Here is a 57,263-nt window from a genome sequence, read left to right on the forward strand (position 1 = left end):
ACTATGTGAAGGTATCGATGCGCTGTTGATTGAGTACAAGGGAGAAGCCGTAGGCAGTGTATCTTATTACTGGGAAGATGAGCGAACACGTTGGCTGGAAGTTGGCGTCATCATTTACGATAGCCGTTATTGGAGCAAGGGAGTGGGTAGAAAAGCCTTAATTCCCTGGATAACACATCTGTTCAATACGCTTGAAATTGCACGTGTTGGGTTAACAACATGGTCTGGTAATCCCAGAATGATAGCCTGCGCACAATCCATTGGTATGACACTAGAGGCAAAGCTGAGGAAAGTACGTTACTTTCAGGGACAATACTACGACTCGGTTAAACTGGGTGTGCTTCGCGAGGAGTGGGCTGAGTTACAATGTAACGAATTTTCATACCAAGGGGCCGATACTCGCCCGCACATCTGCAATTGTGATAAATAGCTTGGAATGAGCATCCTGGAAGGCGGTGAACCCATACTTTTGATAAAAAAGTTCCGCGCCGTCTTTAGCATCAACAATAATAAGTGGAAAGGCGACCGTTTCGCTGGCCATGAGCAGCTTTCTCAGGGCATCAATCAGCAACCATTCGCCGTAGCCTTGATTCTTATACCGCTGATCCACTGCTAATCTTGCGATTAAGCCGCCTGAACTGACATTATGATGCTTTTTTTGTAGCCTCGCTGGCAGAGTTGCCAGATCTATCGGGCTCATCGTTAGCGTGTAGTAGCCGATAATGTGCTCTGTGCAGCTTTCGTCTTCCAGCACAAATGTTCTTGTGTTGTCTTTCTTTGCCTGCTGGCTAGCCATGAGCTTGAGATAATTGTTAAGTGCATCAATACCGCAATCAAAACGATGACGGTCATGCTTAGATTTATCCAATTGTACCGTCATCATTATTGCGATTTGTCCTTGTAGCGCGCTGCTGCTTGTTGCAAGCGAGTATTAGGCTTTGCTGGTTCGTCTAACGCATCCATCAGCATCATAGCGTCTCGCTGGCTTAGCTTAAGCGCGCGTTCGCGTTCCATGATCTGCTTTGCTTTTTCGACCGCAGCACTTAGCACAAACGAGTTAATGCTAGACATACCGGCAATAGCCGCTGCCTCGGACAATAATTCCTGTGTATCAAAGTCAACACGAGCAGTGATACGGGGTAATGCAGTCGCCATAGAAACCTCCCTAAGGTGACAAAGTGGCACATGACGAGTATGGCACGCTATGAGGTGATTAGCAATTCATGTGTCAGTTTGGCACATACTTGAAAGGCATTTTTATCATCCAAAAAAAAGCCCCGAAAGGGGCTTTAATGATCCTTACAAGTCACATCAACTCTTCCTTGGAGTCGTTCCTGTTTTATCTGAAGGAGAGCTTTATCAAGCTCGACCATGTTCGAAGTCGGACAAAAAGCGAGTGTTGCTGATTGTAAGAAAACATAGTTATACATTTCACCACAAGCCGAACACTTCATATCAGGATAAGTTTGTACATGTTTATTTAAATCAGCTGCATTCATATCCACCTCAATCTCCCCACGTCTTAAACATAGACTATGCAAATGGTTTTAACCATTAATAGGTAGGGGTGGGTGTTGCTCTTATAAGAACAGCGTTTAAAAAAAGTATTTAGTCAGGCCGGTCGAGTACCTTGACGACCTGATGGACCAGGCGCTGGTTTTCTTCAGTAGGCTCGATGAGATACACGACCTTGTCATACTGAAACGTCAGGGATTTCGAGAGCTTGCGCAGCTCCTGCCAGGCAAAGATATCATCAAGCTCCTCAGCTGATTCCCGCACAGGCCGGTGCATGTCCTTGGGATACCGCGGCGGTTTGGCAAAGCGACGGTTGAAATCCGCGATAAAGTCGGGGAGCCAGGCATTGGCTTGCTCGATGGTATTTATGCCTTGCAGACGCATCTCCTTGACTAAGCGATCCTGTAACGTTTTGTTCGCACGCTCGACGCGGCCCTTGGCTTGCGAACTGTTGGCGCAGATGAGCTCGATATTCAGATCATTGAGCACGCGGCCAAACTGGGTCAGACGGTCAGACTGGGCATCTCGCTTACTGACATGAAATACCGCGTGACGGTCACTGTAGAGCGCTGTCGGTTTGCCGTGTTGTGCGAGGTACTCACGGGTAGCCACCATGTAATCAAAGGCCGATTCCGTTTCGCTGAAGCGGAGGTTCATCAAACGACCGGTGGCATCATCGATGTAAACCAGCAGGCAGCATTTGGCGCTGCGACCTTCAAACCAGTCATGGTGGGAGCCGTCAATCTGGATCAGCTCGCCAAGACAATCACGCCGGTGGCGAGGCTGGTAAACCCGGGGCTTACGTTTGGCATGGGGAACCCAGAGACCGTCGGCGATCATCCATTGGCGCAGGGTTTCCAAAGACACTGACATGCCATGGCGCTCCGAGAGTTTTTCATGAGCCAATGTCGGGCCAAAGTCCGAGTAATGTTGATGGAGTAAATTCAGGCAACGACAGCGGATGTTGTCGCTAATTTTATTTGAAGATGGTTTACCACGGCGTTTGTGGACAAGGCCTGCAGCACCAAACTGGCGAAAGCGAGTTACCAGGCGCTGGACTTGCCGGACACTGATTGAAAGGATACGTGCAGCATCAACACGCCGAATACGGTTTTCGCAAACATCACGAATTGCACCCAAACGTAAAATCTCTTTATCATTCATGGTTACCAGCATCGTTTGTTAATCTCACACAGACCAGATAAGTACTGATCACTATAGGAAAGACCGGACATTTTCACTTTGCAGAAAAGAGACACTTTAGCTTTGTGGTTACAAATTCAGTACGCATTATGATTGTCTTATGTTAAACGATTAATTTGTTAATTTTCCCGCAACCCGTGATATGCACTGTGTTTAGTATGCGGTTTCTCATTAATGATAAATTGCAAGAATGTCACAATGTCCAAAAAATTAACTAATAACTACATTTTCAGAAAATTCACATGCGGTCTGTCTAAAATAGAGACCGCTAAACTATGTTTCAAAAATGTGAGGACCATCACGCGCTGGGATTCAGGGCAAGAGATACCACCTGAATGCAGAAGGCTTATGAAAATGTACTCAGGAAGAGAGTTGGGCGCTTTAAATGAAAATTGGAACGGCTGGAGAATCAACAAAGAGGAACTCATTGTACCTGGAGGGTGGAGTCTGACACCTGACAGAATAATCACTGGCAACGCACTGTTAGAGCTGAACAATGAATACGACAGGGTGTGCAAAATGAAGATCATGAAAGCAGCAAGACTACTCAACACCATTAAGCGCCCATAAACAAAAGCCCCGAGCAAAGGGGCTTATTGATAGCAGTGACAAAACACAAACCTTAGTATACTGTATATACATACAGCACCAAGGGTGATAGTCATATGGGAAAGCCAAAGCTATACAGCAAGCTGATCAAGTCTAAATATCCAGACCTACTAGAGCAATGTAACAGACGAGGTTGCGGATGCGTACTCATCAAGTACAGCCACAAACAACGATGCTATATATGTACACATTGCAGGTTGCCACAGGAAAAAAAACTTGAAAAAGATCCTTACATCTATTTTAGACGCCCATAAACACAAAGCCCCAAAAGAGGGGCCTGTTTGTCACCACTAAAACAATCACAATGATAGATGTAACATTTCACCGCGCTGTAGGGCATGATGACCCCAAAACTTTCACCCCGTATTACTAGACGGGGTTATACACCAATTTCAGAATATGCTTCGTTTAGATGTTTAATAGCAGCAGACTTTGATAACCCCAAATCTCTGTTCATAACAGTTAATATGTCATCTTCACTCATCTTCTGATTTAACATATGTATAACAGTGTCATGAATTTGATAGTCGAATTTTGAACGATGCTTTATCTGCTTACCATTATTAATCGTAACAATTTCAGGTGACTCTAACTTTCTAATTCTTCTGTCTAAATTTCTTGTTGATGACAATATTTCCATAAGAATGTCATTCTCAGTTCTAGTTACTTTTTGGTCTTCACCAACATTAGTACTAGAAATAATCTCTGTAAATTTGCTTTCAAACTGAGGCCAGTAAGTGTTAAAAACAAGTTCTAATGTTCTTTCTTTTAGCGCTTTATCTTTAAGCGAATTATTAAGAGTTCTTGTTAGCTCCCATAATCCATCTTTATTTGGATAGGTATGATTAAATTGTGATAAAGGAGTTCCAATGTCTGTGGGTTCTAAATCAATAAGAAAAGTACAAACACGATTTTCATGCAAGCCTTTCGCAAGAGCTCCGGCTTCAAATAAAATCCATGGTTTGTTAATATTTTCCTTGGTTAAACAGATAATACCTATAGTTGTACTTTGTAATTGATCATTTATCTCTGAAAACCATAACGAGCCTCTATCAATATCCTTACTTGACATCCAAGGGTCAACAGCTTGAATTACACATTGAAGCCATTCATCAAGTAAATATGCCACTTCACGACTACGCTCACCAGACCAACTTAAAAAAACATTCATAATATAACCAATAAATCAATAGACATTACACCCATTATGTTAAATGACCGATTTTACGCACAAAAACAGAGACTTCGGTCAGTTAACGCTCAATAGCGCAAATTATGGCATATATCTGCTTGCAAATCTGTACATAAATGACTTGAAAGTTAGTAACAGTTTAGGAGAGAGGGATTGGCGGTAACAGCAAACAATCTGGTACAGGGGAGTACGCAACTGAAACCGCCAAAATTACATCTATACGTATGACTATGCTCAAATAGCTTAATGAGGTAAAGAAGGCTGTTTCACTCTTTCGATTCACTCATCACCTTGAAGAAAGGTGAATTCTATCTGTTACAAGGTGCTACGAGTCGTGTTGTCATTCGACGCAAAAGTACAATACATAGCCCCGTGCACTAGGCATGAAAGTTTCAACACAAGAACCGATGAGCAGGAGAGCCCTGAACCCAAAAGACGGCCTAGCAAGAGGTAGGGCTTTTTTTCGCTGATACTTATGTTGATAGTTCCACACGGAAGAACCACCGCACTCGGAAAATTCGGAGGTGGTGCCATGCAGAAAAATCACTTAATTAAACCGTCAGCATTTTAGGTGTAAATATTGATTGCATTTTTTAAAAACGCTCTCAAATCCAATTTGAGCTACTCTAAAGATAACCTTTATTAATATAAAGGGGTAAAAACAAGCCCTTAGATTTAATTACAGGGATTGCAACCAAAAAATTACGTTAATTACGTCAAAATGAAATTAACGTTTTTTAATTGCAAATAATATGCGACAAATGCACGTTAGCTAATAATATTGTCATCATTAAGAATTACTAATTATATACCCCGCAATAGAACATAAACAACCYACTCAATAATATTAAACCCCCAAACACCACTTAATTGACATTCATCTGTTTAATTTTCCTTAACCGTAATAGCAAGCGCGACCGTCTTACCAGCCACCCAAGTGCATCCCACGTTATAAATGCAGCCAGCACCGCCAAAAATACAGTAATAAATAACTCTGCAACCAAGACATTAATTAATTGTGACCATTGCTCATTGGTTAACGTTAAGCACTCCATATTACACCTCTCTTAATCAAAGTAGACTCGAAGCCAATTCTACCGGGGAAAAATTCATATCAATGGCATCGGGCTGTTTGCTAACTGGCTGGCGCTTTCTAAACGACTGGCAGGTTATAATTGTTTCCAAATCATCTAGCCGCAACAGCGCGGAACATTCAGACAGACCAACAACATCAATCCCTAAGTCAGTAGGGCTTAAAACGCCTTTTTCCAGATGCTCAAAGGCGTAGTCATAGTGAAATGACTTACCATCATAGATTCCAGATGAACCTGATATATAGACGCCCTCAACTAAAGAACTCAGGTAGTTGATAGATGCATTAGACGATTTAACCTGGTTGTTGTGTTCATCGATAACCGTTTCAACAACCGCCTCTACATTAGGGTCATCACCTGAAAACGCCTGATAGACTGACCAAATCGAATATCCAACAACACCGACCAATATTGGCAGCGCAACCAATTGCCATGGCAGCTTAAACTTGTGAGTATGAATTTCAGCAGACCAATAGACACCATAGAATCGTGTGTTATGACTAACAGGCTTTTTCTTACACAGTTTCTTATCGTGGAAATCATCAGGATTAAATGCCTTTGATGCCTCGAGACGCGAACAGCGCTTACCCCCAAACGGGTTGTGGAAATGAATATGACGCCCGGTCAATCGTCGAATATTAACATCGACTAGCATGGCATCCTGTGTGACTAAATGGACGTCAAACCCATCATGACGGTGTGTCTCGAACTTGGATATATAATTGGGCTTCTTACCCCCGACAGGGCGAGGAGGGAAGAACTGCTGGCACTCATCGATACAAATGATTGATCTCTTGGGCAGCTCATACCATTTCTTTGCATCATCAAAGTGGGTGAAGTGAAAGTTAAATTTGGTCACAGACTCAAAGCAATATGCTTCACTTCCCTTGGCACACGCAAGGAAGTGCTCAAACTCATCAAGGTCTTTATCTAAATAGCAACACCGAACCCAGTGCAGCCACGTCTCAAAATGGTCATGGTCGTTATAAAACGCCTCAAGCCACGGAACGTCAGCCAGCTGTATAAACGAATCATCCTCATGGACTCGTTTCATGATCTTGGTTAGCGCCTTAAGTGCTTTCTTATCTTTCAGTTGGGGGAAATACCACCCATAGAACCAACCTGAAAATGAACTGGCAACATCATAATCAAGCAATAGCAATCGTATATTGTTGTAGTATTTAGGCCGCTCGGAATCATACGAGCGACACAACTCAACAAGGGTGTTTAAAGTCTTAGATGCACCCGGTAAGCCTGTTCGTAAATAAATCATAATTACGCCTCCCAGTTATACGGGTCTTTATTGCCGGGTTTTCTCCAAACCTGACGACGCAGGGAGCCATTGCGCATGCCTTTAAATACCAAAAGGGCAAAACCACCTGATAGTAAAATATTTATCATGTCGGTCACTCCCATTAATTTCATCATCATTAATACATCGGCAGGAAGTTCCCCCAAGTGCTGATTAATCAAAGCAATAAAACCATCAAATGCAAAATCAAACCCCGTATATAAGACTGTGCCAACACCTAGTGATACCGCACCTGCTGAAAACAACGCTTTTAATGCAGAAGGAACCAATGGAAATACCATTGTAAACAAGAAAACCATAACCTTAGACATATCAAAATCCCTATGAATATTTGGCAAACATTAATGCCACACCAACAAACGCCATCATGGCTAAAAAAACGCGAACAATAAGGGCCAACTCACACAACGGCTCAAGAGAAACTGTATGAGAGCCATACTTGCCGAGTGACATGCTAATAGGGGCAGGGCATGCGCCGCCTGTCTGAACACCATTACTGCCGTTGTATTTATTAAGAACGGTTTGAATATCAAACGTGCCAGCTTCAATATTGGTTAACGGGTTTTCATTTATAAATGTATTTAATCCATCTACCATTTTCTGCTGATGTTTATCTAACACGTCATCTATGTCACATTCACGCTGCCATTGTCTCTGTGCGATATAACAAAGAACCGCATCACCGTTGCAAATAAACTGTTTACAATCCGCTCCGGATACTGAATCTTGACCATCACCATCACCATCACCATCACCATTACCGCCGCCGGGATCAACACTATTACCGCTCTTAGCTGATATCTCTTTTAACAGCTGGTTAGCTTCTTCCAGCTGTTTGACTACCTTCTCGGCATTCTTATCGATATTGCTCAAGTGAGACCCTTTATCACCGTCAGGATTTGGGTCTGGGTCAGGATTTGGGTCTGGGTCAGGATTTGGGTCTGGGTCRGGATTTGGGTCCGGGTCRGGATTTGGGTCCGGGTCRGGATTTGGGYCCGGGTCRGGATYTGGGTCTGTCCCTGGACCATTGTTATCAGGGTTTGTAGAAACATCACAGGACTGATTGGTATATTGATAATCAGCAATACAGTCAGTTGCCGTACAAAACTGAGTTGCACCAAGTTTCGTGCCTAGACATCCTTTTGTACCACACCATGTAGGAAATGCCCCAATTCCGTGCGGGTCAATTTTCCACCATACTTCAAATGACTGGCCAGCATAGATTTCACACTGATTTTCATCACCGCCACCTATACCACCATCATCATCACCTTCGCCACCCCCATCACCGGGGCCATCTCCGCCGCCGGGACCGTCACCACCACCGGGGCCATCACCATCACCATCGCCGGGACCGTCACCACCGCCACACGTACCATCTTCATTAGGTGTACCAACCGGACATTCTGGGTCCGGGTTAGGCATTACACATTCTGTCTCTGGATATTCAGGGTTTACAGACGGTGACTCACATGAGTTCTCTTTATAAATCCCTTTTATAACCATCTCATAGTAACCATCAACTTCCTCAGTAGGATTAGTACAGGTATAAACATGAACTGTAATCGAGTCATAATTATTAACATAAGACCAGTGCGAATAGGTCTCTTTAGCTGATGCAATTTTACTATCGCAATTCTGATGATATTTCGACTTTAGAGTTCCTTGATCGTAATTAATAGTATTCCAGCTAACTGAAGCATAACTATGAAGTGAAACAAATGTAAGGATAAATAAAAAGTAACGCATAACCAACCTCATGGCCTGTAACTTAAAGTAAACGCCTAAATGCATCGGTCATAACAAAAAGAACGAATAACCAAATAATATCTTCTAATGTAATAATCATGACAACCACCCAATAAAAAGGGGGCAATGCCCCCTGTTAATAAATATGGAGGTAATGACTTGATTAGAAGAAGGTAGCTTTAACCCAGCGACCAACCAAACCAATTGCAGCCAAGCCTAGAATTGCCGTTTGGACCGATACAATCTGGTCACCGCCTGCTGTGATTGCAGTCGCCGCGGCTCCCGCATCAAGGGCCGCATTCGCAGTACCGGAGGCCGATAGCGCAATAACGGAACAGACTTGAACAGACTTATTAGCCAAAGCTGCTTTCAATGTATCAACACATTTTTTCATAATGACATCCTTTTATTTGAACCCCATTGCATGGAGTATGAAATTGCCAACCCAAACTAGGGCGTATAACCCAAGGGCGGCGGTTAATAGAAGTGTTACAGATGATTCATCCAAATGGCCTTGTGTATCAGTTAACGCAACCATTAATGCGCCATCGCAGGGAATAGCACTGGATGCAATCAAATAACCTTCAGCAGTAGTCTTTACACAAAGCATAATTAATAGTTACCTCACAAACGGTAATACATATTTATCCCACACCCAACACGGCAGATGTTTACCTGACTGGGCTTGAAAGGTGTAATAGCGAACAAAAATACAATCTGTGCGAACGGGTAAATAATATTCTGGCATTGTATAACGCCTTATTTATTTCCTGATTAAGAGGAAGCCTTGTTTTCTAGGGTCGGGATGCCTAGCAAATGCCACCCGGAGAAACTCACATGCTTACCACCATCACCCGCAAATGAGCGTTCAGTGTGCTGAATTTTGAATTCTGTTTTCTTATCGATAAGTTTTTTCAGGTCAGCCCCAGAGGCCATAGAATCCCACAGGTCCGGTGACACACGACATTCGACAACCTCGGAAGGGTTGAATAGCTGTAACCGGACAATACCGGAATCACGCTTTTCACCCGTGTTGGTATTAACGTTGGTTTTCTTTTCGATATCGTCAGAATCATTAATTCGTGCTGTAACAATCATTTGAGTTCTCCGTAATTCATTTAAGTGACAGTTATTGACACAAGTCCAAGAGGAGATGGGGCGCTGCGCTTGCCTCCCCATCTCCTTCAAAGGCCAGAGCGTTCAGTTCATCAATTTGCTGTAAATATTGCTGGTACTGCTCGTATTGCTCATCAGCCATACGTTGATATTCTCCCTCGCGCTCTAACACCTCGAAGATGTCAGTGACACCCGTCATAATGCGTTGGGTACCACGAAGGAATTTCTCTTTGTTTTCGGTCTTCCACGTCCGGCAACGGGTAGCCAGATAAGCGGCTTTGAACACCACACCAATGACCCGGGCGCTTGCGTTATCGCCGTAGCGGGTTTTGGAGGCTAGGGTAGTCGTGTATTCCTCGCCCCACTCATCAATGAGCTTCTGCATGATTTGAGGCACCTGATACTCAGGTCTTACTGTCTGGTCTTCGCGACGTACGAACACACCGCCCATAGCCAAACAGAACGCCTCCCAGTCAGATGTATCAGCCGCACGGCGTACATTCTCAAGGGTGAGCCATTCACCCTCATCAAGATGGTTGAACAAAGGATCATCCTCGTTGAATTCTTCACGGATACGACGCAATTCACGCCATACAGTGACAGACGGACCGCCGATAAACTGAAACTGACGGATACGGTTTACACGGGCCCATGTCACCACGCGCTCAGCGGCCTCGACACCCTCAAGAATGGTGCTTCGGTCAGCCGCAATGTGTTTACCATCAATATTCTTTGACAGGTACTTGGCAACGTAGCCAACCGCAGAACCCTTTTCCCAATCAATTGCCTGTGAGGTAAAACGGTACTTTTTCGCACCTGGCTCTTTCGGCGTGTCCTTCATTGCAGCTCGACGAAACAGCTTGGTAATGGTCTTTTCGTGACGTTTTTCCATGAACAGCAGCAAGTGCCAATGCGGGCAACCATCGGCATGAGGCTCGACCACTCGCAAGCCGTAAACCTTGATATCAGCCTTGTCGAGCGCATTACGAAAACGCTTAAACATGCGTACCATGTAATCATGTGCATCCTGAGTGCTCGGGCACCCGGCATCGAGCCATGCTTGATTAACCTTATTGTTGGATACCGAATGGAAGCGGCTAGGGCACGTAGGGGTGTAAAACATACCTACATGCTCATTCGCTTTAGCAATATTCTCGAAGCCCTTGAGACGCACAAACATCTCAGCACGGCGTATCTCAGGGTTGGAAATAGACTTTTGAGCCAGCTCATTGAGCGTATACCAATTGGATTCGTCATCCTCGTCATACGCCACGGTATTGGTCAACATCTCCTTGTTTTCGACGTCACGCTGGCGACGTCGGGTAACAGAAAAGTTTGAACAATACGCCTGACCATCCTTGTGTACGATTGTCAGGTCACGGGCAACACGCTCAATTTCAAGCGCCGAACGCTTACGCAAGGCACGACGCCACCAAAGCTCATTGGTTGCACGGTTAACAAGGCTTTTCAGCTCATTGTTTTTCTCAGCTTTCTTAATCTGCTCAGGACGGAAAGCCAGCCCGTAATCAGCCAAGATTTCACAGGCAAGCTCAAACGCCTCCGTGACATCCTCGATACCCGCCACTTTACGCATAACATGAGCCGACTTGGATTTGGCAAACTCACACAGCTCCTCGTCAGTAGAGGTATAACGGAATTCCATTTTAGTCAGGCGCTCATTGGCTTCCTCAACTGCGCGAACCGCATCAAGGCACTCAACTTTTTTGGCCATGTTGATAAAGGCACGGGACATCACCGGCGCAAAGTCACGGTGTAACTTACAGGCATCGAACGCCCGGACAATCCAGCTTTTCTCGGCAGTAAAAACCGTCTTCTTTGACCAATCATCGTCACAAGGTACAAGGCGAGGCTGGGGCGCTGCATAGTAAGGATTGATACCGTACTCACTAGCAAAGATATCCGCCACCACGTTGTAACACTCAGGCATTACCGAACGCTTTTTGTTACAGGGTAACCTTACCTTAGAGACTGACTTAGCAGGCTTTTGAGCCTCATCAAGCCTCTTGGCTAGCAACTCAGATGTTGGTGAGTAAGGTTGAGGCGCTGCATTAACATCAATTGTCGAAGCCGCACCTAACAACCCCATACGAGCGTATTTTATTTCGCGGTCAACCTGTCGAGAAAAATCACACGTCATCATCAAACATCCTCACGAACAGGCTTGATTGTGTTGTGAAGTGCATGAAGCGGTTTACCGGAAGCGATAGCGTCAGCCAGCGTAAGATGCTCAATCAACTCAACATGCGGGAAGCGGTGCCACTTGGTATAGGCATCAGCCTCGGCAGGATGGACAGCAACAACATCATGTTCATTTTCAAAGAAACGAGTGCCATCAACCAGTTCAAACGTCGTCATGTGTGCCTCTGTGTCTGTAAATCCCGATTTGTGTATAGCGTAAGTGACAAGAATCGGGATTGTAAATAGACAAATTTCGGGATTTTCCAGCTACAATGGAAAAAAACGGAGGCAAATCATGTACGCAAATAAACTGTTAGATGCCTATAAACAGGCCAAAAACTACATCCAAGACAAGCAAATTGCGCATGACCTTGCTATAAGTCCGCAAAAGGTCAGCAAAATTCGCAAAGGTGAACGCTATCTTACTGATGAAGAAGCGATTTTCTTAGCCGAAAGCACAAACATCGACCCACACGAGGCATTAATCTTTTTAGCCGCTGATAAAGCCAAGAATTTCAAGGCACAGCAGATATGGCAGGACATCACGGCAAAGTTAAGTAGCCAAGGATTTAGGGGCTTAACCCTTGGTATTACTGGATTTCTGGCCCTGAGCGAACCCAAGGTTCAGTACGCATTATGTACCTTATGTTAAATAGAGTTTGAGGGTAAGAACATGTTTTCTTTATGCCTTTCCTACTATTCTCTCAATGTGCATGGTGCAGCCTTCCAGTACTGTACAATTTAACAGTATTACGGATTTACCATAAAATAGGTAATTTACACCTATTTTTAAGCTCTGCTGCAAATGTTCAGTTTGCCTGGTGCTTCAAAGCTAGCTTGAATTACAAGAGCTATCTGTTAACTGCCGTACAGTTCCTGCAGTTAACAGATAAGAAAAAGCCCGAGAACTTCCTGGGCTTCAGTTGTTAAGCTTCTGCGATTAACCGCCAGCTAGCTTTACTGTGTGGCCTTTTTTCTCTAGCGTGGCTTTGATGACGTCACGCTTGTCGCCCTGGATCTCGATATTGCCATCTTTTACGGAACCACCACAGCCGCAAACTTTCTTCAGTTCTGCAGCCAGCAGCTTTAATTGAGCGTCTTCAAGATCAAGGCCAGTCACAATGCAGACTCCTTTGCCTTTTCTACCTTTGGTTTGACGTTGAATGCGAACAACACCGTCACCTTTTGGGCGCTGCGGTGCGGCTTTCTCTTCTTTGATTCGGCCAGTCTCTGTGGAAAATACCAAACGGCTGTTATCACTCATTGGGAAAAATCTCGTCTACTTTCTGGGATTTGTGAGCCTGGTAATAAGTTCGTTGCTCAATGTTGCAGATTACCAGTTACCGAATATTATCAATAAATGGTAGTAAAACGGAAACTCTTATGATTCGTAATGTAATCTTTGACTTTGGTGCCGTTCTTTTCCATTGGGATCCTCACCAAATTGTGGCTTCTTTTACAGATTCTACCGATGAGCAACACCTCCTTTTGGAAGAAGTCTTTCATCATCCCGACTGGCTCTCACTAGATCGAGGCACCATGCTGATGGCTGAAGTTATTCCTAAGTTTGCGGCAAGAACCGGAATAGCCGTCTCACGTATGGAAGATTTTTTCGAACATATCATCAATAGCCTGGTGAAAATTACAGAAACCGAAGAGCTTTTGTATCGACTGCTAGATCATCACTATTCCGTTTATTATCTCACCAATATGAGCAGTGCTTTTTTTGAAACACTCAATGAACGAAACGATTTCATCTCTCTTTTTAAAGGTGGAATTGTCTCTGGCAAAGAGCTGATGATGAAACCTGATCCGGATATCTATAAGCTACTCATCGAGCGATATGATTTGGAGCCTAGCGAGACGCTCTATATTGATGACCACGAGCAAAATGTCAACGCAGCACAAGCTTTGGGTTTCCAAACCATACAATTTGAGCTATCTGCGTCATGTTTTCATAAAATTAACAAGATCTTGGACATAAATTAGTATTATTTAGAAAGATTGAGTGAGTTCAGTATGCTGTTTTAGTAAGCTGGAACATACTTATTAATCTGGTGTCTACATTGAAAACGACTAATGATTTTAGGAGCCTGTGTGAAGAAACTTCTGCTACCCGCCTTGATACTGTTTTCGGTAACCGGTGCAAACTTAGCAATGGCTGACGGTAAAGCTAGTAGAGATAAGTCGATTGTCGGGCAAGTTGAGACAATCAAAGTTTATGAGCTTGAACTCGACTATAAAGCACGTATCGATACCGGTGCGAAAACAACGTCAATACACGCAACCAATATTAAAGTAACTGGCGAAGAAAGCGACAGTGATGATATGCGTGATCACCTTGGGGAAACCGTTGAGTTTACCTCGATAAATGAAAATGGTGATGAAGCGACATATAAAGGAAAAATCATCAAAGTTAGCAAGATTCGCAACGCCCAGGGCGTTGAGCGTCGCTACGCTGTTAAAATGGACTTAGGCTGGAATGGCGAACACAAACGCGTTGCAGTCAATTTACGAGACAGAAGCAAGCTCGACTATAAATTACTCATCGGCCGTAACTGGCTAAGTGGTGATTATTTAGTCGATGTTGATAAGCTTGATGAAGACGATTAATCGTTTATAAACTAAACGCCGCGAAGGCGTTTAGTTTAGTGAAAATAGTAAGCTTACCCTACTCTATTTCTGTTGTTGTTTAAGCTTTTCAATAACAGCATCTAAGTGCTTTTTAATTGCGATGGGCGATCCTTTCAATAATCGCCCTCGTAATATCACATACCACTCATTAGGCTTCCCGCTGTCATTCATCAACTTAAAACCTTTATAATCTTCAATCTTTTGATCTGCTTGCTGAGCTTGAGATCCAACAGTTGCAAACTTCTCTGGCGGCATGAATGCTTTCATGTCACACCACCAGTCGATGCTTTTCTTAACCAAAGTCAGTTTACTTGATACTGGACGACCATTAATTGTGGTTTTCCAGCCATCAGGGTCACCTGTTGCATTTTCAATGTTGTGCCCTCGATGGAATATTCTTTTCTTCATCCACACTCCTCAACAAAGTTGAGTCAAATCTTTGTACAAAAAACAAGCATCAAAAAAATAATCTCTTGAGATAATAAGTATTGTTACAAAAACTCATTAAATCCAGTGTTATTGAAGCATTTCGTTGCTCATTTGTCTTCTTGTTAAGCCTATAAATTTGTTGTCAGTGTGATTTTTTTACTCTTCACTATGTACTAATTTATGTTTGGTATATCTTTATAATTATAATGCACTAGAAGGTTACCATTAAATGGCCAAGAAAATTCCACCTATCGATAATGAAGAGCAGCAGCGCCTCAGCATCAAAACATTCGCTGGGTTTATTGAATCTACTGAGCCATGGGAAGAGCTTACGCACTGTCAATATGCGAAAAATACGCTAGTTGCTTTTAAGAACGATTGGAATAGCTTTGTTGCTTTCTGCATAGAAAATAAAGTGCCATGTTTGCCTGCAAAGTCAGATACTGTGCATAGGTACATCGACTACATGTCTCGCTCTCGAAAACTCGCTAGCCTTAAGCGTTACATGGTAACAATCAGTTTGGTGCATCGTTGCCATAATCTTACCGACCCTTGCTCCCACACCGAAATACGCCTTGAGATGCAAAAGCAGCAACTCAGAAAGCATGACGATTACCGTAATGCTTCAGCGTTTAGAGATGAACACTTACAAAAGCTTCTCTATCAATTTGAGCTTTCCACCAAAGTGAAAGATATCCGCGACGTGGCGATATGGGCCGTCTCATTCGAAGCAATGCTTAAACGCAGCGAGCTTGCTGCACTTACGATTGATTCATTGGAAATACATGCAGATGGTTTGATTGACCTCTTAGTTAACGGCAGAAGCATTGCCCTTAGCTCGGTATCGTCTAAAGCATTGCAGCGATGGCTTGTTATAAGCATGATTTGTGAGGGATTTGTTTTCCGTCGCATCGATCGCCACAGCAACATAGGTGATAAGCCGCTAGATCATTCATCAATTTATCGTGTATTTCGACGTGCCAGCGATGAGCTGAACTTACCGTCATCCGCCCTATTCTCCGGACAGTCTCCACGAGTTGGTGCCGCTAAGGATTTAGCTGATTCCGGTCTTTCAATTAACGAAATCCAAGAACAGGGACGCTGGAAAAGCCCGGCAATGCCGGCTCAATACGTAGGCAATACCGATCGTCATGATAAAGAAATCGCCAAGTATGTTAAGCCTAAGCCATGGGAAAAATGAGTATGGTATAGAATATGGAGATAATTCAAAAGTTATAGTGCATTAGTAGAGCTATATTAGCAGGGCTATTGCTCGGAGGGACTGTCAGCCCAATGCTCTCTTGGTCCTTGTTGAATATCAATCAGCACAGTGATCCGCTCGAACAGACGTTGCAACGGCTTTAGCTCGCCAAAGTAACCCATTTGGTTAGCGTCGACCCATTCTTTGAGGTTAATGCCTTCCCAACACACTTCATAGCCGGCATTAATCGCTAGGATTTCGAAAAAGATGCGTTGCACCCTACCATTACCTTCACGAAATGGGTGGATTATATTCAGCTCGCAGTAATAGTGCGCCATACGTTTGATAAACGTATCGAACGGCAAGCCGCAAAGGAACTCCTCTTGTTCCAGCTCGTTGAAGAGCTTTTCAGCTTCACGCTGAATATTCTCCATATGGCAAAACCGTGTTTGCCCTTTTGTAATATCGACCTGGCGTATTTGGCCGGCCCATAAGTACAAATCCTGGAACAGGTGTTGATGAATTTTTTGAAGATATGCTAGATTGAATTGATCAAACTCGGGCACAAAGTGTTCTGCCCGAACGCGGGTAAAATCTCGTTCTGCAAGCTCAAGTTCGTCTTCATCCTTGATAGATAAGCGATTCTTGAGGATAGTCGTTCCGGGGTAACAGTCCGGGTCTTGGTTTACACCATATTTATCTCGCATAGCGCTGTTTTAATCTGGCAATTTTAACGGATTCTGTAGATCGATCTATGTCGTTATCCATCTTCGTTGGCTCAACATCGAAACCTTCAAGCTGTAGACTCGCCCTGTAATTTCGAGCTCGCAAAGCTTCAAACCGTTCACGTTTTTGTTTCGTTGTCAGCATACTTTTCCTTTTTGCATCTATACCCAGTATTGCATCTCCAGACAGAATCGCCAATTTGGCCGGGGGAAAGCACTCCTCCGGCCAAAGCGTAGTTTATACTGCAGCCGCTTTGATGGCTTTCTCCAGATATACGCTAAACGAGTGGCCATTATGCTCCAGCATTTGAGGGAACATTGAAATTGGCGTCATACCCGGGAACGTATTTATCTCATTAAGCAATACTTCATTATCTTCACTGAGGAAGAAATCAATGCGTGACAGATCTTTCAGCTTCATTTGTACAAACGCTTTACGCGCATAGTGACGGATCTGTTCAACTTGTTCTTCCGTTAGATCACGGGCTTCAACCGTTGTTGTAGAGTGGCTGTCTGAGCTGTACTTCTCTTCATAGGTATAGAACTTGTCTGCCGGACACGATACTTCACCAGGCTTGGTGATCACCAGCTCATCGCCATATTGATAAGCTGCGATTTCAAGCTCACGGGGCTTGATAGCCTTTTCAATAAGAACTTGCTCAGAATAGGTAAACGCCTTATTTACCGCATCAGCTAGTTCAGCAATGTTCGCGACATGGTAGCAGCCGACCGAAGATCCCTGGCAAGCGGCTTTAATGAAGACCTCTCCCCATTTTTCCAAAGCGGCAGCAGCTTGTGCATGTGCCGCTTCGTTATTATCACTCAGAAAAACGTAAGGCGTATTTGGAATGTTCAGTGCATCAAACCACAGTTTGGTGGTGATTTTGTTGAAGCAATTGGTGCTAGCCTCTGCGCCACAACCAAAGTATGGCAGTTTCGCCATATCAAGAAACGACTGGAGATCACCGGTTTCGCCAGGATAGCCGTGAACACATGGGATCACATAATTAACTTGCGTCTTCTGATCGCCAACTTGCAATGAGCGGTCAAGATTCAGCTGACAGTGAGTGCCTTCACTGTCAAACCAACCACTCTCTTTCATTTCAACGCGGGTGTAGGTAATGCCATCAATCTTCTGGAGCTGCTGTTCCACAAAGTTAGCAGATACGAGAGAAACTTCATGCTCGGCGCTTCCGCCGCCGCACAGTAATAAAACATGGATTGAGCTCATTATCATCCCTTGTAGTACAAGCCGGCAGATCTTGTATTGCCAGCCATTTATTTATTCAGCTTAGCGTCAAAGCGTATCTCCGCCCATCCGACACTCAAGCTATCATTCTGTCTCAATAGTAATAAAAAAAACGGGCGTATTGCACCTTACAGATCAGTTATCAGTGAAATATTTCATTAAATTAACATTGGTTGAGCATAAAAGTCGCGATAACTGATTGAAGTTAACGTTTTCAGCTGCTTGGGTGGCATTGGTTGAACATCATGACTTCTGTCTGATCTTCCGGATATAAAAAAAGAGAGCAAGCTTGCTCTCTTTTCCAGTGATTAGTTCAGCTTTGTCAGCTTAGGCGTCGGTGATGACTTAATCTCTTTCAGACTGCGGATAAATGGACCGTAGTCTTTTACGTTTTGTGGCAATGCTGCCAGAGCCCTTTTCGCCTGTTCGCGTGTATCAAACTGGCCGTATAACAAAGTATACCAAGGTAGGCCCTCTAGCTCCTTTTTGTTCATCCAGACAGGTTGGTCCGATGGCAGTTTATTCATATAAGGTCGGAAACCTCTATTATGGCTCAATGCCAGCACCTGAATTGTGTATCCACCAGAAGCGGCCTTGGCATATTTGTAAACAGGTTTCTTCGGCTTAGGCGTTTGCTTTTTAGCCATTTGCTCTTCAGGATGCTGAGGCGATATTTTGACAACCTGTTTTACTGGTTTAGGTTTAACGGTTTCTTCAGTTAAGGCGATCACTGACTGTTCAGTTTTTGCTTTTTGCATCTGTTCTAGTGAGCGAAGTTGCTCTGCCGTGTAACTTTCTTCAGATGAAGAGGTTACAATTTGCATATTTTCACTGTCTGACGCACACCCGGCTAGTGCCGTTACTACGGCGAACACGGCGATTTTCTTCATTATAACTCTGCCAAATAAGATCTCTGCTTTCATTCTGCCGTTGCTTCTAAGCCCAATCAACCCTTACTTTACGATAGATCAATAACTATCTGTCATTCGTCACATGATTTTGATGTAAAATACGTCATTCTTCTTATTTCGGAGCTTCAAATGGCCGATCCTCATATTCAGAGCGAGCTCGATAGTCTGGATAAGTTAACCGTCATTCTCTATCGCTGTACCCTAACCGCAGCAGCTGCTATCTTGTTGATAATCGCTTGGAAAACTGAGTTAGCTATCCCAGCCATTGTGATCACCGCGCTTATTGCTGCAAGCACTGTTCATATCTACGATAAACGTTTTCGGTGGTTAATCATCGGCAGCGGGATGTTTGCCGCTATTTGGCTAATTCTTGATATATGGTCACCGCTTGCATTGGGAGCTGCTTTATTTACCTTTAGTGCACTCGCAATTAAAGAGTATTTTTGCTTTCAGATGAAAGTACTGACTCTAACGCCGTTGGCCCTCGCCGGTTACTGGTTCTGTTTTGTCTTCGGGTTACCTCAGATTAGCCTTATTTTCAGCCTGGTCGGCGCCGTACTGTTAGCTATTGCCGCCATTGCAAAATGGCGTATGCCGCTGCACTACGATATTGGTGATAAAAGTCGCTACCAAGTCTAACCATTTGGGTACTGCTTCCACTATTACGAGGCAGTGCCCATTTTTATGGCTAAAAAGCTATTGATTCAAACAAGTTGCCATTGATCACAGCTCGCAAACTTTAGTCGGAAACTCCAATCTTCATCCGTTAGACTCTGGTGTAACTCTCATTAATGTCGGGTGAAGTTATGGATGGACTGGACAAACTACTCAAGCCGAAATCAATCACAGTAATTGGGGCATCAGATAGCCCCAACCGGGCAGGATACGTTGTTATCAGAAACCTGCTCTCAGGTAGTTTTCACGGGCCTATAATGCCTGTCACCCCCAAATATGATGCCGTTGCCGGTGTACTCGCCTACCCTACAATTGCCAGCCTTCCCCGTGTTCCGGATCTCGCCATTGTCTGTACCAATGCCCATCGTAATGTCGACATTATTCGCCAACTTGGTGAGAAAGGCGTTAAGGTAGCAATCGTGCTCGCTGCCGGTATGAATAGCGATTTCGACGGTAACGGTGAGACCGAAGAAGTCCGTATGTACGCGGTAGCAAAACAGTTCGATATGCGTATTGTGGGCCCAAACAGCATGGGCTTAATTCTGCCATGGCTCAACCTCAATGCTTCCTTTTCACCTATTGCGGCCAATAAAGGCAATATCGCATTCGTTTCCCAGTCAGCCGCCGTTTGCACCACCATTCTGGATTGGGCCAAAGACAAGAGCATCGGCTTTTCAACTTTTCTCTCGCTGGGCGATGCCTGTGATATTAATTTTGCCGAGCTGCTCGACTCACTCTGTCGCGACAGTAAAACCGAGGCCATTCTTTTATATGTAGATTCAATCAAGGATGCCCGACGTTTTATGTCAGCAGCGCGTGCCGCTGCCCGTAACCGGCGGATCCTGGTACTCAAGAGTGGGCGAACCCGAGCCGGTGGCGCAGCTGCACATCTTCATACTGGCGGAGAAGTTGGACTCGATGCCGTCTATGATGCGGCTATTCGACGCTCAGGTATGCTACGGGTACACAATACCCATGAGCTTTTTGCAGCTGTTGAGACACTTGCCCACTCAGTTCCTCTGCGTGGCGAACGCCTTGCCATCATCACCAATGGCGGTGGCCCGGCAATTATGGCTGTTGACGCGCTTTCAGACCGAGGCGGCAAACTGGCCGAGCTTAGTGCAGAAACCACCAGCAAGTTGTCTGAAGTGTTACCTGCTTGCTGGTCGCATTCCAATCCGATCGACATTATCGGCGATGCCGACATTAACCGTTATGAAAAGGCCGTTCGGATATTGCTCGACAGCGATGATTTCGATGCTTTGCTTATCATGCACTCTCCTTCTGCTATCGCTCCCGGCCACGAAACCGCCAAACGGCTTGTTCATGTTTTGCAGTCCCACCCCCGTAGCAAACGCTTTAACATTCTGACTAACTGGGCTGGCGAGAATGAGGCGGCGGCCTCACGACAAATTTTTACTGAGGCCGGATTTCCTGCCTATCGTACCCCTGAAAGTGCGGTATCGGCCTTCATGCATTTGGTCGAATACCGTCGTAACCAAAAGCAATTGATGGAGACACCAGTTTCGTTCGGTGAAACCCAGGCCAACCCTCGTCACGTTCACGACGTGTTAAACCATCTGCTTGCCCAAGGTGTTTCTGAACTTGAAACCCATGAAGTTCGCCCGGTACTTGAAAGCTATGGTTTCAACACGCTCCCTACATGGATTGCTGAAGATCCCGCAGAAGCTGCACATATTGCCGAGCAAATTGGCTATCCGGTCGCGGTAAAACTTCGCTCCCCAGATATACGTCATAAATCAGAAGTACACGGGGTAATGCTGCATCTACGCACGGCAGCAGAAGTCGCCAATGGTGCCCAAGCCATTTTGGATCGTGTTTCAATCGACTATCCGAACGCCCAAATTGACGGGCTGTTAGTTCAGCGAATGGCAAAACGCTCCGGAGCCCAAGAGCTTCGTATCTCGGTTCACAATGACTCCATATTTGGCCCGGTTATTCTGATGGGAGAAGACGCTGCCGAGTGGGATATTCACAAAGATGCTGCAGTGGCTATTCCGCCGCTCAATATGGCTCTTGCGCGTTATATGGTTATCAACGCCATTAAGACCGGCAAGATCAAACAACGTAGCCTGCCAGAACGTATCGATATACCGGCATTGTGTAAGCTGCTGGTTAAGATTTCCCAACTGATCATTGATTGCCCGGAGATCATTAGCTTTGATATTCATCCTCTGCTGGCTTCTGGCGATGAGATGACCGTGATTGACGCTTCGATGACGATTAAGCAATTTACCGGCGATAAGCAAAAACGCCTGGCAATACGCCCTTACCCTAAAGAATATGAAGAAGAAGTTTCGTTGAAGGACGGTTCTTCAATTCTGCTTCGCCCGATCTTGCCCGAAGATGAGCCGAAACATAAATCCTTTATCTCGAAAGTCTCTGTCGATGACTTATACCGTCGTTTTTTCTCTGATGTCGGGGAATTAAACCATGAGGCACTGGCCAACCTGACGCAGATTGATTACGACCGGGAAATGGCCTTTGTCGCTACCCGCCAAATCACTCTGGATAATGGTGAAGAAGATGAAGTGATCATCGGAGTAACCCGCGCCTTATCGGACCCTGAAAATGAAGAAGCAGAATTTGCGATTTTGGTCCGCTCGGATCTTAAAGGGATCGGGCTGGGACGTATTTTGATGGACAAGATCATCAGCTATTGTCAGCAGCGCGGGCTACAGCGAATTTCAGGAATGACTATGCCTTCTAACCGCGGGATGATCATGCTAGCGCAAAAAGTTGGTTTTGAAATTGATATCCAAATGGAAGATGGCATTGTCGAAATGCTGCTGCCATTGAAGACATCAAGTTAACGTTATTTCGCCTATTACACAAATGGCGCCCAATATGGCGCCATTTTTACATCAAGCAATTTTGACTAATTATACTTCTTTTTCCATAAGCTCTCGATGTGCTTGATACACCAAGTTTTTGCTTTACCCATACGGCTTCGATTCCAGGCTAACACCATATCCAACTCGTAAACCGGATCATCACCGATCACAACAAGTTCACCATTTTTAATCGCTTCCTCCGCATAGCAAGTCGACATTGTCGCAATGCCCATTCCTGCTTTAAGCGCCACAAATTTATCGTACATGGAGCTTACCGTAAGCAGCGGTTGTTCATCTAAAATATTGTGCGTTAGTGGTGGTAAATTTCTGGCGGTATCTGCTACGGCAATACCACGATACTGCTGCCTGACCTGAGGGTCCAATGGGTTCTTGTGCTTATGGATAGGGTGATCCGGGTGCGCAACCCAGATAGTATCAAGTTTACCTATTGGCTGAATCTTCACATCTGGTGGGGCAACGCTCGGTGCGGGTGCAATCAGGAGATCAGCTCTGTCCTGTGCGAGAGCCTCCCAACATCCGGCAAGAATTTCTTCCTGAAAGCGGATACGTGTTTTGCTGACTTTTGCCAACCCGTCCACCAGCGGCAACATATTGTCGAGCTTAACCAGGCCATCGTATGCAATAGTAATATCCAATTCCCAGCCATGGGCCAACGCGCTAGCATCAGAAATCATTTCATCCGCTGCTGTTAACAACAGGCGACCTCGTTCCAGCAGTAAATGGCCGGCTTTGGTAAACGCAGCCTTATGGCCAGAGCGATCGAAAATCACTAAGTCCAGATCCTGCTCTAGTTTCTGCACCTGATAACTCAAAGAAGACGGCGCTCGCCCCAGCTCTTCTGAAGCCGCAGCAAAACTTCCCCGGCGCTCAATAGCATCCAGCACTAACAGCGCTTCGAAAGACAATAATTTGTTCACATCTACTCCCAGTTGTGACCCTGACATCCTTGTTATCGTTGTATCACATATCTCAGCGCCATTCCCATGAAAAAGAACAGTTTTACATTGCTATACATTGCCTCTAGCCGTTTCTGGTACTCACGGGGATTTAAGGAGAGCAACAAAAACAAAAGTGGCCATTCAAATTAATGAATAGCCAATCACTTATAAAAGTATTTCCCCGAGAACTTTCTGACTTTAGTGATAATTAAGTCAGAAAATTGCATAAATCATATTTGTTAAGTCTTGCTTGCAAGATCCTGGCTGAGATTCACATCACCGACACCGATTTCAATATTAATGTGATTTCTTCCTGTACCAGTAATCGTGAGCTGATCAGAAACGATTACTCGCTCCTTCACCAAATTGCCCTGCTCAAACCCGTGAACCTGAATTTCACCGACACCAACAGCAGCCCGGACATGCTCATAATCCGTGCTATTTACACCAACCCAAGCTGAACCAACACCGATATCTGCTGAGAGCGTCTGGCTAAAACCGTTAATCTCCACATTACCGACACCAAGTTGAAGCTGCAGTGCGAGATCTTTAGGAACATTCAGAGTCCAATCCTGACTTATCCCGTCTTCATCAATCATTAAATGCAGTGTCTGGTCGGTGACTTGCGTTGAAAGCACCAGAGCATCAAGATCAGTAGCAAAGAAAGACCACCCCGATGAATTGTCTTCGACGTCCACACGATAAGTCACAACACCGTCATCAACAACTTGGACATTGACCATTCCAACCGGGACTTCCATTACCAACTTGTGCAGTGCCTGCTCGCTGGCATCGATGCTCCCCGTAAACGTCCGCTTATCTTTGGCTAGCACAATATTACTTAGAGAAAACAGCGCTATGAAAACAATAAGTAAGCCAAATCCTTTCTTCATGTCGATTCCTTTAACCTACGATAAGATTATTGTCTTAAGTTCATAGCAGGTAACATGCCAGAAATATAAACCTATATTTTCAACAACTTATATCATTCACCCCGAAACAAGCCTTTTCATGGTGGTTATTTTAGCCACTGCATGGCAAATATAACCACCTACACAATGCGATCCATATCCAGAGTTCGTTTCTAAGCACAAAAGAATAAGCATTTAATTGATCTGCATTAATATTGATTAAAATGATTTACTCTACAGTGTCTGGCAAGTGACCGGGAAGACTAGAATTGATTTAAAATCAAAGATTAAGGATTGATCATTATGGAAAAACCCCCACAATCGCTTTCACAGACAATTACATACCTCAAGCACTGCTCATCGCAACTTATGACAAATCGCGCTATCTCCCCTGCTAGTATCTCGATTCAGCGCATTCATGAAATCGCCTCCATTGAATACCTCGAGCTCGATCGTGCATCCAAGCAAGTAACCAGTATCCAGAAAGACCTTTTCCGTGCGATTCATGCATTAGATGGTGATGATAAAGCTGCAGTAAGAGAAGCCCTATCTGACATCATTTATCAGTTAAACAGTGAGATCCTCGTGCCAGCATCCAAGGATCAGATCAAGGTTGACAAACTAGCTTGTGATCCTGCCCTTGCTGGCTAATTCAAGGTAGACATTACGCATTAAAAAAGCCCTCGATTGAGGGCTTTATAGTCATTGGTATTTGATTGATTTTGGTCTGGATTTCGAAAACAGCCTATCGTGCTACATCAACCACTTCCACCAAATAAACACAGCCAGGAAACCAAACAGATACGTCAAGCCAGCCCAAGACAGCACCTTCATTGTACGACTCCACTGCAAGGCTTTCGGTAAAGCTGTTTTTGCCACCAGACGATAGTTCAGCAAGGCAAAGACAGGCGTCGTCATAAATGCCAGCACCATGGCGAAGTTAAGCAGCGGCATGAGTGCCGAGCTAAAGAACACAATAATGCCCATTGCTGCAGCACTAACAATAATCATCCAGGTATTATGACAGCGACGTTGACCTTGCGCTTTTTTCTGAAGCAGGCGTTGAGATTCTGCCAGTGCACGCGAATAACCATCAATAACAGTAATCGTACTACCGAAAATACAGAAGAAGGCAATAACCGCAATAAGGTAACGAGACCACTCTCCAATCGTCGAGGCATACAAACCAACTAGCTGGTGCGAGAAACCAATGCCCGAGCTTTTAAGTTCTGTACCTGTACCATGAAGAACCAGTGCCCCCAGTGACAAAAAGATAATGGCCAAAATAGCGGTTCCGATATAGCCAACATTAAAATCAAACAGCGCCGATTGTGCCGTTACCTTTTGCTCTTTCTGCTGACTCTTGAGCCAAAGCGACGTCAGACACGAAATTTCAATCGGTGCTGGCATCCACCCCATCATAATAACGATGAAGCCAATAGAAGCGATTGACCAGGCTGAAGGCGCCTCAAAATCTGCAGGGGCTGCACTTCCGTTACCAGCCGCAATAACCACTGCAGACAAGGTTGCAATCACAAGTACCGCCATGATTATTTTTGACAAGCCGTCCAGCGCCTTGTAATGACCTGCAAACAAAATGCTCAGACAGGCAGCCGCAACAATGGCAGACAGCACCGGAAGCGAAAGTGCAAACGGCAGGAAGTAACCAAGCAGACTCGCACTAAATAGCAGCAATGCCGCTGTGTTAACAATGGCTGATATGAGGCTCAGACCGGTAAAAATCCAAAGGTAGCTACGTCCCATACTGTCATAGCCCTGGATCAGGCTATTTCCTGTTCCCATCGTATATTGGACCCCAGCACGGAAAAATGGGTATTTAAACAGGTTTACCAGTAAGATCAGTCCGGCAAGTTGCCAGCCATAAATAGCACCAGCTTTGGTTGATGCGACAAGGTGTGAGCCACCCACAGCCGCAGCTGCCATCATAATACCCGGGCCCAAAGATTGAATAAGTTGTTTTATGCTACTGCCGCCTTCGGCAGATGTTTGAATTGACGCTGTGTCAGACATAATCACATCCTGATGATTTTATTGTTCTAATAGTATTTTTGCCCTCCAATTTCTCGCAGTTTTATCCTCAATGATCAAGCCTGCCTCTCTGCCCATCAGCAACTATCACTGTGAGTCATACCATTTGCAGAGGATCATCTCTATCGAGAATTGTAATACTTATTGGTTGTCGGGCATTTGCAGCGAAAAAAACAATAAAAAAAAGTTTAATTTCAGTGTGATTTTTTTAGAGCAGTTAGGTGATTATTTTTTCACGCTTTTTTGTTTTACGGCTTATGCTTAGAGAAAGTAGACAGTATGGAAACAACCGTTCATATGTGCTCGTGTATATTCTCAAACCAGGCAGTTTTGATGATTCATGAATGAAACAGAGAACCCACGGCCCTCCGTGACCATCTCCAAAAGAAAAATACGAAGCCGAAGAAAACGTCTTTTTCTTTATGGTTTGTTTGTGATGTTATGTGTTCTCATCATTCCCGCCGTTATCATTCCACCATGGCTAGCCTCAAAAGGCATTGAGATTAACGCGCTCTCCGGCATCAGTTTTAATCAGGGGCTAGTCGTTGATGAAGTGTCCATCTCTATCAACCGAAACGCGCTAACACTACGCAAGCTTTCCTTAGAACATTTCGTCGACAAAGACAGTGCTATCTCTAACTCATCATGGCGTTTGTTTTCAAAGCAGACTGAAGTTCGCCTTTCTCCCGACGTACTGAACGCCCTGAAACAACAAGGGATTAGATTAAGTGCCCTGACTCTGAAAGACACAGCCTTTAACTTTACCGATCTGTCGGAGCCTTATGTCTTTAGCGCCCATGCCAATACAATCGAAGCTTCTCTTTTCGATCACAACAATACAGCCGTCAAACAGCAGATTGAAGATATAGACCTTGTTTTAACGACGCAGCCTGCCGTGGTCATTAGTGGCTATATCAGGCATGGTGCTCTCAACCTTCTGATCCCGGGCGACAAAGCAGCTAACCAATATCCTTTTGAGTTCGACAAGGCTAATTTTTCTATCAGTTGGCAGCCATACAATACGCCGCTCTCTGTCCATGTCACCACACTTAAGCCCAAATGGCCGACTGTCACACAGAGTTACACCCAACAGGGAAAGAACATAGCCCTCGGATTGGATCTCAAACATACTGAAAACACAATTAAACTGACAGCAGACAGCCTCTGGCTTGATCAACCCAGCCAGTTGCCAGAGTTCATCGAAAAACCGGATAACACCAATCAGGGCCTTCATCTGGGGCGAGCTATCGCCAAACTCTCTTTACTCCCACTACGTAAACTTAAGATCCATGATTTCAACTACGGTGAATTAATCATTCATTCTCTGCTGGTACTTGAGACACCAAAAAAGCGAATGAATAAACCCGATAAAAAAGCCAGGCTAAAATTGGTCGGAAAAGCGCTCGGGCCTGACCCCTATGACATTGACGTGCTTGTCGAACATATCAATGAACAAGACGCGCATTTTTCCGGCACGATCGCCGGGCCGAAAGGAAACAAGCTGCAATGCCTTGCCAAGCTCCATTTTTCCAGTCCATTGCCAACTTCTCTTAATTGCCACGCGGACTTCCAACACACCAAAGAGCTAACCGACAGGCTTAAGCTTTACGGTATGCCTAATGCGAGCCTTAGTGAGCCGCTGACTATCCAAGCCACACAGACGGCGTTCAGCCAAGACTCCGCAAGCACCATAACAACCACAGCCGACACTCCAGCAAGCCAGTCATCTAATTCTAATCAAGAACTTTCTCCCACAGAGACGCTTTCAAGAAGCCTGGACAGCATTACTAAAGCGCAGTATCAGATCACAATTACGTTACCTCGTCACATCAAGGTAGATCTAAACCAGTATGCGTTTCAGCACCCTATGCACAATGCGCCAGACAGCCCAGAGACAAAGGCTACCGTCTCGACCCTGTCCTTCAGCACTGACGGAACACTGACCTTTGATGCACTGTATCAAGATGACAAGCTGATATTTGAACTCAGCGAACCCAGTGAAGAGATCGCGATGGAAAGCCCCCGGCATGACACCTTTTTTTCTTTACTCTTCAAGAAGCTATATTGCTCTATCAAGCTTGACCGATACCATCCATCCAACTCGTTACAATGTAACACCTCAGCCCATTTTCAGTCCCGAATTCAGCAGCTTTTCCCGACTACTGATAGCCAGCTAGATACAATTTCTGCTTCCAGTGACGTTGATCTGAAGTGGTCTTCGACAAACCTGACATTGCAATTTCAGCAAAATCGATTCAACGTCGCCCAAGCGGTACTGCCTGTTGGTGCAACAATTGATCCTTCATTTATCCATTCTCAGGCTACTGACTTATCACTTCAGGCTGGCAGTATTAAGTTGTCACAATCTTTCGAGCACGACTCTCCACCTCAACTTAAGCTACAATTAGCACCTGATGCCGAAATCCTACTTACCAGTGACTTCTACGGCGAAAAACTGATCACCGAGGAAGCTGTTTCCGCCCAGTCTCGAAAGCGGCTTCTGCGCAACAAAAAGCAACTGCCAGTACAGAAGTACGATGCCAAACTTACACTCGCTCTCAAAGATGCCATGCTTCGACATTCAAACGGACAGTTGAATATAACAACCCACTACCAGACCAGTCTCAATCTGAAGCAGAACAACCAGCGTCTGCCTCCTTTCAGTAGCCAGGGAACACTGGCTCTTGAGCCCGAGACATTCAGTATTTCCGGCGTCTTAAACAGTGCTATCAAAGCGCAATTAGCCAAGTTTTCGATAAAGTCTGATTTGCTGCGCGATCAGACCAAAATAAAGTTACACCGTAATGACATTGCCTTTGATACAAAGCGAAGTTTAAAAAAACACTATTTGCCACGGCTGCCAATCAAGTACGATCTCAATAGTGGGAAAGTGGGTTTTAATGCTGACCTGCTGCTTAACAAGGGCAAGCTAACTGGCGACTTTGCCGTCTTTGCCGATGGCTTGGGCGGGTATATACACGGGTTTCATTTTGCCGATCTCAATGTTTCTTTTAATGCTGTACTCACTCCCGAAGGGATTCGTTCAACGTACCCTGTCAGCCTCCATGCAGGCCTGTTACATGCCGGCGTTTTACTCGAAAACATTTTTGCCCTGATCGAGTTTGATACCGGAAATAACCACTATGCTCTCCACCGTGCCAGCGCCTATCTGCTCGGTGGCTCCATCAGCACCCACGACGTAACCAGCTCGTCGCTGACGAACATTCCCCACATTCCTATTCTTGTTCATCGCCTGGACCTGGAAAAGCTCATACAAGCTATTGAGCCTAATGACGTTGAGCTTACTGGCACCCTGGATGGCAGCCTTCCCCTGTCGATCCAAAACGGCCTACCGGCCATTCAAAACGGTAAACTTCACTCGCGATTCCCGGGAGGCGTGCTGCGGTACAAGGAGGGCTCAGCCATCGACAGGAATGTTGAGGCGGCCGGAGAAAATAGCCTAATGGTGATTAGTAAGATTCTCAAAAATTATAAATATGACTCGCTGGCCGTTGATATAGACTATTCTAAAGAAGGACAATTAAACGCTAGTTCGCGGTTTAAAGGCTACAATCCTGATTTTCAAAATGGACGGCCGATATATATAAACCTGAACATTGAAGACGACATTCCAGCACTTATAAAGACATTGAATGCGATAAATTCATCAAAGCTGGAAGGTCAATTTTTAAAGCAGCTTGGTTTAGATGAGTAGCATTATTGCGCTTTTGTTTAACATGATAGCTAAGAATGGTCGTAGCTCATGGATATTCAGCTAAAACTTTTCAGCATACTCACAATCCTTGCATTCGTAGCAATGTTTGGGATGATCGGTATTTCCGGCTGTACTCCCACGGTACAGGTCACAGCTTCAGACAAGCCCATAGAAGTAAACCTCAATGTAAAGATTGAACACGAAATAAGAATAAAAGTTGATAAGGAAATTGATGACTTGTTCAGCGATGACGATGTATTCTGATACGGCAGGGAGATTGCCATGAAGAATTTTCTAGTCCTATTTTTTGCTGTTTTCATATCCGCCAATGCCTACGCCCTTGACCTACAGCAGGCCAAGGATCAGGGCTTGATTGGTGAAGCCAATACCGGCTATGTTGCCGTTGTTACCTCAACAGCGTCGCAGGAAGTCCGACAGCTTGTGTCCTCCGTTAACAACCATCGCCAGGCCCGCTATAAAAAAATTGCCGTATCCCATGGCCTCACGAGCTCGGAAGTTGGTCGCTTGGCTTACCAAAAGGCCATAGAAAAAACCAAATCTGGTAATTATTACCAAAACGCATCAGGTCGGTGGGTCAAGAAGTAGTATCAGCATGTTCAGTATTTCTTAACCCTAGCATCAATATATTTAAATCTAACTAACTAAAATTTCGCGTATACTCGCTGCATCCTAATCTTTGATTTTCTTAACTACTCTCTAATGATGTCGCTTTCTAACACCATCAAAAACGCCCAGACGTCTGACTATGTTTTCTTTGCTGTCGCCCTGCTTTGCCTGCTTCCCTTCATAAGCTCACCCGTCGCGCTGATTTTGGGCTTCACGCTTGCCAGCCTTGGATTGGTTCCGACACACTTCAACTTGGCCTCTCTGACCAAGAAGCTACTGTCGTATTCCATTATTGGATTAGGTTTCGGCATCCATCTTAATCAGGCAATCGAAGCAAGCAAACAGGGCCTGGGGCTTATCGTCGCCTCGATTTTTTTCACGCTTATCATTGGCTACCTGCTGACCAAGCTTTTAAAAATCGAACAAAAGACCGGGCACCTGATTGCATCCGGTACCGCCATTTGCGGCGGAAGTGCCATTGCCGCTGTCGCACCAGCCATCAATGCCAGAGACGATCAGACCTCCCTGGCGTTAGCGACGGTATTTGTTCTGAATTCTGTTGCGTTATTTGTTTTTCCGGCTCTTGGCCACTTTCTAGAAATGAGCCAGCATGCCTTTGGTACCTGGGCAGCCATCGCCATTCATGACACTTCTTCTGTTGTAGGGGCTGCCGGTGCCTATGGCGATGAGGCGCTTAAGACAGCCACAACATTGAAACTAGCCCGAGCATTGTGGATCATTCCAATTGCTTTTCTGAGTGCGCTGATGTTCAAAGGTGACAGCAAAAAGATTGGCGTTCCCTACTTCATTGTTTTTTACTGTGTCGCTATTTTGTTCGCCCACTTCGTTCCGGATCTTCAACCTGTCTACGATCAGGTATTTACTGTTTCCAAGCGGGTATTGGTTGTCTGCCTGTTCTTGATAGGCTCGGGGATCACAGTACAGAAACTGCGTGCATCCGGGTTTCAGCCGCTGTTGTTGGGGATCTTGCTTTGGTTCAGTATCGGATTGGGTTCGCTAACCTACATTCAGTGGCTATAACGAAGACTGACTGACCATACTTCAACAAAGAGAGCGAGTGTTCTACCCCTGCAGAACACTCGCTCGCTTTTGCATTATTCGCTTACCACCTTGGTGAGATATCTATGGTGCGATATCTATTCTCTCTTTGCTTTTAACTTCAGCACCTGATACATCATCCAAAAAGCTGTTTTCTGCCGATTCTGCCTTCCGTTTCATGGCCCTTCTCGCAACTACAAACAACAAAAGCAAAAAAGCCGCCAAATCAATCAAGGCACTCACTAGCCCCGATGTCATTAGTGACAGTCCCACAAGTGCGAGAACTCCCCCTATCCATTTGACCATCAGCTTATCTTTCCTACTCAGGTATATCTATTTGGCTACATTATCGGAAAGGTTCGGGGGAAAAGAAAAATACCCTTTATGTCTATAAAATTCAAAATGGTTATAAGTTAATGAAAATATAACCGCTTTTATTATAAGTACGTAAGACACTCACCTCACATTGCTCGCAATTCATGCAAACGCAGACGAAGCTGCTTTTCGGTTTCGATGATCGCGAACAACATGACACCCACGCCGACGATAAGCACTCCGTCGAAAAAAGGTACGGTCCGGGTACCGAACAACTCCTGAAGTGGCGGTAAGAAGGTAATGGCGAACTGAGCAACGGTAACGCCGATGACCGTAGACCAAACCACCTTCGTACCGCGCACTGCCATCCATGTGAGCGATGTGCCGTAGATGTTTCGAATAAAGAACAGGTGAAATATCTCCATAACGACCAGCGTGTTCAGTGCAATGGTGCGCGCTAGTTCGAGCGAATAACCCCGGTCTACCGCATAGGTGAACATGCCAAATACGCCACCAAGGAATAGCACCGACACCAGCACGATATGCCATGCCAGTTCTCCGGTAAGAAGCGGTTCGTTCTTTGGTCTCGGCGGTCGATTCATGGTGTCCGCCTCCGTCGGCTCAAATGCCAAAGCGATACCCAACGTGATAGCGGTGATCAGGTTGACCCAGAGGATCTGTATTGGGGTAATCGGCAGGGTCATGCCGAAAAGCAGTGCGACAACGATTGTCAAAGCTTCACCTGCATTGGTCGGTAGAGTCCAACTGATGACTTTCTTGATGTTGTCGTAGACCGTTCGCCCCTCTCGTACTGCGGCAACTATCGAGGCAAAATTGTCATCTGCCAGAACAAACTCTGAGGCTTCCTTAGCCGCCTCGCTGCCTTTCATGCCCATAGCAATGCCCACATCGGCACGTTTGAGCGCAGGCGCATCGTTTACCCCGTCTCCGGTCATAGCGACGGACAAGCCGTGTAACTGCAACGCCATTACCAACCTGAGCTTGTGTTCGGGACTTGTGCGGGCGAATATATCGGTTTCGAGAATGGCGGCGGTGAGCGCAGAATCGTCCATGCCATCAATATCAGAGCCGGTCAGCACCGCATCGGGGTTTTGTAGCCCGATTTGCCTGCCGATAGCGGCGACTGTTCCCCTGTGATCCCCGGTGATCATTTTCACGCGTATTCCCGCGCCTTGGCATTCTGCGACGGCTTCGATAGCTTCTGGGCGCGGTGGATCGAGCAGCCCGACCAGGCCGAGTAATATTAACCCATCCTCGACATCAACAAATTCGAGGATAGTGTGTTTTGGCGGAACCGGCTTGACCGCGAAAGCCAGCACACGCTGGCCTTGTTCAGCAATGCATTCGGCTTTCTCGTACCAATAGTCGGTGTCAAGAGGTTCGGTTCCGTCGAAAACGGTTTTCTGCTCGTTACACATGGAGAGGATCTGCTCTGGTGCGCCTTTGACGGAAATAAACGCGTTGTTTTCATGGTCGTGGTTGAGAGTTGCCATGAAACGATGCTTGGCATCAAAGGGGATAGCATCCGTGCGCGTCCATCCCGCAAGTTCTTCGTTAATATCCATGTCAATCTTGCCGGATAAAGCCAGTAAGGCGCCCTCCATTGGATCACCTTCGACGATCCACACGCCGTCACGTTCATGCAGCGATGCATCGTTGCACAACGCAGCCGAACGGCCAAGTTCTTCGAGAATCACATGTTCGCGCGCGCTCACGGTGGCGTCATTGAGTTTGATGATCCCTCTTGGTTCATATCCTGCCCCTTCCAACGAGAAGATATGCGCTTGCGTTACAACGGATGCGACCATCATCTCATTACGCGTCAAGGTGCCAGTCTTATCACTGCAGATCACCGATACTGAACCTAGCGTTTCTATGGCGGGCAATCGCCGGACGATGGCACGGCGCCGCGCCATCGCCTGGACACCCACGGCCAGCGTGATTGTTAAGACCGCGGGTAAGCCCTCGGGTATGGCGGCGACTGACAGTCCCACGACCGCCATGAACATTTCGGAGAACGCGAAATGTTGGACGAAATACCCGAATACGAGAAGTGTCGTAGCAATAAGCAAAATGAGTACGGTGAGCCACCGCGCAAACACGTTCATCTGCTGCACAAGCGGAGTGGTAAGTGTCTCGACAGTGGAAAGCATACCGCTGATGCGGCCAATCTCAGTATCACAGCCCGTTGCTACGACGACGCCTCTGCCGAGTCCACTGGTTACCAGCGTGCCGCTATACGCCATGCATATCCTATCGCCAAGAGACGCATCGGCGGTCACTTGCGGTGTTCCCTTCTCGACGGGTACAGATTCACCAGTGATGATCGATTCCTGGATCTTAAGGCCATGCGCCTTAAGTAGGCGCAGATCGGCAGGCACCTTGTCCCCCGCCTCCAACAAGACAATGTCTCCCGGAACCAGTCTTTCGCCTTCAATCAAGCGGCGGTTTCCGTCACGCACCACGGAAGCCTTAAGGGCGAGCATCCGGCGGATGGCGTCCATCGCCTTCTCCGCTTTGCCTTCCTGCACGAAGCCGATGGCCGCGTTGGCGACAACCACGGTCAAAATAACCAACGTATCGACTATATGCTCCAGCGATGCCGTAATTACTGCTGAGGCCAAGAGCACATAGATAAGAATATTGTGAAAATGGCGAAGAAAGCGAACAATAGAGCTACGCTTTACAGGCTCCGGTAAGCGATTCGGTCCGCAGGTTTCGAGTCGAGCTGCGGCCTCGTCCCGAGAGAGACCATCCGCATCGACATGCAACGTATCCAACACGGTATTGATGGCCTCGGCGTGCCAGTTATTCTCTAGCTTTTTATCGATGACTTTGTTCATTGCCTATGTTCCGAAAAACCAACGATTGAATACAAAGAGTCCTTTGCCTTGCAGATTCACCACGCTCGGCCAACATGTCACTGAGATTAGCGTAGCTCATCAAGGTAGAGCCATACCAATGAATGCACTAGAAAATGTTTCCATTTGAATGAGTTGGTCACTTAACGGTTCTCAACTCTGCCTATATCACATCAGTCATTCAAGTTCTCTTCCTTCACAGTTTCATTCTATTGAGCAGTAATCAGCAAGTAGACGGCAGGTTTTGGCTAGTTATCACCCCACGGCTCAATCAATATAAATATCAACAACAACATACCAAACAGTTCACCGCAGTATGTTGCTTATTGCACCTTGAAAAAGGGAATGAAGATGATCACAGGATATTGGTCAATTGATGCATTCATAGTCGCTAACGCAATTCTATGTGTAGTGGTAGCACTGGTATATGGCTATTACCAGATCACTGGAGGTGGAATGCTGTGTGACCAACCTGACGACAATAATCAAAGGAGTAAGTCATGAACACCAAAACTTTGGGCTATTCCACTATGATAGTCTCCGCCGCCTTAATGGGGTGCGTCGGATTATTTGCCCGAAATATTAATACCAGTGGCGATGTTATTGCATTCACCCGTATGACCGTCGGAGCTATATGTATTTTTGGCCTAATGTTCTACCAGGGAAAAAGCTCACTAATTAAAGCGACCAAACTATCACCAACTGTTATTGCCAGTGGTGCCTGTTTAGGCCTTTGCTTAGCGGCATATGTCTCTTCAACGCAGTACACTACTTTGGCTAATGCCGTGTTCCTGATATATACCGGCCCAGTCTTCTCCACCATTTTGGCCGCTATCTTTCTCAAAGAGAAAATATCTAAACTCACCGCTGCATTGCTAACTGCTGTATTTATCGGGTGTTTGTTTATTATCGGGATCATTAATTATAATGCTACCGACGGATTAACTGTCTCGCTCTCATTTTCGAAAGAGAATTTCATCGGTGATATGTTAGGGCTTGCATCAGGTGTCGGCTATGGCTTGTATCTATTTTTCAGCCGCTATCGCACTGATGTAAGCTCTGATTCTCGCTCTTTCTTTAACTTCTTATTTGGCGCCGTTGCCATTGGGGTATGCTTTGTTGTCAAGCCACCTTCATTAGCAGAAATGAACACCAGCTCTTGGATTTGGCTAATTTCAATGGGTTTCTTTATCGGCTTTGGGGCGTTAACCCTGCTGACAATTGCAGCCAAACACCTAAAGGCAGCAGAATTAGCTTGTGTGTCTTACCTTGAAACTGTGGTTGGTGCAGGCATCGGTATCGCCATGTTTGGCGAGTCACTCACCGTACTCCAAACGCTTGGGGGCATCTTAGTCATTGGTGGGGGTATGGGTGAGATTGTCATTAGCATGACAAAAAAGCGCACCGCTATCAAAAATGCACAACCAGAGCATTAAGCGGAGGCTACTATGATCACCTCATTAAACTGGGCGCTCCTCGTGGTGACGGTGATCATCATGGTAGGACTCGCACAGTATAGCAATAAAATCATGAAAACCCGCGATGGCGAAGGCGGCTTCCTACTCGCCGCCAACTGCCTGGGACCTTTCATTGGTGCCGCGACAATAGTTGCAACAGGGTTCTCAGGGTGGGGATTTATGGGCTCTCCTGGCGTTGCCTATAAATATGGCGCGATTGAATTGCTCGGCAACTTCTTCTTCGCGCCAGCCATGGTATTTGCTGTCCTCTTTTGCGCCCGTTTTTTACATCAAAAAGCACAAGATATGGGCAGCTTAACCATCCCCGAATATATCGCACGAAGTCATCAGGGGCCTGCCCCGGTCAAACGATTCACCCAAGCCTTTGCGGCCATGATAACAATAATCTTGTTATTGGTTTTCTTGGTTGGGCAAATCAAAGCACTCGGGCTACTCGCCGGGCAATGGCTAGGGATAGATAGAGAATCCGCCGCATTGTTAATGGTCGGCATTATTATTATTTATACTTCCATTGGTGGCCTGGCCGCGGTGGCCTTCACCGATGCCTTTATGATTGTGGGGATGTGTGTGTCGGCTTTGATAATTGTAGTCACTATTTTTGCTGATATATCACCTAGCGAACTTATCTCGGGCTTAAATAACATTGACCCAGAGTTACTCGCCCCCACCGATTCCGGCCCTTATGGTTCAACGGTCTGGCATGTTCTCATGGTGCTGCCTTATGCTTTCATTTATAGTGCAACCCTGCCCTATATGTCAGTTCGGTTTATGGCTCTAGCGAAAACCACTAAGCTTCACCATGTTGCCGCTTACATGACACCCATTGCCTGTTTGCTTAGTTTGGTGCCGTTGGCAGGATTATATACCCGTTTAAAAGTGCCCGGGCTGGCAACACCCGATGAAGCCATGCCAACCTTCCTGACGCTCTTCCTCTCACCCTCTGTGTCAGCTGTTGTCACACTGTTTATCCTGTTTGCCATGAAATCAACAGCTAACTCCGTATTGCACGCTATTGCAGGGTCGGTCTCACATGACTTACGCCAGGCAATTTGGCCTGACTGCAAGTTATCAGAGCAGTCATTATTGATATTAAACCGCGGTGCCGTCTGGTTACTGGGCATTGCAGGTTTTATCATTATGATGTTTGCACCACCGTTCATGCTCTCGATGTTAGCTATTTTAGGGTCTGGAACCTTAATGGCAGCACTGGTTGCCCCTACATTACTGGCACAATTTATTCCAGCCAATATATATGCCGCCCTATCATCGATGATTGTCGGCTTTGGCTCTGGTTGCCTATTATTCTTGCAATTCAATTTAGGTTGGGTAGAAGCACCAATGTACTCATCATTATTTGCATGCAGTACCTATTGGTTAGTTGCCAAAATCTTTAGCCGCCAACATTCAATCATCTCAGTTTCCTCCCATTAATAATATTAAAGAGAATAGCCATATGACTATTCTCTTTACTTTATTCAATTATTTTCTCAACACTTCAAATTCTATATAGGATCACATCATAGCTTCAGTAAGTTGTTTTTGTATCTGCCCTTCAACTGCACGGCTATTCGCTATATCCTTTCGCATATCAATATGACTTGCACGGTACTCTCTGGGGGTAACACGCAATAAGCTTTTAAACTTTGAGTTAAAATTCGACAATGACGAGAATCCCACCTCAGAACCTATATGTGCAATAGTCCAGTCTGTCGATACTAAATACCTTGCAGCTTGCTTGACTCGCTGCTCAATCACATATTGACGAAAAGTCACACCTAGGTTGGCATGGAAAAAACGTGAAAAAGTACTGTCTGCCATATGAAGTTGTTCTGCCACCATTGCAACAGATAATGGCTCCGCAAGATTATTCGCGATATATTCCTGAGCAATCTGTACCCGGTTTTCAGTACGCTTAATATTACTGATCTCAAAGCTGTTATCAGTCAGGTAGCATTTTGGGGTAAGCTTCGATAATTTTTCGAGTAAACCCAGTAAGTTAAGCACCTGAGAGAACTCAAAAGTATTCTCCATACAATCTAAAATATCATTGATACCGGAGATTCCTTCACCTTCAAACAACACACCGTTTCGAGACTGCTCAAGCATGGTTTTGATGGTATAAAACTGAACACTATCAACAAACGTTTGCCCCAGCGCATTTAAACGAAAATGCAGTACATCACAATCGGTCGGATCTTTGCCCTGATTTTGCTCGAGCGATAGCCGGAATGGATTGAAAGGTGCCAGTAATACCAGTTGTCCTACCCTCAACCTATCATGAGTATTCGCCAGGTGTAATGTGCATCCAGCCGTTTTAGGGCGTATCAATATATAGTCGGCCCCAAATATCATATGCTCTGTTTCTTCTACTTTTTGTAAGTCGAACATCAGAAACTTTGGGGTATTGGCAATAACACGTTGACACATGATCGTACCTCCCTTCTCATACTTTTCCATCTTCACCCGAGGCTAAAGCGAACACCAATCAATCAGTTTAAAAATGTGATACCACACGGCGATAAATTACACTTATGCGTTGCCTGCTCGGCATAATAAACCAAATTACCTTGTATGCTTAGAATGAATAATTTGTGTGGTTTTATGCAGATTAATTCAACATTTTCTTTCTATATCAACAATGACAGCACTTTCATTTAATAAAACAACACTTGGCATAAAACTGTCAGTTATTGGCATTAAATGACTATTAAAAGAATGATTTTAGCGCGATATTAATGTCATTGAAGAGCAGCAAACAATATTGCTCATCAAACAAAAGAAGTAGAAACGTTATTAATAATTTCACTCACTCGCTATTTCCGCTGAGTCTATCACCTAAATAATAAGTGAACACATTAATAACATATGGAAACGTTATTCCACTATGTATATTCATTCTATTGGAGATTTGTAATGAGTATTTCTAATGATCTATATCCAAATGCCTCTTTACCACTAGAAAGAAAAGACTCTGGCGTACCTTATGTAAGACAAGGCCTGCATGTTGAATCATATAATGATTTCGATCCACTTCGTCACGTTATTGTTGGCATTGCCGATAACCAGCATATTCCCGAAGCTTGCCCGGCCAGTAATGAAAAGATTCCAGCCGATTCTCCAATGCGGGGCAGCAAAGCAGGTCGCCGTACCCAAGAGTCTATCGACCGTGCAAACGAATGCCTCAATGGCTTTGCAAAGATCTTAGAAGATCGCAATATTATTGTTGACCGCCCGGGAGCCGTTGATTGGCATCAACGTATTACCACGCCTGATTTCACGATCAGTTCTGGATTTGGCGTCATGCCACCACGAGATTGCTTGCTGACCATGGGTAAAAGTATCCTTATGGCCCCAATGAGCTTCCGTAGCCGTTACTTTGAATATCTAGCTTATGTCGATTTGCTTCGTGAATACTTCGAGTCCGATCCAGAGTGCCTGATCGAACAAGCACCGCGTCCACGTCTGTCTGACGACAGCTTCCGCATGGATTATGTTGCAGCCTATGAGCACTTGACCGACGATGAGACCCTGGCACGTTCGCTACGCAAAGAATACAGCACCAAAGAAACCGATATTCTTTTTGATGCCGCAGATGTTATGCGCCTGGGTAAAGATATCTTTGTTCAACACGGTCTTACCACTAACCTCGCCGGTATTCGCTGGATCAAGCGTAAATATGAGCCACAAGGCTATCGTGTTCACACCTTGAGTTTTGAAGACAACCACCCGATTCACATTGATGCGACCTTCTGTCCGCTTCGCCCTGGCTTGATGCTACTCAACCCGCACCGTCCGCTATTCAAAGGCCAGCGAGAAATCTTTGAGAAAAATGACTGGGAAATCGTCGAGGCAGTCAACCCTGCATGGGATAATCCACCGCCACTTTGCTACTCAAGCACTTGGCTATCGATGAATACCTTGATCCTTGACCATAATACAGTTTGTGTCGAGGCATCCGAAACCGGACAAATGGAACAATTTGATAAGCTTGGCTTTGAGGTTATTCCAGTAGACCTACGTGATGCTTATGCCTTCGGAGGCGGCCTCCACTGCGCAACCGCCGATGTATGGCGTGAGGGCACGTGCGAAGATTACTTCGCTAACCAATTCTCTGGCGCTCATAGTATCGAGCACTGGGAATACTAGTCGTCATTTATTAGTAAGTTCAATGGCTTCTTCGGAAGCCATTTTTTTATTGCTATAAAAACACTCTACCTTCAGCACTTGGCAACTTGTAGCTCATTCAACCTTGTGGTCCAGCGATTCGACCGGAAAGCCTGGCGCATATGCCAATTGGTTGAACCGATCACCGAAGCCGGTTTGATACCGTTCTTAAACCGGGCATTCACCCTATCCGTAATGGCCATCAAATCTCGCCGTTTCATTTCTTCCAGCGCGCTGGTATCAAACATATCGAGCTGAAAGTTATCATTTTGGGCATCCGTCAGGTCATCCAGGATCACCCCTATTTTCTGGTATTCAAACCCTGGCTTGTACACACAATCCAGCTGCTCTAATGCCGATGCCAAAAACTTATAGGAATCCTGACTCGGGCATGCCAGTGTTCGAACACAGGTTTTATTGTGCTGAGGAAGATTCTTATAGCGATTTGTCCGCAAGAAAACACTGACAATATTTGCCTGACTCCCTTGTTGTCGCAGCTTCTCCCCTGCTCGCTGGCAATGAAAAGCCAAAGCTGCTTTCAGCTCATCGAGCTTGCTAATACCGACACCAAAGCTTCGGCTGGATAATATCTGCTTTCTTTTTTCATCAATGTCACCGGGTGAAATGCAGGCAATCCCCTGTAATTCCAGTACTGTACGGGCCAAACCAACATTCCATAACCGACGCATATCGGCTGAATTTTTCTCTGCCAACTGCAGCGCATTATCAATCCCCGTCGTGCGCAGTCGTGTTGCTGTTTTGGCGCCTATTCCCCAGACAGACTGAATATCGGTTCGTTCCAGCAACCAACGGCGCTTATAGTCGCTATCAATCTCAATCACGCCATTAACACGGTCTTCGTATCGCTTGGCTACCTCGTTGCCTAATTTAGCCAACGTAGGGGTAGCCCCGATGCCGACACGTACCGGCAAACCAATATTTGTCTGGATGGTATCCCGCAACTCCTGCCCATAGCCGGTTAGGCCACGATGCTCCATACCGTCCAGGCGAACAAAGGCTTCGTCAATGGAATACTGCTCAACGTGGGGAGAGAACTGATAGAGCTCCTCGATGAAGCGGCGGCTCATATCTGCATACAAGGTATAATTCGAGCTTCTGACCTGAACGCCCAGCTTTCGAGCCTCTCGCTCTACTTTGAACCAGGGCGCGCCCCGCTTGATACCCAACGCCTTCGCCTGCGCGGACAAGGCAACACAGCAACCGTCATTATTCGATAGCACCACAACGGGTTTATTAGCTAACGCCGGATCAAAGAGTTGCTCACAGCTGCTATAGAAGCTTTTTGCATCAACCAACGCCCATACCTGATTCTGGTAGCCCTCAAAGTCTTTGGCCATTGTTGTTAATCCATCAAGTTATGGATATTACGGGTAACAACCCCAAAGATCTCGGAGTCTTCCGGCATGGGGAATGGCTTATAGTTGGCATTTTCCGCCTTTAGCCACCAGTTATTGTCATGGCGTACGACACGCTTACAGGTAAACTCGTCATAAATGCGGGCAATCACAATTCGTCCGGGAACCACGGTCTCGGCCCGATCGACAACCAGCAAATCACCATCATAGATACCGGCACCGACCATGGAGTCACCGGAAGCACGAAGAAAGAAGGTCGCATTAGGATTACGGATCAGATAATCATCCAAATCGAGATCTTCCTGATGTCCGTCTGCCGGAGACGGAAATCCGCATTTTACCGACTCTAAAAAAACAGGTAAGACCGCCATATTTCACTCACTAAAAATACTGTATGTATATACAGTTTAATCGAGACTGGATAGAATAGTCACTATTACGCTGTGTATTTTCTGGATGGATGCACAGTATTTAGGCAAGTGCCGGAAATTGATGAGTTTTCATACACGATATGACGCAAAAAACAGCAAACAAATCGCAAGGTTTAGTTTTATGCATCAATTGTTTAGCTTCTTGATAAACTTGCCGCCTAGAAAAGATATCTGATGAATATGAAAACTATAGGAGACATTGGATGCATAAGATTGTTGCGTTAGTGGCGTTACTATTTATTGCGGGCTGTTCGACCACACAGACGACCCACACTGAAAGTCAGTGTGTCGGGGCAATGACTACGCAGGAGGCTTATGGTCACCTGGATCCTAACCGTTTTACTATTCAGGTACTGGCTCTCAGTGAAGAGCGTGATATCCGAAACTATATTCGCGAGATCAAAGGCCAGGATCCTATATGGGTAAACTGGAAGCACAGTTTGGGCAATCGCTGGTACGCCGTGATATACGGTGACTTTGCCACTAAGGACGAGGCCAAACGAGTCATTGACAGCCTGCCGCCGCAAATACGCCAACAAGGCCCTTTCGTGCGAAGCTTTGCTGAAGTACAAAACGATAAACAAACCGATGTATTTCGGATGCGCTAAGCCCCAATAGCTATCTCTGTACCTCGCGCCGATATACTTCGCGCAAGAAAAAGCCGGAAATAATTCCGGCTTTTTCTTGATTGCTTATAACAGCTTATCGTGAAGTTAAGTCAGTAACGCCGACTGTCCGGAAGCAACGGCCTCGTCGTTTTCTTTTTCGATAATGCCTTGTGCCTGCTGCTCTTTCCTGACCAGACGTTCGAAGTGAGTTAAATGCCTGAACAGAAGTATCACCAGCATAATACCTGTTGCTGCCAGTCCAATCCCCAAACCGGCCCACACACCTTCCAGCCCCATTTGCTTCATTAACAACCACGCCGCTGGCAAACCAATGAACCAGTAGCCAATGACCGTTGAAATCGTCGGACCAATCACCACTTTCATGCCGCGCAAAATACTGATTGCGGCCAGCTGCCAGGCGTCGACAACAAAACACAGGGCAACCATGATCATCACGCTTGGTAATGCCGCAACCAGCTCTGTCGCCAACTCGTCACCTTCAACGCTAAATACCTGAGTCAGGAATTCCGGCCACACGCTAACCAGCACACCAATCACTGCACTGGTTGCCGTTACCGTAAACAAACCCAGCAGCGCGTAACGACGAACAAGCGACGGCTCCTTACTGCCGACATGCTGACTAACCAGAATCGACGCAGCCTGAGAAAGACCGAACGCAATGTTCCATGACAGGTTTAGGCATTGCATCGCAATTTGGTGTATAGCCAGAGAGACAGCCCCTAATGTACCTGCCAACAAAGCAGCTCCCGAGAATAAAGCATGCTCAAGCATAGTCGCTATCATGATCGGCACACCAATTCCCAGCAGCGGTACCATAGTACCAAGGCGGTATTCATGCAGCTTGTGCAACGGGTTATAGTTGCTGTACTTAGAATGGCTGAACACCCAGTAGCTGTACCCCAGCATGATGATAAAGGCAGCCAACGAGGTGCCGTAGCCCAAACCAGCCAGTCCCATTTCCCAGTGGAAGGCAAACAAGTAACTGAGCGGCACATTAAGCACAACGGTTGCCACCGACATAATCATCACCGACCGCGTATCACCAAAGGCACTTACCAGACTACGCAATACCAGCAAAACCAAAGTGGGCAACATCGACCATTTCAGAGCATCAAGGTAGTCCATCGCCAGAACAACCGCCTGCGGATCCTGCTTCGCCATCAGCAGAGGAGCATGCATCATGAAAAATACCGGMTGCAGGGCGACAGTCAGGATCAAGGCCAGTAACAGCCCGCCTTTAAGGGAAGAACGCACTTCGGCATCACCAACTTCCGGTTGCCTTGCTCGCTTACCATAGGCAATTGCAATTAAGTTGGCTACGCACCCTACGGTACTACCGGCAATAATAAAAACAATTGAGTAGACCGTAGCCCCAAGACCACCGCCGGCAATCGCCATAATACTGAGCTGAGCCATCATCCAGACATCGGTAAAAACCAACATTTGGGCAACCAGCTGTGAAATGATGAGCGGTACAGCCAGGCTAACCAGTTTCTTCATAAAATCCCCTTAGTGTTATGAGGATAAATTTATGAATATTACCGTTGAGTTTCAAACGACTTTTATGGCACTTTAGCATTCATAAAACTCATGCAAAGATTTCCTGACTGATGAAAAAAAGACATGCACTGCTTCCTCCTTCTCTCAATGGATTGAGAGTATTCGAAGCTGCAGCAAGACACCTTAGCTTTACACTCGCCGCCTTAGAACTAAATGTGACTCAGAGTGCGGTTAGCCGTCAGATACGCCAGCTAGAGGAACACTTTGGTTTTTCACTATTTATTCGACGTCACCGCGCGCTTTCTCTGACAGACGAAGGCAAAGAAGTGGCCCTGTTGCTCACCCGTCAATACAGTGAACTCAACAATGCGATTCGACAACTCAAAAACAAAGAAAACGAGCCGCTGCGAGTAAAAGTGGCAATGAGTTTTGCCGTGCGCTGGCTTATCCCGCGTTTACATTCCTTTAAGGAACACTACCCGACGTTAGATATTGTCCTGACATCAACCATGGGACACACCAGCGAAGAACTCCGGCTGGATGATGATGACTATGATGTCGCTATCTACGGTATGCAGAAGGAATCAAAAAACCCGTATCAAAAGAATTTTCTCAGAAAGGAATACCTGGCCCCTGTCTATTCGGAGCTGCTGACCAAAGCCGAACAGCCTGTCGATATCGATACATTGCTGACTTACCAGCGCCTTCATCCAACTGCGGACCGAACAGACTGGCGGGTATGGTTGAAGCGCAATCAAAAGTCCCACCTGATGAACAACTCAGGTTTGACCTTTGATACCTTGGATATGGCACTGACGTCCTGTTTTGCCGGACAGGGTGTCACAATCACCGACCTTATGCTGGTGGTCCATGAGCTAAAACAGGGATATTTGAAGTTACCCCAGTCGGCAACCATCATTGACGGCCCGTGGCAATATTATTACCACTGTCAGACAAAAAGTGACGCGGTCACTCACTTTGTTACCTGGCTGACAAATCAACAGGCCGCCGAGCAAGCCCAGTTATTTGAAATGGCGACAAACCACGGTTGGCAGATTATAGAAGGCGACAGTTAACAGCCACACCCCTCAAAGTGACTCAATCAGCTCCGGAAGCAACTCGAACAGATCGCCGACCAGACCATAATCGGCGATTTGAAAAATCGGGGCGTCGGGATCGTTGTTGATTGCGACTATCACCTTCGAGTCTTTCATTCCGGCAAGGTGTTGTATGGCTCCGGAAATGCCCACGGCTATGTATAGCTCAGGGGCGACAATTTTCCCCGTCTGGCCAACTTGAAGATCATTGGAGACAAAACCGGCATCCACTGCTGCACGCGAAGCACCGATTGCCCCACCCAATTTATCTGCCAACTTTTCAACCAGGGCAAAACTGTCGCTGTTTCCGAGCCCCCGTCCACCGGATACCACCACTCGTGCTGCGGCCAATTCAGGACGCTCACTTTCTACCGCCTGTCTGCTAACAAACTTCGTCATATCATTGGCGATGACAATATCGAGTTCGGACACCGGAGCGGATTGTTCCGGTTGAATTTCTGCAAGATCAAATGCGGCACTACGAATAGTGATCACCTTAATAGGATCGTTGGATCTTACTTCCGCCAGAGCATTACCGGCATATATCGGCCGAATCACTGTGTCTTCGCTTTTGATCTGAATAACATCGGATAGCTGTCCGACATCAAGCAAGGCGGCTACACGCGGCATAAGATTTTTACCAAAGGTCGTAGCTGGCGCAAGGATATGGGTATATTGCTGAGCAGCAACTTCAGCGACCAAGGCGGACAGGTTCTCGGCAAGCTGGTGCTCATAGACTGTATTATTAGCCAGTAATACTTGCTCGACACCTGCTACCTTGCAGGCCTCGTCAGCCACACAACGGCAGTTATCACCGGCAACCAGCACCGATACTGAAGATGATAACGCCATCGCTGCATTGATCGCTTTCAGGGTATCTGGCGAGAGAGATAAGTTATTATGTTCTGCAATGATTAACGTAGCCATTAGATCACCTTCGCTTCGTTTTTCAGCTTATCCACCAGCTCCGATACCGAAGCAACCCGAACACCGCCTTGCCTTTCCGGCGGCGGCGCTACATTCAGCACTTCCTGGTGCCGAGAAGCATCGACGTCAAAATCGGCGAGCGTTAGCTGCTCCATGGGTTTCTTCTTGGCCTTCATGATATTTGGTAACGATGCGTATCGGGGTTCATTGAGCCGCAAATCGGTACTGATAATGGCTGGAAGCATCAACTGAAGTGTCTCCAGGCCGCCATCAACCTCACGGGTTACGGTGACAGTGTCACTATCAATGGTAACGTTAGAGGCAAAGGTACCTTGTGGACGGCCGGTCAGTGCAGATAGCATTTGGGCAACCTGATTATTATCCGAATCGATGGATTGCTTGCCCATCAAAAAAAGCCCCGGTTGTTCTTTCTCCATCACTGACTGGAGCACTTTGGCTACCGTCAATGGTTCGAGTCCGGTTTCTGCTTCTATGTGAATTGCGCGATCGGCTCCCAGTGCCAATGCTGTTCTGAGTTGCTCCTGACAGCTTGTCTCACCGACTGAAACCACAACAACTTCTTCAACTGTTCCGGCCTCTTTGAGTCTGACTGCTTCTTCCACTGCGATTTCGCAAAAAGGGTTCATAGCCATCTTGACGTTATTGGTTTCAACGCCGGAGCCATCATTTTTCACCCTCACTTTTACGTAAGGATCAATCACTCGCTTTATTGCTACCAGTACCTTCACAATGCTTTCCTTTTCAAATAGTCAGAAAAAATTATGAACTTGGCCAAGTACACTTTGAGCCTAGTTGAATTTACGTTTACGTCAACTGGACTATATTTACCTGTAACGTTGTGCTGGCAGTTTCAGGAAGGTACGCATGGAAAGAGAATGCATGGAGTTCGATGTTGTTATCGTTGGTGCTGGCCCCGCAGGTTTATCTGCTGCCTGTCGGATCATGCAACTGGCAGAGGAACAGAATCAATCATTGTCTGTCTGTGTGGTCGAAAAAGGAGCCGAAGTCGGGGCACATATTTTGTCTGGCGCCATCTTCGAACACAAAGCCCTTGATGAACTTTTTCCTGACTGGGAGCGGCTCAATGCCCCACTTCATACAGCAGTTTCTGAAGACCACTTTTGTCTGCTTACCAACCAGAGTAACTATCTAAACGTTGCTGAGAACCTTACGCCCAAGCCAATGCTGAATGACGGTAACTTCGTCATCAGTCTGGCCAACTTCTGTCGCTGGCTGGCACAGCAAGCCGAAAAAGCCGGTGTCGAAATCTTCCCCGGATTCGCAGCCGCTGACATTCTCTACGACAAACAAGGTGCCGTTGCCGGTATCGTTACATCCGATATGGGGTTGGATAAGAACGAAGATAAGAAAGCGACCTTTGAGCCCGGCATAGAGCTAAAGGCCAGATATACTATTTTCGCCGAAGGAGCCCGAGGCCATTTGGGCAAACAGCTGATCAGCAATTTTCAATTGGATTACGACAAACAGCCTCAGCACTATGCACTAGGAATCAAAGAGCTGTGGGAAGTCCCACCGGAACTTCATCAGCCGGGGCTGGTTATCCATGGTGTTGGTTGGCCACTAAGCCAGTCAGATACCACCGGTGGTAGTTTTCTCTATCACCTCGAAGATAACCAAGTCGCTATTGGATTGATCGTTGATCTGAACTATCACAACCCGTACCTCAGCCCGTTTGATGAATTTCAGCGAATGAAACATCACCCGTTGTTCAGCCGTTATCTAAAAGGCGGAAACCGCATCGCCTATGGTGCTCGGGCAATCACCAAAGGTGGACTCCCTTCCCTGCCACGGCAACAATTTCCCGGCGGGGTATTGGTTGGCTGCGATGCTGGTACGCTCAACTTTGCCAAAATCAAAGGTAGCCATACCGCCATGAAATCCGGAATGCTGGCCGCAGAAGCCATTTTCAGCGAAATTAGCCAGGGGCTGCATCAAACCATACCGGGCTATGAGCGTTTGTTCGGTGAATCATGGCTGTATCAAGAGCTGTATGAATCACGCAACTTTGGCGCTCAAATCCATAAGTTTGGCAACCTTATCGGTGGCGCGCTGGCAACGGTAGAACATAACTGGCTCAAGCATCGATTTTCCTGGACAGTCGCCGATGAGAAAACCGATCACGAGTGTCTTCGTCCGAAAGAACAATGCACACCCATTAATTACCCCAAGCCGGACGGTATCCTCAGCTTTGATAAACCATCTTCGGTCTACCTGTCAGCAACGCAACACGAAGAAAATCAGCCTTGTCATCTTAAACTCAAGGATCCTATCCTTCCCACGACAACCCACCTATCCCTCTACGACGAGCCTAGCCAACGCTATTGCCCGGCGGGTGTATATGAAATTGTGACGAGTGAAGGTAAACCCAAGTTTCAGATCAATGCCGCCAACTGTGTGCATTGCAAAACTTGCGACATTAAAGATCCGTCACAGAATATTACCTGGGTCACTCCCGAAGGTGGCGGCGGGCCGAATTATCCGAATATGTAACCCCAGATAATTTCAGCCAAATCGAAGTGCAAGGCTAGTCCTTGCACTCCGAACGGATCCAGTTCAGGTAATCTGCCAGCCCAGACGTAATGGGCAGCTGGATAATTTCAGGGGTTTCATAATCATGGTTAGCCAGTATCTCCGCTTCTACTTCTGAGTAAAGTGCAGCCGTTGTCTTGATCATCACCAGCTTTTCCTGATCTTGATTGACCTCGCCCTTCCAGTGGTAATAACTTTCAATCGCCTGCACCTGAACACAAGCGGCCAAACGCTTCTCAATGAGCGAGTGAATGATTTTCTTTCCGATAACCTCATCAGAAAACGTGGTCATCACCATGCAATATTGCTGTATATTTTCATGTTCTGTCGCCATGACTGCCTCTATCTTTCTGCAGTTTGTCTAAACTAATGTACTAATAATACTATCAAAAAAGGGAGCCATCAGGCTCCCTTAGTAACTGTCAGTTGCTTATTATTATGGGCACTTAGAGACCATAATTTGCTGAGGCTGGCCATCTGAGCTGAACTCCAGACTCCAGACATAACGACCGGCTTCAGGGATCGTAACAGCCGTGTCCTTACCATAACCGCCACGAGCCAGTACGCCTTTCTCGCCAGCTTTCAGGCTAAGACCGTCAGCAGTAAACTGCGGCGTCCAATCTCGGCTTGCATACTGCATACGATACGCGCCAGCCTTCTCTTCCTTAACAACCTGATAGACATTGCTACCCTTGTACTGGAAGGCACGCTTCGGCTTGTGTTTCCATCCTGAATCGGAAAAGTCACCGACAACGTATAGCGTTTCGCCAATCGGTCCGGCCTCTTCCACCGTCGGGTTATCACACTGCGCCATAAAGCCTTCACCCGCCAGTGACACGGCCGCTGCAGCCTTCACCTTCACACCGGCAGCAGACGGTGTCTCGATAGATAGGAAACGAGCTTCAAACGCAGTTAAAGGAATATAGTACTTGCCATCTTGCATCTTGAAGCGGTCGCCAGACATCAAGTCAACCAAGACGCCATCAGAACCGACATCCACACCGTCCAGAGGAATGATATCTGCTCGGGATGAGGTACTCACCATGTAAAGCAAGGCTTCATTTTCTGCCTGCTTATGGTCGACATACACAGCATCAGTTGCCATCACATTGGTACGCTTACCACTGGATAGCGCAGGATGGTTAGCACGCATAGTCATCAACTTGGCGACGTAGTCACGCAGTTCTGCTTCGCGTCCTTTAAGTGACGCCGTCACACCGTCAATTTTTGCACTGGTACGGGCAACATGATCGTCACACAAACCTTGAATGGCACAGTTGTCACCGGCATTCTTGGCTGCATAGCCATCAAGCTGATCACCAATTTCTTCACCGTAATACAAGGTGATCGGGCCGGTGTATGCGGCCTGGAATGACAATGCCGCTTTATGGCGAGACCAATACTCAGCATCTTCTGGAGAGGCAATGTTGCCACGCTGCAATAGATCACCCAGTCTCACCAAGTCATGATTGCCCAACATCAGGTTAGGTTTGGCATGATCCGGGTACAGTTTGTGCAAATCCATACCTTCGGCCAGCCACTCTCCGCCTTTGCCACCGACACTATTTTCATTCACGGCAAAGGTTTCAACAACACGGTAACGGACAGGGAAATCGAATGCCGAGCACAATGCCGGATCATCCTGCTTACCGTAGCCAGTGTCATTGATGTAATTCTGGTTGTTCCAGATTTCAGCCACCATGTAACCTAGCGGATTAACAGTTTCCCCTTTGTCATTGGTGTAAGTCACCGACTTCGAAGCTTCATCGACACTCTTACGGATTTCTTTCCAGGCATCTGTCGGCACCTGATAGGCCTGATCCAAGCGCCAGCCATCAATCTTCAGCTCTTTAACCCAATAGGTAGCGACTTCCTGATAGAAAGCGAGGCTTTCCGGGTAGCTCACAGGGTTGTGTTCACCGTGTGGTAAACGTCCTTCAGGAGAAGGAACAACGTTGCCTTTATGGTGACCAAAGACACCATCAAAGAAAACGTACAGCCCCTTCTCATGTGCTTTGTCCACAAGCTCACGGGCTTTTTCCATCGTGCCGAAACGAGGATCAATAGCAAAGTAGTTACTGGTGAAATAGCCTGTCGCATCCAGACGGTCAGCCCAGTGATCTTGCCCTTCAACCGGAATCGACTCAAAAATTGGTGTCAGCCAAATTGCATTCACACCCAAAGAGTCAATGTAGTCCAGCGAGTCGATAATACCCTGCAGATCACCTTTGTGATGGCTGGTACCGTAACCCGTACCATGGCCAATGGTGTCATCACCATTAACAAAGCTCTCGACCATGACCTGATAAATACGCAAATCGTCAGCTTTAGTCGCTGTTGTGGTATCACAAGCATAAACAGGTGTTTCAGACGCAGGTAAAGAGCCGGAACTGCCGCACGCGGAAAGTGTGGCGGCTATGGCCAACGCAAGGCAAGATTTCATGTTCCTTGTTATCACAGTGATCTCCTTGATTATTATTTGTAAGGTACATTGCGATTATCAATGAGTCACAACGTTCGGAGACCATCCTTCAAGCGCTTTTAGACGGCGTAGATAAGGGGGAGTAGACAAAGGCACTAACGCCATGTTCCGGGCAAGCGCAAATTTGCTAATAACAGGCAGGCAAAATGAGACATGGGACATGTTTTACCCGTTTGACTAGCAATTAACGGGAGAACAATGTGTTAGCAAGATCAAAGATTTAAAGCTAAAAAATCGAAAAAAGGCGACTTGTGATAGCCGCCTCATTTCTGAAAATTGCTGTCTGATCACCCGCGATTATTGCTAAAAGCAATCTTGGCGGCCAATCCGATCAACAGAAGACCAGATACACCCTCGATAATACGGCTGAAACGTGATGCCTTGGCACTATTGACAATCCATGAGCCCAACATCGCATAAGCTGAGTTACACAAGGTCGCCAAACCACAGAATAACAAGCCAAGAACCAATAGCTGCTGGGTTGCAGATGAAGATAGCGATGTATCAATAAACTGAGGTAAAAATGAAAGGAAGAACATCGCAACTTTCGGGTTAAGTACACTGACAATCACACCTTGTCTGAACACATTTGTCGTCTCAGGTTTCTGATCAGGTAAGGTCAGCTTGGACTCTCCCTTCATGAAGTTTCTTAGAGACGAAATACCGAGATACAACAGATAAGCTGCCCCAAGGTATTTCACCAACATAAAGGCATATGCCGAGCTTAAGATAAGTGCCGACAAGCCAAATACTGCAGCGAAGGTATGGAACATATAGCCAACGCCAAGCCCAAGAGCCGCTTGAGTTCCTGCAGAAGCCTTCCCTTTCATGGTATTGGAAACGATATAAATCACATCCGGACCGGGGATCAGGTTGAGCGTCAATGACGCAAGGGCAAATAGCAAAATAGTGTGCATATCCATTAATGGGGATTCCTTATTTGAAACTCTTTCAGAGCCGCGACAGCCTGCTCTGCTTTGTCCAACTGTACAAAAACATGGTCATGATAATACGCTGCAATCACGTTTGCACTGATCCCTTTATCTGCCAGCTTATTTGCCACAGCTGCCGTCAAACCAACCGCATCAAGACTTGAATGAACAGTCAGCGTGATTGCTTTAAACACGGAGTCAAACTGGTAACCATACTGCTGTGCAACATGCTTCTCCAGCACCAGCGTCATACCTTCGTCTTCCAAAAAACTCGCTATGGGTTTTAGCCTCGCCACCAGTTCAAAGTCTTGCGACTTGTCCGTGCAGAAGACGAACTCGCCTTCACGCATTTGAGGTTCCATATTCTGCAATAGAACATCGAGATCGGTAATCCCTGACATAACGTACTCCTTAGGTAAACTCATACCAAGACCAGAATTTATAGCATTGAAGGGTCGATACTGTCACCTTGCTCAGTCAGTATGTGACATGCCACGTCATAATCTCCGCCGTCATAGTTGACTAAAACAGTCAGGAATATTAACATGCATTGAAAATACAACTTAATATTCAGAGACGGTAGCATGACTATTTCATTCAAGAAATTCTTTAAAAAATCAGATGACGAGCAAACAAAAGTAGGCCAGGAGCAAACGGCAGAACAGGCACAGCCAGAGAATGAAGACAAAGAAAAGAAAGGCAAACACGGTGAGCCTGGTTTCTGCTGCGGTTCTTGCTCACAGTAAAGCAATAGGGTCACTCCTGAATCGATAAGAACTACCGACACAGTTACCTCGGTAGTTCTTTATCTTTCCGCGGGAATCAACGTTGCTTCATAAAAGCCACCGCCAGCCCTGATGACACAAATGCCACCCCTGCCCCGATATTCAACCCAGATACTAATTTAGGCCGACTTCTTAGCCAGCTAGCAAGCCTTGACGAGAAAACCCCCATCAAACTGAATCCAACGGCGGTCAATAAGGCAAACCAAGCACCGTATGCCAGCATTTGAAGAGAAACCGAACCTAGGTTCGGATTAACAAACTGCGGAATAAATGCCAGTACGAACATTCCCGGTTTGGGGTTTAGTGCCGCAGATAGAAACCCGGTAGTAAAGATAGTTTTCAAAGACTGCTTCTTTGCCGGCTCAAGAGAGAACAGGTTTCTTGCTCTCAGCACCTTGATACCAAGCCATATCAAATAAGCCGCACCAATAAACTTCACTACATAGAAAGCAATCGTCGACGTCTGAATCAATAACGTCAAACCGAATGTGGCAGCAACCACATGGAACAAAATACCACCACCCGATGACATGCCGGAGACAACAGCAGCAATCTTGCCTTGACTTAGCCCTCGTCCAATCGCCAATAAGTTATCCGGTCCCGGTGATATCACCAGCAGCATGCAGGCCACCGTATAAGCAATCCATATATCCAATGGAAACATAACACCTCCTTGTTAATGTTGATTACAATGTAACCCAGTGTCCCTTCAAATAAAAAACATAAAAGCTGTTTTAACTAACGTGCCGCACGCTGCTACAATAGCGCAGTTAAAACTATTGGCAGAGAAAAATGCAACAAGATCAATTTGAAACCCTAGTGAAAGCACTGTGCGAGAAAGAGAACCTGCCTCAGGTTCTTGAGGCACTAAAAGCAAGTGAAGAACAGGAAATTGCGGAAGCGGCAGCTTCGCTGGCAGGCCAGTTCAAGCTTGCCGAGATCGAGGGAGAAAAACGCATCTACCACGTCTCGATGCAGGAAAACGATGAAGGCGAAGAGCAGGAATACGCTGAGTGGATCATGAATGACGGCGATGACGTGATTAAATTTGTCGCCTGGTTCTTCTTCGATATGTTCGACATCAAACAGAAAGATGTCTATCAAGCTGCCGGCCGTACCTATCAGCAGCCGAAGAGAACATAACGCTCTCTTCTACTCTTAAAAATAAGCCAGTTTAATTGCTGGCTTTTTGTTTGACTCTTTCAACACCATTTCAACCGTTCACCAAAGCGCGTATTTTGTAGGCATAAAACAACACCATAACGACCTCTCCTTGGTTTCGCCAACTTTATCTGTGATAATTCTACTTCACCAATTTTTCAAATGGCTCCCCATGAAACTACTAGTAAGAAACCTTGCCCGCACTACCACTGAAGATGAACTTAAAGCGTTGTTTGCAGAACACGGCGTTGTAGAGTCCTGCAACCTAGTGCTAGATCAGGAAACAGGTAAGTCTAAAGGTTTTGGTTTTGTTGAAATGCCAGACATTGACGAAGCCGCTACGGCAATTTCCGCTCTAAACGGTACAAAAATCGCGAAAAGCAAAGTTCGCGTGAAAGCCGCAGAGTAACCCTCACGCTTAACTATGCTGAAGAGCTAAAGGTCAGAACAGAACACTTCTGGCCTTTTGAACAACTACCTTCCAGACGTCACATGCTTACGATATTCCCTTGGCGAACAGCCATGATACTGGCGAAACCGGTGAGTAAAGTTGTAAGGGTCCGGATAACCCAGACGCTGAGCAATCATACCAATCGACCAGCTTTCATAGTGAAGCAAGTCCGTCGCTTTTTCCATTCTCAACGCAATCAGTCTTTGCTGGGTCGAACATCCGTAGAGCTGTTTACAAATCCGGTTTAACTGCTCGACGCTGATATAGCTTTGCTCGGCAATCCCCTTCACCGTCCATGGATGATGTAGCTGAGACTCCACCTCATTAAATACGCTTTGCACTCTCAGTACAGAATTTGACGGGGCATTTGATACCGAGCCTAAAAGGAGCCTCGACAGCTCGCTGGCAAACAGCTTCCGAAAACTGGAACGGCCACCAATCTCGGAGTGAAACAAACTCATTAGCGACCATATCTGCTCGCAGAGATACGACGGCTCGACTCTTTGCCCACCTTCAATCAAAGGTTGCCATTTGTCGGTGCTCTGCAATAGCACCCAGGCCATCTTCCAGTTAATACCGGGATCGGCCAGTTCGAAACGAAAAGGAAGGTTAGCAGGCAATACCGTCAGGGAATTCGCTTCTATTTCCATAACAGAATTTTCAGTGATTAAACGCCCCCGGCCTTCGAGCGTAAACAGCAATGTATGTATCGACGTCCCTACCCGCTCCACATGATAGCCTTCAGACAACTCGGCAAGCCCTGCCATGAAAAACTGACTGTCAGCCAATTCAGGCAGTTCAGACTGAGTCAAAAAACGTTCTTTGCAGGCATCAGCCAGATACACCTCATCTTGCCAGCTCGATTTTGGCTCAGGCATAGGAATGACAGATCCGCACAGGTTTTCTGATTTTTCTAACATGTCGCTCACTTCAATGCTCTTATATATTTGCCCCGTACTTTGAGGGCACGCTTATGACTACAAATCTAGCAACACATTCATCTCTGCCTGAGGCATTGTTTTCACGCGTCGCGAAACTGGCTTTCCCAGTTGCAGTTCAAAGCGCCTTGGTTTCCATACTGGCACTTGCGGATGTCCTCATGGTCAGCGACTTCGGCCAGGAAGCCACTGCTGCTGTCGGCATCGCCTCAAAATGGCATTTTGTCGCCATCATGATCATGGCCGGTCTTTCTACGGCAAACGGCGTACTGGTCTCGCAATACTGGGGCCGAGACGACAGAGTGCATGCCAAGACGGTCACTCTCCAGTCGCTTAAGTTCGGTGCAGTGATTATGGTACCTGTCACGCTCGTCATTACGATATTTGCACAACAAATCATGCGATTGCAAACTAATGATATGTTGGTAATTAGCCAGGGGGTGGCGTACCTGTGGTACAGCTTTCCGGTACTGATCCTGACACACATGGTTATCACCGCCGAATCCAGCTTACGCTCAAGTGGCGATACCCTGCTACCACTGATCCTCGGTGCGATCACCATTATCCTGAACATTGGTCTTAACTTCGTCTTGATTAAAGGCGGATTCGGCATTCCTGCCATGGGCGTTGCCGGTGCAGCACTAGCGACCACTATTGCACGTCTTGTACAGGTACTGATGATTTGGGGTGTATTGAAATATCGCCAACACTGGCTATTCACCAGCCGTGCAATCCCTAAGCACCAAACGCTTTGGATGACTTACAAAAAGCTGGCTATTCCGAACTCGCTCAATATGCTGCTTTGGGCGCTGGGAACACTCACGTATCAGATGGTCTTCGGACACATGGGCACTACCGAACTGGCTGTCTTCAGTATGCTGGCACCCTTCGAGTCACTGTGCTATTCGATGTTCTTTGGGGTTTCGGTCGCCTGCTCTGTTTTGATGGGCCAATCCCTTGGTCGCAACGAGTTTGATACAGCCCTGGCCATGACGAAGTTCTTTCTCAAGTTTGTCATTTTGCTCGGCATCGCACTTGGGCTGCTGCTTTTCATGCAACGAGATTTGATTCTCGGTTGGCTAAGCCTGAATACGGATAACTTCTATCCCTATGCCCTGCCAGCGATTTCAGTCATGTGCTTTGCCATATGGGTAAA

The 57,263-nt window shown here is 46.1% G+C and carries 57 protein-coding genes and 2 pseudogenes (2 of these 59 cut by a window edge); 23 read left to right on the plus strand and 36 right to left on the minus strand.

Translation table 11 applies throughout. From position 1 onward, the window contains the following. Nucleotides 1–430 carry the 3' portion of a GNAT family N-acetyltransferase gene (locus L4D19_RS18275; protein WP_428453663.1) on the plus strand. It extends 164 nt beyond the left edge of the window, so only the last 430 of its 594 coding nucleotides appear in the window; its start codon lies beyond the left edge, outside the window; its stop codon occupies nucleotides 428–430. Here the strand turns inward: L4D19_RS18275 and L4D19_RS18280 are convergent. From L4D19_RS18280 to L4D19_RS18295, 4 genes and pseudogenes are all read right to left on the minus strand, one after another. Then, the gene (locus tag L4D19_RS18280; RefSeq protein WP_428453801.1) at nucleotides 380–886 is read right to left on the minus strand and encodes a GNAT family N-acetyltransferase; all 507 of its coding nucleotides are present in this window, start codon (nucleotides 884–886) and stop codon (nucleotides 380–382) included. The genes L4D19_RS18275 and L4D19_RS18280 overlap by 51 nt on opposite strands. Continuing rightward, entirely contained in the window at nucleotides 883–1,155 is a 273-nt protein-coding gene (locus L4D19_RS18285) for a type II toxin-antitoxin system TacA family antitoxin (protein WP_075767509.1), read from the minus strand. Before L4D19_RS18285 ends, L4D19_RS18280 begins: the two co-directional genes overlap by 4 nt. Before the next feature lie 134 nt (nucleotides 1,156–1,289). Further along, nucleotides 1,290–1,505, minus strand: coding sequence for a hypothetical protein (locus L4D19_RS18290; protein ID WP_428453664.1), 216 nt, complete (start codon nucleotides 1,503–1,505; stop codon nucleotides 1,290–1,292). A gap of 106 nt (nucleotides 1,506–1,611) precedes the next feature. After that, a pseudogene (locus tag L4D19_RS18295) lies at nucleotides 1,612–2,679 on the minus strand (ISNCY family transposase); the annotation flags it as partial. A 237-nt stretch (nucleotides 2,680–2,916) separates the two neighbouring features. Between L4D19_RS18295 and L4D19_RS18300 the strand changes: the two are divergent. Continuing rightward, on the plus strand, nucleotides 2,917–3,288 hold the full coding sequence (locus L4D19_RS18300; RefSeq protein WP_428453665.1) for a DUF3653 domain-containing protein: 372 nt from the start codon (nucleotides 2,917–2,919) through the stop codon (nucleotides 3,286–3,288). Between the two features lie 418 nt (nucleotides 3,289–3,706). Here the strand turns inward: L4D19_RS18300 and L4D19_RS18305 are convergent, their stop codons facing one another. The 8 genes from L4D19_RS18305 to L4D19_RS18340 all read right to left on the minus strand — a co-directional run bounded on the left by L4D19_RS18305 (nucleotide 3,707) and on the right by L4D19_RS18340 (nucleotide 12,166). Further along, on the minus strand, nucleotides 3,707–4,498 hold the full coding sequence (locus L4D19_RS18305) for a TIR domain-containing protein (RefSeq protein ID WP_428453666.1): 792 nt from the start codon (nucleotides 4,496–4,498) through the stop codon (nucleotides 3,707–3,709). A gap of 1,092 nt (nucleotides 4,499–5,590) precedes the next feature. After that, complete coding sequence (locus L4D19_RS18310; RefSeq protein WP_428453667.1) at nucleotides 5,591–6,886, minus strand: zonular occludens toxin domain-containing protein; 1,296 nt, start codon at nucleotides 6,884–6,886, stop codon at nucleotides 5,591–5,593. A gap of 2 nt (nucleotides 6,887–6,888) precedes the next feature. Next, complete coding sequence (locus L4D19_RS18315) at nucleotides 6,889–7,236, minus strand: DUF2523 family protein (RefSeq protein ID WP_428453668.1); 348 nt, start codon at nucleotides 7,234–7,236, stop codon at nucleotides 6,889–6,891. A 10-nt stretch (nucleotides 7,237–7,246) separates the two neighbouring features. Next, a complete protein-coding gene (locus tag L4D19_RS18320; RefSeq protein WP_428453669.1) occupies nucleotides 7,247–8,674 on the minus strand; it encodes a virulence factor TspB C-terminal domain-related protein in 1,428 nt (475 codons plus the stop codon). A gap of 163 nt (nucleotides 8,675–8,837) precedes the next feature. Then, on the minus strand, nucleotides 8,838–9,068 hold the full coding sequence (locus L4D19_RS18325) for a hypothetical protein (protein ID WP_428453670.1): 231 nt from the start codon (nucleotides 9,066–9,068) through the stop codon (nucleotides 8,838–8,840). Nucleotides 9,069–9,448: 380 nt separating this feature from the next. Continuing rightward, entirely contained in the window at nucleotides 9,449–9,772 is a 324-nt protein-coding gene (locus L4D19_RS18330; RefSeq protein WP_428453671.1) for a hypothetical protein, read from the minus strand. 31 nt (nucleotides 9,773–9,803) lie between these two features. Next, nucleotides 9,804–11,951, minus strand: a complete 2,148-nt coding sequence (locus tag L4D19_RS18335) for a replication endonuclease (protein WP_428453672.1) — start codon at nucleotides 11,949–11,951, stop codon at nucleotides 9,804–9,806. Continuing rightward, entirely contained in the window at nucleotides 11,951–12,166 is a 216-nt protein-coding gene (locus L4D19_RS18340) for a hypothetical protein (RefSeq protein ID WP_428453673.1), read from the minus strand. The genes L4D19_RS18335 and L4D19_RS18340 overlap by 1 nt, the downstream gene beginning before the upstream one ends. Before the next feature lie 118 nt (nucleotides 12,167–12,284). Between L4D19_RS18340 and L4D19_RS18345 the strand changes: the two genes are divergently transcribed. Further along, nucleotides 12,285–12,641, plus strand: a complete 357-nt coding sequence (locus L4D19_RS18345; protein WP_428453674.1) for a DUF3693 domain-containing protein — start codon at nucleotides 12,285–12,287, stop codon at nucleotides 12,639–12,641. A 288-nt stretch (nucleotides 12,642–12,929) separates the two neighbouring features. On the opposite strand, the gene yciH is transcribed toward L4D19_RS18345, so the two are convergent. Then, entirely contained in the window at nucleotides 12,930–13,253 is a 324-nt protein-coding gene (gene yciH / locus L4D19_RS18350) for a stress response translation initiation inhibitor YciH (RefSeq protein ID WP_075767481.1), read from the minus strand. 119 nt (nucleotides 13,254–13,372) lie between these two features. Here yciH and L4D19_RS18355 point away from each other — a divergent pair, with 119 nt between their 5' ends. Both L4D19_RS18355 and L4D19_RS18360 read left to right on the plus strand, forming a co-directional pair. Then, entirely contained in the window at nucleotides 13,373–13,978 is a 606-nt protein-coding gene (locus L4D19_RS18355) for an HAD family hydrolase (protein ID WP_428453675.1), read from the plus strand. A 108-nt stretch (nucleotides 13,979–14,086) separates the two neighbouring features. Further along, complete coding sequence (locus tag L4D19_RS18360; RefSeq protein ID WP_428453676.1) at nucleotides 14,087–14,602, plus strand: ATP-dependent zinc protease family protein; 516 nt, start codon at nucleotides 14,087–14,089, stop codon at nucleotides 14,600–14,602. Between the two features lie 63 nt (nucleotides 14,603–14,665). On the opposite strand, the gene L4D19_RS18365 is transcribed toward L4D19_RS18360, so the two are convergent. Next, nucleotides 14,666–15,031 carry a DUF3319 domain-containing protein gene (locus L4D19_RS18365; protein ID WP_075767478.1) on the minus strand — a complete coding sequence of 122 codons (366 nt, stop codon included), beginning with the start codon at nucleotides 15,029–15,031 and terminating at the stop codon, nucleotides 14,666–14,668. Nucleotides 15,032–15,281: 250 nt separating this feature from the next. Between L4D19_RS18365 and L4D19_RS18370 the strand changes: the two genes are divergently transcribed. Next, entirely contained in the window at nucleotides 15,282–16,253 is a 972-nt protein-coding gene (locus L4D19_RS18370; protein WP_428453677.1) for a tyrosine-type recombinase/integrase, read from the plus strand. Between the two features lie 65 nt (nucleotides 16,254–16,318). Here the strand turns inward: L4D19_RS18370 and L4D19_RS18375 are convergent, their stop codons facing one another. From L4D19_RS18375 to L4D19_RS18390, 4 genes are all read right to left on the minus strand, one after another. Continuing rightward, nucleotides 16,319–16,960 (minus strand): putative adenosine monophosphate-protein transferase Fic, encoded by a 642-nt coding sequence (locus L4D19_RS18375; protein WP_428453678.1) that lies wholly within the window; start codon nucleotides 16,958–16,960, stop codon nucleotides 16,319–16,321. Beyond that, nucleotides 16,950–17,123: a YhfG family protein gene (locus L4D19_RS18380; RefSeq protein WP_428453679.1), complete on the minus strand. Its 174-nt coding sequence runs from the start codon at nucleotides 17,121–17,123 to the stop codon at nucleotides 16,950–16,952. Before L4D19_RS18380 ends, L4D19_RS18375 begins: the two co-directional genes overlap by 11 nt. A gap of 93 nt (nucleotides 17,124–17,216) precedes the next feature. Next, nucleotides 17,217–18,209, minus strand: coding sequence for a D-alanine--D-alanine ligase (locus tag L4D19_RS18385; RefSeq protein WP_428453680.1), 993 nt, complete (start codon nucleotides 18,207–18,209; stop codon nucleotides 17,217–17,219). 326 nt (nucleotides 18,210–18,535) lie between these two features. After that, nucleotides 18,536–19,117: an SPOR domain-containing protein gene (locus tag L4D19_RS18390; RefSeq protein ID WP_428453681.1), complete on the minus strand. Its 582-nt coding sequence runs from the start codon at nucleotides 19,115–19,117 to the stop codon at nucleotides 18,536–18,538. A gap of 150 nt (nucleotides 19,118–19,267) precedes the next feature. Here L4D19_RS18390 and L4D19_RS18395 point away from each other — a divergent pair, with 150 nt between their 5' ends. Together L4D19_RS18395 and L4D19_RS18400 are read left to right on the plus strand one after the other, a co-directional pair. Next, nucleotides 19,268–19,777 carry a DUF2301 domain-containing membrane protein gene (locus tag L4D19_RS18395; protein WP_428453682.1) on the plus strand — a complete coding sequence of 170 codons (510 nt, stop codon included), beginning with the start codon at nucleotides 19,268–19,270 and terminating at the stop codon, nucleotides 19,775–19,777. Nucleotides 19,778–19,944: 167 nt separating this feature from the next. Beyond that, on the plus strand, nucleotides 19,945–22,647 hold the full coding sequence (locus tag L4D19_RS18400) for a bifunctional acetate--CoA ligase family protein/GNAT family N-acetyltransferase (protein ID WP_428453683.1): 2,703 nt from the start codon (nucleotides 19,945–19,947) through the stop codon (nucleotides 22,645–22,647). Between the two features lie 65 nt (nucleotides 22,648–22,712). Here L4D19_RS18400 and L4D19_RS18405 read toward each other — a convergent pair whose 3' ends face one another. Beyond that, on the minus strand, nucleotides 22,713–23,606 hold the full coding sequence (locus tag L4D19_RS18405; protein WP_083652112.1) for a LysR family transcriptional regulator: 894 nt from the start codon (nucleotides 23,604–23,606) through the stop codon (nucleotides 22,713–22,715). Between the two features lie 260 nt (nucleotides 23,607–23,866). Next, nucleotides 23,867–24,520, minus strand: coding sequence for a hypothetical protein (locus L4D19_RS18410; RefSeq protein ID WP_428453684.1), 654 nt, complete (start codon nucleotides 24,518–24,520; stop codon nucleotides 23,867–23,869). Between the two features lie 321 nt (nucleotides 24,521–24,841). Between L4D19_RS18410 and L4D19_RS18415 the strand changes: the two genes are divergently transcribed. Continuing rightward, nucleotides 24,842–25,189 carry a hypothetical protein gene (locus L4D19_RS18415; protein WP_428453685.1) on the plus strand — a complete coding sequence of 116 codons (348 nt, stop codon included), beginning with the start codon at nucleotides 24,842–24,844 and terminating at the stop codon, nucleotides 25,187–25,189. 102 nt (nucleotides 25,190–25,291) lie between these two features. Here the strand turns inward: L4D19_RS18415 and L4D19_RS18420 are convergent, their stop codons facing one another. Then, on the minus strand, nucleotides 25,292–26,569 hold the full coding sequence (locus tag L4D19_RS18420; protein WP_428453686.1) for an NRAMP family divalent metal transporter: 1,278 nt from the start codon (nucleotides 26,567–26,569) through the stop codon (nucleotides 25,292–25,294). A 454-nt stretch (nucleotides 26,570–27,023) separates the two neighbouring features. Between L4D19_RS18420 and L4D19_RS18425 the strand changes: the two genes are divergently transcribed. The 4 genes from L4D19_RS18425 (at nucleotide 27,024) to L4D19_RS18440 (ending at nucleotide 31,970) form a co-directional block, all read left to right on the plus strand. After that, nucleotides 27,024–30,302 (plus strand): intermembrane phospholipid transport protein YdbH family protein, encoded by a 3,279-nt coding sequence (locus tag L4D19_RS18425; protein WP_428453687.1) that lies wholly within the window; start codon nucleotides 27,024–27,026, stop codon nucleotides 30,300–30,302. 48 nt (nucleotides 30,303–30,350) lie between these two features. After that, complete coding sequence (locus tag L4D19_RS18430) at nucleotides 30,351–30,566, plus strand: YnbE family lipoprotein (protein WP_083652108.1); 216 nt, start codon at nucleotides 30,351–30,353, stop codon at nucleotides 30,564–30,566. A gap of 18 nt (nucleotides 30,567–30,584) precedes the next feature. After that, complete coding sequence (locus L4D19_RS18435; protein ID WP_075767468.1) at nucleotides 30,585–30,908, plus strand: YdbL family probable chaperone protein; 324 nt, start codon at nucleotides 30,585–30,587, stop codon at nucleotides 30,906–30,908. Nucleotides 30,909–31,025: 117 nt separating this feature from the next. Continuing rightward, nucleotides 31,026–31,970, plus strand: coding sequence for a YeiH family protein (locus tag L4D19_RS18440; RefSeq protein WP_428453802.1), 945 nt, complete (start codon nucleotides 31,026–31,028; stop codon nucleotides 31,968–31,970). A gap of 102 nt (nucleotides 31,971–32,072) precedes the next feature. Here the strand turns inward: L4D19_RS18440 and L4D19_RS18445 are convergent, their stop codons facing one another. The 3 genes and pseudogenes from L4D19_RS18445 to L4D19_RS18455 all read right to left on the minus strand — a co-directional run. After that, on the minus strand, nucleotides 32,073–32,294 hold the full coding sequence (locus L4D19_RS18445; protein WP_428453688.1) for a hypothetical protein: 222 nt from the start codon (nucleotides 32,292–32,294) through the stop codon (nucleotides 32,073–32,075). A 155-nt stretch (nucleotides 32,295–32,449) separates the two neighbouring features. After that, nucleotides 32,450–35,167 (minus strand): cation-transporting P-type ATPase, encoded by a 2,718-nt coding sequence (locus L4D19_RS18450; RefSeq protein WP_428453689.1) that lies wholly within the window; start codon nucleotides 35,165–35,167, stop codon nucleotides 32,450–32,452. Nucleotides 35,168–35,201: 34 nt separating this feature from the next. Beyond that, nucleotides 35,202–35,328 (minus strand): annotated as a pseudogene (locus L4D19_RS18455) (IS6 family transposase); the annotation flags it as partial. A 357-nt stretch (nucleotides 35,329–35,685) separates the two neighbouring features. Between L4D19_RS18455 and L4D19_RS18460 the strand changes: the two are divergent. Both L4D19_RS18460 and L4D19_RS18465 read left to right on the plus strand, forming a co-directional pair. After that, nucleotides 35,686–36,621: a DMT family transporter gene (locus L4D19_RS18460; RefSeq protein ID WP_428453690.1), complete on the plus strand. Its 936-nt coding sequence runs from the start codon at nucleotides 35,686–35,688 to the stop codon at nucleotides 36,619–36,621. 12 nt (nucleotides 36,622–36,633) lie between these two features. Beyond that, nucleotides 36,634–38,094 carry a sodium:solute symporter family protein gene (locus L4D19_RS18465; protein WP_428453691.1) on the plus strand — a complete coding sequence of 487 codons (1,461 nt, stop codon included), beginning with the start codon at nucleotides 36,634–36,636 and terminating at the stop codon, nucleotides 38,092–38,094. An 81-nt stretch (nucleotides 38,095–38,175) separates the two neighbouring features. Here L4D19_RS18465 and L4D19_RS18470 read toward each other — a convergent pair whose 3' ends face one another. Further along, entirely contained in the window at nucleotides 38,176–39,090 is a 915-nt protein-coding gene (locus tag L4D19_RS18470) for a helix-turn-helix domain-containing protein (RefSeq protein ID WP_428453692.1), read from the minus strand. A gap of 486 nt (nucleotides 39,091–39,576) precedes the next feature. Here L4D19_RS18470 and L4D19_RS18475 point away from each other — a divergent pair, with 486 nt between their 5' ends. Then, nucleotides 39,577–40,809: a serine/threonine protein kinase gene (locus L4D19_RS18475; RefSeq protein WP_428453693.1), complete on the plus strand. Its 1,233-nt coding sequence runs from the start codon at nucleotides 39,577–39,579 to the stop codon at nucleotides 40,807–40,809. A 71-nt stretch (nucleotides 40,810–40,880) separates the two neighbouring features. Here the strand turns inward: L4D19_RS18475 and L4D19_RS18480 are convergent, their stop codons facing one another. Together L4D19_RS18480 and L4D19_RS18485 are read right to left on the minus strand one after the other, a co-directional pair. After that, nucleotides 40,881–42,185, minus strand: coding sequence for a Y-family DNA polymerase (locus tag L4D19_RS18480; protein ID WP_428453694.1), 1,305 nt, complete (start codon nucleotides 42,183–42,185; stop codon nucleotides 40,881–40,883). Nucleotides 42,186–42,190: 5 nt separating this feature from the next. Next, entirely contained in the window at nucleotides 42,191–42,574 is a 384-nt protein-coding gene (locus L4D19_RS18485; protein ID WP_160649173.1) for a LexA family protein, read from the minus strand. Nucleotides 42,575–42,837: 263 nt separating this feature from the next. Between L4D19_RS18485 and L4D19_RS18490 the strand changes: the two genes are divergently transcribed. Further along, complete coding sequence (locus L4D19_RS18490; protein WP_160649172.1) at nucleotides 42,838–43,242, plus strand: SPOR domain-containing protein; 405 nt, start codon at nucleotides 42,838–42,840, stop codon at nucleotides 43,240–43,242. A 105-nt stretch (nucleotides 43,243–43,347) separates the two neighbouring features. On the opposite strand, the gene L4D19_RS18495 is transcribed toward L4D19_RS18490, so the two are convergent. Further along, complete coding sequence (locus tag L4D19_RS18495) at nucleotides 43,348–44,763, minus strand: MATE family efflux transporter (protein WP_428453695.1); 1,416 nt, start codon at nucleotides 44,761–44,763, stop codon at nucleotides 43,348–43,350. Nucleotides 44,764–44,873: 110 nt separating this feature from the next. Between L4D19_RS18495 and L4D19_RS18500 the strand changes: the two genes are divergently transcribed. Continuing rightward, nucleotides 44,874–45,839, plus strand: a complete 966-nt coding sequence (locus L4D19_RS18500; protein ID WP_428453696.1) for a LysR substrate-binding domain-containing protein — start codon at nucleotides 44,874–44,876, stop codon at nucleotides 45,837–45,839. Between the two features lie 12 nt (nucleotides 45,840–45,851). Here L4D19_RS18500 and L4D19_RS18505 read toward each other — a convergent pair whose 3' ends face one another. Beyond that, nucleotides 45,852–46,787: an electron transfer flavoprotein subunit alpha/FixB family protein gene (locus L4D19_RS18505; RefSeq protein WP_428453697.1), complete on the minus strand. Its 936-nt coding sequence runs from the start codon at nucleotides 46,785–46,787 to the stop codon at nucleotides 45,852–45,854. Further along, complete coding sequence (locus L4D19_RS18510) at nucleotides 46,787–47,536, minus strand: electron transfer flavoprotein subunit beta/FixA family protein (RefSeq protein WP_428453698.1); 750 nt, start codon at nucleotides 47,534–47,536, stop codon at nucleotides 46,787–46,789. The genes L4D19_RS18505 and L4D19_RS18510 overlap by 1 nt, the downstream gene beginning before the upstream one ends. Nucleotides 47,537–47,672: 136 nt before the next feature. On the opposite strand from L4D19_RS18510, the gene L4D19_RS18515 reads away from it, so the two are divergent. After that, entirely contained in the window at nucleotides 47,673–49,319 is a 1,647-nt protein-coding gene (locus L4D19_RS18515) for an electron transfer flavoprotein-ubiquinone oxidoreductase (RefSeq protein ID WP_428453699.1), read from the plus strand. 34 nt (nucleotides 49,320–49,353) lie between these two features. On the opposite strand, the gene cutA is transcribed toward L4D19_RS18515, so the two are convergent. The 4 genes from cutA to L4D19_RS18535 all read right to left on the minus strand — a co-directional run bounded on the left by cutA (nucleotide 49,354) and on the right by L4D19_RS18535 (nucleotide 53,173). Continuing rightward, a complete protein-coding gene (cutA, locus tag L4D19_RS18520) occupies nucleotides 49,354–49,692 on the minus strand; it encodes a divalent-cation tolerance protein CutA (RefSeq protein WP_428453700.1) in 339 nt (112 codons plus the stop codon). Nucleotides 49,693–49,794: 102 nt separating this feature from the next. Then, nucleotides 49,795–51,801, minus strand: a complete 2,007-nt coding sequence (locus L4D19_RS18525; protein WP_428453803.1) for an alpha-amylase family glycosyl hydrolase — start codon at nucleotides 51,799–51,801, stop codon at nucleotides 49,795–49,797. Nucleotides 51,802–52,127: 326 nt separating this feature from the next. After that, entirely contained in the window at nucleotides 52,128–52,763 is a 636-nt protein-coding gene (locus tag L4D19_RS18530; RefSeq protein WP_075767457.1) for a LysE family translocator, read from the minus strand. Beyond that, the gene (locus L4D19_RS18535) at nucleotides 52,763–53,173 is read right to left on the minus strand and encodes an ACT domain-containing protein (protein WP_428453701.1); all 411 of its coding nucleotides are present in this window, start codon (nucleotides 53,171–53,173) and stop codon (nucleotides 52,763–52,765) included. Before L4D19_RS18535 ends, L4D19_RS18530 begins: the two co-directional genes overlap by 1 nt. A 183-nt stretch (nucleotides 53,174–53,356) precedes the next feature. Here L4D19_RS18535 and L4D19_RS18540 point away from each other — a divergent pair, with 183 nt between their 5' ends. Beyond that, the gene (locus tag L4D19_RS18540) at nucleotides 53,357–53,518 is read left to right on the plus strand and encodes a CCGSCS motif protein (RefSeq protein ID WP_428453702.1); all 162 of its coding nucleotides are present in this window, start codon (nucleotides 53,357–53,359) and stop codon (nucleotides 53,516–53,518) included. 76 nt (nucleotides 53,519–53,594) lie between these two features. On the opposite strand, the gene L4D19_RS18545 is transcribed toward L4D19_RS18540, so the two are convergent. Further along, a complete protein-coding gene (locus tag L4D19_RS18545) occupies nucleotides 53,595–54,221 on the minus strand; it encodes a LysE family translocator (protein ID WP_428453703.1) in 627 nt (208 codons plus the stop codon). Between the two features lie 128 nt (nucleotides 54,222–54,349). Between L4D19_RS18545 and L4D19_RS18550 the strand changes: the two genes are divergently transcribed. Beyond that, nucleotides 54,350–54,700 carry a hypothetical protein gene (locus L4D19_RS18550; RefSeq protein WP_160649159.1) on the plus strand — a complete coding sequence of 117 codons (351 nt, stop codon included), beginning with the start codon at nucleotides 54,350–54,352 and terminating at the stop codon, nucleotides 54,698–54,700. A 190-nt stretch (nucleotides 54,701–54,890) separates the two neighbouring features. Beyond that, on the plus strand, nucleotides 54,891–55,127 hold the full coding sequence (locus L4D19_RS18555) for an RNA recognition motif domain-containing protein (protein WP_075767626.1): 237 nt from the start codon (nucleotides 54,891–54,893) through the stop codon (nucleotides 55,125–55,127). Between the two features lie 65 nt (nucleotides 55,128–55,192). Here the strand turns inward: L4D19_RS18555 and L4D19_RS18560 are convergent, their stop codons facing one another. Then, nucleotides 55,193–56,089, minus strand: a complete 897-nt coding sequence (locus L4D19_RS18560; RefSeq protein WP_428453704.1) for an AraC family transcriptional regulator — start codon at nucleotides 56,087–56,089, stop codon at nucleotides 55,193–55,195. A gap of 53 nt (nucleotides 56,090–56,142) precedes the next feature. Between L4D19_RS18560 and L4D19_RS18565 the strand changes: the two genes are divergently transcribed. Next, nucleotides 56,143–57,263, plus strand: the 5' portion of a protein-coding gene (locus tag L4D19_RS18565) for an MATE family efflux transporter (protein ID WP_428453705.1). Its footprint extends 253 nt past the window's final position; 1,121 of the gene's 1,374 nt are visible here — the first part of the coding sequence; its start codon is at nucleotides 56,143–56,145; its stop codon lies beyond the right edge, outside the window.

It is taken from the genome of Photobacterium kasasachensis (assembly GCF_050336885.1).
Lineage (GTDB): Bacteria > Pseudomonadota > Gammaproteobacteria > Enterobacterales > Vibrionaceae > Photobacterium > Photobacterium kasasachensis.

What these genes read in the sequence shown, in the direction of transcription:
- L4D19_RS18390 (WP_428453681.1), bottom strand. Translation starts at nt 19,117, where the DNA reads ATGAAGAAAATCGCCGTGTTCGCCGTAGTAACGGCACTAGCCGGGTGT.
- L4D19_RS18450 (WP_428453689.1), bottom strand. Translation starts at nt 35,167, where the DNA reads ATGAACAAAGTCATCGATAAAAAGCTAGAGAATAACTGGCACGCCGAG.
- L4D19_RS18465 (WP_428453691.1), top strand. Translation starts at nt 36,634, where the DNA reads ATGATCACCTCATTAAACTGGGCGCTCCTCGTGGTGACGGTGATCATC.
- L4D19_RS18445 (WP_428453688.1), bottom strand. Translation starts at nt 32,294, where the DNA reads ATGGTCAAATGGATAGGGGGAGTTCTCGCACTTGTGGGACTGTCACTA.
- L4D19_RS18535 (WP_428453701.1), bottom strand. Translation starts at nt 53,173, where the DNA reads ATGTCAGGGATTACCGATCTCGATGTTCTATTGCAGAATATGGAACCT.
- L4D19_RS18365 (WP_075767478.1), bottom strand. Translation starts at nt 15,031, where the DNA reads ATGAAGAAAAGAATATTCCATCGAGGGCACAACATTGAAAATGCAACA.
- L4D19_RS18355 (WP_428453675.1), top strand. Translation starts at nt 13,373, where the DNA reads ATGATTCGTAATGTAATCTTTGACTTTGGTGCCGTTCTTTTCCATTGG.
- L4D19_RS18380 (WP_428453679.1), bottom strand. Translation starts at nt 17,123, where the DNA reads ATGCTGACAACGAAACAAAAACGTGAACGGTTTGAAGCTTTGCGAGCT.
- L4D19_RS18345 (WP_428453674.1), top strand. Translation starts at nt 12,285, where the DNA reads ATGTACGCAAATAAACTGTTAGATGCCTATAAACAGGCCAAAAACTAC.
- L4D19_RS18425 (WP_428453687.1), top strand. Translation starts at nt 27,024, where the DNA reads ATGTTATGTGTTCTCATCATTCCCGCCGTTATCATTCCACCATGGCTA.
- L4D19_RS18530 (WP_075767457.1), bottom strand. Translation starts at nt 52,763, where the DNA reads ATGGATATGCACACTATTTTGCTATTTGCCCTTGCGTCATTGACGCTC.
- L4D19_RS18560 (WP_428453704.1), bottom strand. Translation starts at nt 56,089, where the DNA reads ATGTTAGAAAAATCAGAAAACCTGTGCGGATCTGTCATTCCTATGCCT.
- L4D19_RS18440 (WP_428453802.1), top strand. Translation starts at nt 31,026, where the DNA reads ATGTCGCTTTCTAACACCATCAAAAACGCCCAGACGTCTGACTATGTT.
- L4D19_RS18385 (WP_428453680.1), bottom strand. Translation starts at nt 18,209, where the DNA reads ATGAGCTCAATCCATGTTTTATTACTGTGCGGCGGCGGAAGCGCCGAG.
- L4D19_RS18415 (WP_428453685.1), top strand. Translation starts at nt 24,842, where the DNA reads ATGGAAAAACCCCCACAATCGCTTTCACAGACAATTACATACCTCAAG.
- L4D19_RS18545 (WP_428453703.1), bottom strand. Translation starts at nt 54,221, where the DNA reads ATGTTTCCATTGGATATATGGATTGCTTATACGGTGGCCTGCATGCTG.
- L4D19_RS18400 (WP_428453683.1), top strand. Translation starts at nt 19,945, where the DNA reads ATGGATGGACTGGACAAACTACTCAAGCCGAAATCAATCACAGTAATT.
- L4D19_RS18410 (WP_428453684.1), bottom strand. Translation starts at nt 24,520, where the DNA reads ATGAAGAAAGGATTTGGCTTACTTATTGTTTTCATAGCGCTGTTTTCT.
- L4D19_RS18305 (WP_428453666.1), bottom strand. Translation starts at nt 4,498, where the DNA reads ATGAATGTTTTTTTAAGTTGGTCTGGTGAGCGTAGTCGTGAAGTGGCA.
- L4D19_RS18540 (WP_428453702.1), top strand. Translation starts at nt 53,357, where the DNA reads ATGACTATTTCATTCAAGAAATTCTTTAAAAAATCAGATGACGAGCAA.
- L4D19_RS18460 (WP_428453690.1), top strand. Translation starts at nt 35,686, where the DNA reads ATGAACACCAAAACTTTGGGCTATTCCACTATGATAGTCTCCGCCGCC.
- yciH (WP_075767481.1), bottom strand. Translation starts at nt 13,253, where the DNA reads ATGAGTGATAACAGCCGTTTGGTATTTTCCACAGAGACTGGCCGAATC.
- L4D19_RS18310 (WP_428453667.1), bottom strand. Translation starts at nt 6,886, where the DNA reads ATGATTTATTTACGAACAGGCTTACCGGGTGCATCTAAGACTTTAAAC.
- L4D19_RS18490 (WP_160649172.1), top strand. Translation starts at nt 42,838, where the DNA reads ATGCATAAGATTGTTGCGTTAGTGGCGTTACTATTTATTGCGGGCTGT.
- L4D19_RS18420 (WP_428453686.1), bottom strand. Translation starts at nt 26,569, where the DNA reads ATGTCTGACACAGCGTCAATTCAAACATCTGCCGAAGGCGGCAGTAGC.
- L4D19_RS18330 (WP_428453671.1), bottom strand. Translation starts at nt 9,772, where the DNA reads ATGATTGTTACAGCACGAATTAATGATTCTGACGATATCGAAAAGAAA.
- L4D19_RS18395 (WP_428453682.1), top strand. Translation starts at nt 19,268, where the DNA reads ATGGCCGATCCTCATATTCAGAGCGAGCTCGATAGTCTGGATAAGTTA.
- L4D19_RS18340 (WP_428453673.1), bottom strand. Translation starts at nt 12,166, where the DNA reads ATGACGACGTTTGAACTGGTTGATGGCACTCGTTTCTTTGAAAATGAA.
- L4D19_RS18315 (WP_428453668.1), bottom strand. Translation starts at nt 7,236, where the DNA reads ATGTCTAAGGTTATGGTTTTCTTGTTTACAATGGTATTTCCATTGGTT.
- L4D19_RS18555 (WP_075767626.1), top strand. Translation starts at nt 54,891, where the DNA reads ATGAAACTACTAGTAAGAAACCTTGCCCGCACTACCACTGAAGATGAA.
- L4D19_RS18430 (WP_083652108.1), top strand. Translation starts at nt 30,351, where the DNA reads ATGGATATTCAGCTAAAACTTTTCAGCATACTCACAATCCTTGCATTC.
- L4D19_RS18375 (WP_428453678.1), bottom strand. Translation starts at nt 16,960, where the DNA reads ATGCGAGATAAATATGGTGTAAACCAAGACCCGGACTGTTACCCCGGA.
- L4D19_RS18435 (WP_075767468.1), top strand. Translation starts at nt 30,585, where the DNA reads ATGAAGAATTTTCTAGTCCTATTTTTTGCTGTTTTCATATCCGCCAAT.
- L4D19_RS18370 (WP_428453677.1), top strand. Translation starts at nt 15,282, where the DNA reads ATGGCCAAGAAAATTCCACCTATCGATAATGAAGAGCAGCAGCGCCTC.
- L4D19_RS18325 (WP_428453670.1), bottom strand. Translation starts at nt 9,068, where the DNA reads ATGAAAAAATGTGTTGATACATTGAAAGCAGCTTTGGCTAATAAGTCT.
- L4D19_RS18475 (WP_428453693.1), top strand. Translation starts at nt 39,577, where the DNA reads ATGAGTATTTCTAATGATCTATATCCAAATGCCTCTTTACCACTAGAA.
- L4D19_RS18335 (WP_428453672.1), bottom strand. Translation starts at nt 11,951, where the DNA reads ATGATGACGTGTGATTTTTCTCGACAGGTTGACCGCGAAATAAAATAC.
- L4D19_RS18485 (WP_160649173.1), bottom strand. Translation starts at nt 42,574, where the DNA reads ATGGCGGTCTTACCTGTTTTTTTAGAGTCGGTAAAATGCGGATTTCCG.
- L4D19_RS18550 (WP_160649159.1), top strand. Translation starts at nt 54,350, where the DNA reads ATGCAACAAGATCAATTTGAAACCCTAGTGAAAGCACTGTGCGAGAAA.
- L4D19_RS18285 (WP_075767509.1), bottom strand. Translation starts at nt 1,155, where the DNA reads ATGGCGACTGCATTACCCCGTATCACTGCTCGTGTTGACTTTGATACA.
- cutA (WP_428453700.1), bottom strand. Translation starts at nt 49,692, where the DNA reads ATGGCGACAGAACATGAAAATATACAGCAATATTGCATGGTGATGACC.
- L4D19_RS18525 (WP_428453803.1), bottom strand. Translation starts at nt 51,801, where the DNA reads ATGAAATCTTGCCTTGCGTTGGCCATAGCCGCCACACTTTCCGCGTGC.
- L4D19_RS18500 (WP_428453696.1), top strand. Translation starts at nt 44,874, where the DNA reads ATGAAAAAAAGACATGCACTGCTTCCTCCTTCTCTCAATGGATTGAGA.
- L4D19_RS18480 (WP_428453694.1), bottom strand. Translation starts at nt 42,185, where the DNA reads ATGGCCAAAGACTTTGAGGGCTACCAGAATCAGGTATGGGCGTTGGTT.
- L4D19_RS18470 (WP_428453692.1), bottom strand. Translation starts at nt 39,090, where the DNA reads ATGTGTCAACGTGTTATTGCCAATACCCCAAAGTTTCTGATGTTCGAC.
- L4D19_RS18515 (WP_428453699.1), top strand. Translation starts at nt 47,673, where the DNA reads ATGGAAAGAGAATGCATGGAGTTCGATGTTGTTATCGTTGGTGCTGGC.
- L4D19_RS18505 (WP_428453697.1), bottom strand. Translation starts at nt 46,787, where the DNA reads ATGGCTACGTTAATCATTGCAGAACATAATAACTTATCTCTCTCGCCA.
- L4D19_RS18300 (WP_428453665.1), top strand. Translation starts at nt 2,917, where the DNA reads ATGTCCAAAAAATTAACTAATAACTACATTTTCAGAAAATTCACATGC.